Origin of the sequence: Mucilaginibacter endophyticus (assembly GCF_003351025.1) — a bacterium.
Classification (GTDB): domain Bacteria; phylum Bacteroidota; class Bacteroidia; order Sphingobacteriales; family Sphingobacteriaceae; genus Mucilaginibacter; species Mucilaginibacter endophyticus.
Genome location: NZ_QPCG01000010.1, coordinates 57,083 through 114,753, shown reverse-complemented (window position 1 = coordinate 114,753; position 57,671 = coordinate 57,083). Strand labels below are relative to the sequence as shown.

43 protein-coding genes (2 of these 43 running past the window's edge) are annotated in these 57,671 nt (G+C 40.6%); 17 read left to right on the top strand and 26 right to left on the bottom strand.

The annotated features are described in order from the left end of the window. Positions 1 to 214: the 3' portion of a hypothetical protein gene (locus DUL71_RS28685; RefSeq protein WP_114941252.1), read on the top strand. 281 nt of this gene lie to the left of the window's left edge; only the last 214 of its 495 coding nucleotides appear in the window; the start codon falls outside the window, past its left edge; its stop codon occupies positions 212 to 214. A gap of 60 nt (positions 215 to 274) precedes the next feature. Here the strand turns inward: DUL71_RS28685 and DUL71_RS28680 are convergent, their stop codons facing one another. Genes DUL71_RS28680 through DUL71_RS32805 form a run of 3 tightly spaced genes read right to left on the bottom strand, consistent with a single transcriptional unit; the run spans position 275 to position 4,495 of the window. Then, on the bottom strand, positions 275 to 919 hold the full coding sequence (locus DUL71_RS28680; RefSeq protein WP_114941251.1) for a response regulator transcription factor: 645 nt from the start codon (positions 917 to 919) through the stop codon (positions 275 to 277). Between the two features lie 18 nt (positions 920 to 937). Next, positions 938 to 4,093 (bottom strand): sensor histidine kinase, encoded by a 3,156-nt coding sequence (locus tag DUL71_RS28675; protein WP_154402504.1) that lies wholly within the window; start codon positions 4,091 to 4,093, stop codon positions 938 to 940. Positions 4,094 to 4,099: 6 nt separating this feature from the next. After that, positions 4,100 to 4,495 (bottom strand): isoprenylcysteine carboxylmethyltransferase family protein, encoded by a 396-nt coding sequence (locus DUL71_RS32805; protein WP_425270986.1) that lies wholly within the window; start codon positions 4,493 to 4,495, stop codon positions 4,100 to 4,102. A 628-nt stretch (positions 4,496 to 5,123) separates the two neighbouring features. Here DUL71_RS32805 and DUL71_RS28665 point away from each other — a divergent pair. The 3 genes from DUL71_RS28665 (at position 5,124) to DUL71_RS28655 (ending at position 8,590) form a co-directional block, all read left to right on the top strand. Next, on the top strand, positions 5,124 to 6,410 hold the full coding sequence (locus DUL71_RS28665; protein WP_114941248.1) for a metal-dependent hydrolase family protein: 1,287 nt from the start codon (positions 5,124 to 5,126) through the stop codon (positions 6,408 to 6,410). A gap of 62 nt (positions 6,411 to 6,472) precedes the next feature. After that, entirely contained in the window at positions 6,473 to 7,459 is a 987-nt protein-coding gene (locus tag DUL71_RS28660; RefSeq protein ID WP_208645678.1) for a D-2-hydroxyacid dehydrogenase family protein, read from the top strand. Positions 7,460 to 7,492: 33 nt separating this feature from the next. Next, positions 7,493 to 8,590 (top strand): peroxiredoxin family protein, encoded by a 1,098-nt coding sequence (locus DUL71_RS28655; RefSeq protein ID WP_114941247.1) that lies wholly within the window; start codon positions 7,493 to 7,495, stop codon positions 8,588 to 8,590. Between the two features lie 139 nt (positions 8,591 to 8,729). Here DUL71_RS28655 and DUL71_RS28650 read toward each other — a convergent pair whose 3' ends face one another. Together DUL71_RS28650 and DUL71_RS28645 are read right to left on the bottom strand one after the other, a co-directional pair. Next, positions 8,730 to 9,314, bottom strand: a complete 585-nt coding sequence (locus DUL71_RS28650) for a Crp/Fnr family transcriptional regulator (protein ID WP_114941246.1) — start codon at positions 9,312 to 9,314, stop codon at positions 8,730 to 8,732. After that, complete coding sequence (locus tag DUL71_RS28645) at positions 9,311 to 9,883, bottom strand: Crp/Fnr family transcriptional regulator (RefSeq protein ID WP_114941245.1); 573 nt, start codon at positions 9,881 to 9,883, stop codon at positions 9,311 to 9,313. Before DUL71_RS28645 ends, DUL71_RS28650 begins: the two co-directional genes overlap by 4 nt. 561 nt (positions 9,884 to 10,444) lie before the next feature. Here DUL71_RS28645 and DUL71_RS28640 point away from each other — a divergent pair. From DUL71_RS28640 to DUL71_RS28625, 4 genes are all read left to right on the top strand, one after another. After that, positions 10,445 to 11,479 carry a proline iminopeptidase-family hydrolase gene (locus tag DUL71_RS28640; protein ID WP_208645677.1) on the top strand — a complete coding sequence of 345 codons (1,035 nt, stop codon included), beginning with the start codon at positions 10,445 to 10,447 and terminating at the stop codon, positions 11,477 to 11,479. A gap of 86 nt (positions 11,480 to 11,565) precedes the next feature. Next, positions 11,566 to 13,131: a lectin gene (locus DUL71_RS28635; RefSeq protein WP_154402503.1), complete on the top strand. Its 1,566-nt coding sequence runs from the start codon at positions 11,566 to 11,568 to the stop codon at positions 13,129 to 13,131. A 105-nt stretch (positions 13,132 to 13,236) separates the two neighbouring features. After that, positions 13,237 to 14,055, top strand: coding sequence for an SDR family oxidoreductase (locus DUL71_RS28630; RefSeq protein WP_208645676.1), 819 nt, complete (start codon positions 13,237 to 13,239; stop codon positions 14,053 to 14,055). Between the two features lie 202 nt (positions 14,056 to 14,257). Further along, positions 14,258 to 15,091, top strand: coding sequence for an alpha/beta fold hydrolase (locus DUL71_RS28625; RefSeq protein ID WP_114941243.1), 834 nt, complete (start codon positions 14,258 to 14,260; stop codon positions 15,089 to 15,091). Between the two features lie 343 nt (positions 15,092 to 15,434). On the opposite strand, the gene DUL71_RS28620 is transcribed toward DUL71_RS28625, so the two are convergent. From DUL71_RS28620 to DUL71_RS28590, 7 genes are all read right to left on the bottom strand, one after another. Next, entirely contained in the window at positions 15,435 to 17,423 is a 1,989-nt protein-coding gene (locus DUL71_RS28620) for a cytochrome-c peroxidase (protein ID WP_114941242.1), read from the bottom strand. Between the two features lie 257 nt (positions 17,424 to 17,680). Continuing rightward, a complete protein-coding gene (locus DUL71_RS28615; protein WP_114941241.1) occupies positions 17,681 to 18,076 on the bottom strand; it encodes a hypothetical protein in 396 nt (131 codons plus the stop codon). A gap of 4 nt (positions 18,077 to 18,080) precedes the next feature. Then, positions 18,081 to 18,383 (bottom strand): hypothetical protein, encoded by a 303-nt coding sequence (locus DUL71_RS28610; RefSeq protein WP_114941240.1) that lies wholly within the window; start codon positions 18,381 to 18,383, stop codon positions 18,081 to 18,083. Positions 18,384 to 18,660: 277 nt separating this feature from the next. Further along, the gene (locus DUL71_RS28605) at positions 18,661 to 19,782 is read right to left on the bottom strand and encodes a TlpA family protein disulfide reductase (RefSeq protein WP_114941239.1); all 1,122 of its coding nucleotides are present in this window, start codon (positions 19,780 to 19,782) and stop codon (positions 18,661 to 18,663) included. A gap of 108 nt (positions 19,783 to 19,890) precedes the next feature. Beyond that, entirely contained in the window at positions 19,891 to 20,577 is a 687-nt protein-coding gene (locus DUL71_RS28600) for a peroxiredoxin family protein (protein WP_114941238.1), read from the bottom strand. 321 nt (positions 20,578 to 20,898) lie between these two features. Next, positions 20,899 to 21,423, bottom strand: a complete 525-nt coding sequence (locus DUL71_RS28595; RefSeq protein ID WP_114941237.1) for a 2,4'-dihydroxyacetophenone dioxygenase family protein — start codon at positions 21,421 to 21,423, stop codon at positions 20,899 to 20,901. 245 nt (positions 21,424 to 21,668) lie between these two features. Next, entirely contained in the window at positions 21,669 to 22,583 is a 915-nt protein-coding gene (locus DUL71_RS28590) for a helix-turn-helix domain-containing protein (protein ID WP_114941236.1), read from the bottom strand. A gap of 3,058 nt (positions 22,584 to 25,641) precedes the next feature. Between DUL71_RS28590 and DUL71_RS28580 the strand changes: the two genes are divergently transcribed. Continuing rightward, the gene (locus DUL71_RS28580) at positions 25,642 to 26,580 is read left to right on the top strand and encodes a bifunctional helix-turn-helix transcriptional regulator/GNAT family N-acetyltransferase (protein WP_114941234.1); all 939 of its coding nucleotides are present in this window, start codon (positions 25,642 to 25,644) and stop codon (positions 26,578 to 26,580) included. Positions 26,581 to 26,593: 13 nt separating this feature from the next. Next, positions 26,594 to 27,517 (top strand): ketopantoate reductase family protein, encoded by a 924-nt coding sequence (locus tag DUL71_RS28575; RefSeq protein ID WP_114941233.1) that lies wholly within the window; start codon positions 26,594 to 26,596, stop codon positions 27,515 to 27,517. 368 nt (positions 27,518 to 27,885) lie between these two features. On the opposite strand, the gene DUL71_RS28570 is transcribed toward DUL71_RS28575, so the two are convergent. The 10 genes from DUL71_RS28570 to DUL71_RS28515 form a co-directional block, all read right to left on the bottom strand. Next, positions 27,886 to 28,584, bottom strand: coding sequence for a response regulator transcription factor (locus tag DUL71_RS28570; protein ID WP_114941232.1), 699 nt, complete (start codon positions 28,582 to 28,584; stop codon positions 27,886 to 27,888). Further along, entirely contained in the window at positions 28,581 to 29,930 is a 1,350-nt protein-coding gene (locus tag DUL71_RS28565) for a sensor histidine kinase (protein WP_114941231.1), read from the bottom strand. Before DUL71_RS28565 ends, DUL71_RS28570 begins: the two co-directional genes overlap by 4 nt. An 898-nt stretch (positions 29,931 to 30,828) precedes the next feature. Next, the gene (locus tag DUL71_RS28555; RefSeq protein ID WP_114941229.1) at positions 30,829 to 31,806 is read right to left on the bottom strand and encodes a family 43 glycosylhydrolase; all 978 of its coding nucleotides are present in this window, start codon (positions 31,804 to 31,806) and stop codon (positions 30,829 to 30,831) included. 75 nt (positions 31,807 to 31,881) lie between these two features. After that, positions 31,882 to 33,096 (bottom strand): DUF4998 domain-containing protein, encoded by a 1,215-nt coding sequence (locus tag DUL71_RS28550; protein WP_114941228.1) that lies wholly within the window; start codon positions 33,094 to 33,096, stop codon positions 31,882 to 31,884. A gap of 42 nt (positions 33,097 to 33,138) precedes the next feature. Beyond that, positions 33,139 to 34,383: a DUF5000 domain-containing lipoprotein gene (locus DUL71_RS28545; RefSeq protein ID WP_114941227.1), complete on the bottom strand. Its 1,245-nt coding sequence runs from the start codon at positions 34,381 to 34,383 to the stop codon at positions 33,139 to 33,141. 24 nt (positions 34,384 to 34,407) lie between these two features. Further along, complete coding sequence (locus tag DUL71_RS28540) at positions 34,408 to 36,318, bottom strand: RagB/SusD family nutrient uptake outer membrane protein (RefSeq protein WP_114941226.1); 1,911 nt, start codon at positions 36,316 to 36,318, stop codon at positions 34,408 to 34,410. Positions 36,319 to 36,334: 16 nt separating this feature from the next. After that, positions 36,335 to 39,814: a TonB-dependent receptor gene (locus tag DUL71_RS28535; RefSeq protein ID WP_114941225.1), complete on the bottom strand. Its 3,480-nt coding sequence runs from the start codon at positions 39,812 to 39,814 to the stop codon at positions 36,335 to 36,337. A gap of 265 nt (positions 39,815 to 40,079) precedes the next feature. Beyond that, positions 40,080 to 41,225 (bottom strand): FecR family protein, encoded by a 1,146-nt coding sequence (locus DUL71_RS28530; protein WP_114941224.1) that lies wholly within the window; start codon positions 41,223 to 41,225, stop codon positions 40,080 to 40,082. A gap of 142 nt (positions 41,226 to 41,367) precedes the next feature. Continuing rightward, positions 41,368 to 41,955, bottom strand: a complete 588-nt coding sequence (locus DUL71_RS28525; RefSeq protein WP_114941223.1) for a sigma-70 family RNA polymerase sigma factor — start codon at positions 41,953 to 41,955, stop codon at positions 41,368 to 41,370. Between the two features lie 1,308 nt (positions 41,956 to 43,263). Further along, positions 43,264 to 43,713, bottom strand: a complete 450-nt coding sequence (locus tag DUL71_RS28515) for a winged helix-turn-helix transcriptional regulator (protein ID WP_114941221.1) — start codon at positions 43,711 to 43,713, stop codon at positions 43,264 to 43,266. A 274-nt stretch (positions 43,714 to 43,987) separates the two neighbouring features. On the opposite strand from DUL71_RS28515, the gene DUL71_RS28510 reads away from it, so the two are divergent. Both DUL71_RS28510 and DUL71_RS28500 read left to right on the top strand, forming a co-directional pair. After that, positions 43,988 to 44,686, top strand: a complete 699-nt coding sequence (locus DUL71_RS28510) for an SDR family NAD(P)-dependent oxidoreductase (RefSeq protein ID WP_114941220.1) — start codon at positions 43,988 to 43,990, stop codon at positions 44,684 to 44,686. A gap of 238 nt (positions 44,687 to 44,924) precedes the next feature. Then, complete coding sequence (locus DUL71_RS28500; RefSeq protein WP_208645675.1) at positions 44,925 to 45,818, top strand: SDR family oxidoreductase; 894 nt, start codon at positions 44,925 to 44,927, stop codon at positions 45,816 to 45,818. Between the two features lie 443 nt (positions 45,819 to 46,261). Here DUL71_RS28500 and DUL71_RS28495 read toward each other — a convergent pair whose 3' ends face one another. After that, positions 46,262 to 47,122, bottom strand: coding sequence for a hypothetical protein (locus tag DUL71_RS28495; protein ID WP_114941314.1), 861 nt, complete (start codon positions 47,120 to 47,122; stop codon positions 46,262 to 46,264). A gap of 837 nt (positions 47,123 to 47,959) precedes the next feature. Between DUL71_RS28495 and DUL71_RS28490 the strand changes: the two genes are divergently transcribed. The 5 genes from DUL71_RS28490 to DUL71_RS28470 all read left to right on the top strand — a co-directional run bounded on the left by DUL71_RS28490 (position 47,960) and on the right by DUL71_RS28470 (position 54,275). After that, on the top strand, positions 47,960 to 49,108 hold the full coding sequence (locus DUL71_RS28490; protein WP_114941218.1) for a GDSL-type esterase/lipase family protein: 1,149 nt from the start codon (positions 47,960 to 47,962) through the stop codon (positions 49,106 to 49,108). A gap of 610 nt (positions 49,109 to 49,718) precedes the next feature. Further along, a complete protein-coding gene (locus tag DUL71_RS28485; protein ID WP_114941217.1) occupies positions 49,719 to 50,627 on the top strand; it encodes an alpha/beta fold hydrolase in 909 nt (302 codons plus the stop codon). Between the two features lie 789 nt (positions 50,628 to 51,416). Then, positions 51,417 to 51,584 carry a hypothetical protein gene (locus tag DUL71_RS32215; protein ID WP_161964532.1) on the top strand — a complete coding sequence of 56 codons (168 nt, stop codon included), beginning with the start codon at positions 51,417 to 51,419 and terminating at the stop codon, positions 51,582 to 51,584. 2 nt (positions 51,585 to 51,586) lie between these two features. After that, positions 51,587 to 52,507 (top strand): IS3 family transposase, encoded by a 921-nt coding sequence (locus DUL71_RS28475; RefSeq protein WP_114941215.1) that lies wholly within the window; start codon positions 51,587 to 51,589, stop codon positions 52,505 to 52,507. A 1,024-nt stretch (positions 52,508 to 53,531) separates the two neighbouring features. Further along, the gene (locus DUL71_RS28470; RefSeq protein WP_114941214.1) at positions 53,532 to 54,275 is read left to right on the top strand and encodes an SDR family oxidoreductase; all 744 of its coding nucleotides are present in this window, start codon (positions 53,532 to 53,534) and stop codon (positions 54,273 to 54,275) included. A 49-nt stretch (positions 54,276 to 54,324) separates the two neighbouring features. On the opposite strand, the gene DUL71_RS28465 is transcribed toward DUL71_RS28470, so the two are convergent. The 3 genes from DUL71_RS28465 to DUL71_RS28455 all read right to left on the bottom strand — a co-directional run. Then, a complete protein-coding gene (locus tag DUL71_RS28465; protein WP_114941213.1) occupies positions 54,325 to 55,800 on the bottom strand; it encodes an aminotransferase-like domain-containing protein in 1,476 nt (491 codons plus the stop codon). 179 nt (positions 55,801 to 55,979) lie between these two features. Beyond that, entirely contained in the window at positions 55,980 to 57,041 is a 1,062-nt protein-coding gene (locus DUL71_RS28460) for an alpha/beta hydrolase (protein ID WP_114941212.1), read from the bottom strand. A gap of 564 nt (positions 57,042 to 57,605) precedes the next feature. Continuing rightward, positions 57,606 to 57,671, bottom strand: partial view of a helix-turn-helix domain-containing protein gene (locus tag DUL71_RS28455; RefSeq protein ID WP_114941211.1) — the final stretch only. Its footprint extends 738 nt past the window's final position; only the last 66 of its 804 coding nucleotides appear in the window; its start codon lies off the right edge, out of view — the gene reads right to left on this strand; it ends in the stop codon at positions 57,606 to 57,608.

Genomic DNA, 57,671 nt, shown 5'->3' with positions numbered 1-57,671 from the left:
ACACAACTATATTCATGCGCTATCTGATGCAACAAAGTTTCGAGAATGGAAGCTTGAACAAGCCGCCGCTACATTTGGCCAGGTTTTCGCACTCGCAGTTGTCCATAAGATACAGTTTTATCCTATTGAGACCACGATGGTAGAGGAATACCGACATCAGCTATATCGTAAGCACAATCAAACACTTTTCAAACTCATGGCGGTGAGTGATTAGTCATAGCCTTCGAAATAGATTTCCCTACGCACATTATTATGAAGTGTACTCCATATGTCTTTATATAATATTATGATTGATCGCTTTTGCAACTACTTCAGTCAAGGATGCCACATGCAGCTTCTCATAAATATTTTTCATATGACTTCTTACTGTTTCATAACTGATTTTCAATTCAGCAGCAATCATCTTATGACTTAAGCCATTTACAACACAGGCCAGTACCTCTTTTTCGCGCTGCGTTAATCCATAGTCGGTTGTCCTGCATTTGTTTACATTTAGGGGCTGCTGCATTAACGCTAAAACTTTGCGGGCAATAGAAGGGCTCATAGGTGAGCCGCCGGAATCGAGCTCCTTCACAGCGGTAATCAAATTATCTTTTAAGGTGTTCTTCAAAACATATCCGGAAGCACCGGCGATTATCGAGTCATATATCCTGTCATCGTCCTCGAAGACAGTCTGAACTAATATAAGGATCTCCGGATGATGTTTTTTTATTAAACGTATGGCATCGATTCCGCTGATCCCAGGCATTTCGAGATCCATTAGAACTACGGAAGGTTTGGTCAATTTTATATCCTCCAGGCAATTCATCGCCGAGCCAAAGGCACCCACAATCTCAAACGAAAAGTCCGTGCTTAACAACATTCTAATACTATTACGCATGTTAGGGTTGTCATCAAAAATGGTTATTCGTATACTCATGAATTACAAAAAATTAACTTATACAATTTTAAATGTCACGGTCAGCGACGTTCCGGATTTTCCGGATGTGACGATTCGTAATAAACCATTCATCTGTTCCGCACGATTCTTCATGTTGGACAGTCCGTTTCCTTTGACACCAGACAAACCGGAGTTATCGTGAACGTAATCAAATCCGACGCCGTCATCCTTGACTTCCAATGAAATGGTTTCATTATCGACCGAAAGTACGGCCTTCAATGTTTTGCAATCCGCATGTTTTATCGCGTTGTTGATCGCCTCTTTAAGAATGAGAAAAAGATTTTTTCTTAAGGACATGCTCATGCTTTGATGGAAAAGTTTAGCATCTGCATCGATGGAAAACTTTATTCCCTTAGCAGCACAAAGCGGCTTAGCATAGGATTCTATACGTTTGACTATGCTAATGATATGATCGTTTTTAGCATCAATACTCCATATAATATCTGTCATTTCTTGTACGATGGAGGTAGCAGTTTCACTGATAATTTTTAGAAGTTGCTCAACGTCGTTCCGTTTATTTTGCTGCTGAAATATTTTTGCAACCTCCGTGTAGACTGCGATACTGCTTAGCGTGGAACCAACTTGATCGTGAAGATCTCTCGCAATACCATTTCTCACATCTTGAATTTTTTTGAGTTCACGAATCTGATACATGTAAACGTGATAAATGATAGAGCAAATTATCATAATCACCAATAGACTGAACCAATATTGTTCATAAAAAGGGGGTTCAACGATGATTTGTAAACTACTGAAATTACTTGCATAATTCCCTTTCCAGTTACTTGCTTTTACTTGGAATTCATACTTTCCGGCCTTCAAATTTGAATAACTTACGGAGTTTTTTATCCCTGCCATCACCCAGTTGCTATCAATACCTACCATTCTGTACAGATATTGAATATTATCTCCGCCGTAGTCCGGCGCGGAAAAGTCGATCGTAAAATAGTTTTGACTTTTTTCGAGGGTTATGCCGGCTCCGTACAGTAATTTATTGAAGGATTTATTAAAAATCGAAAAATCCGTAAAGTAAACCTTCGGTGACAAATTAATTTTAGGAACTTGCTGCGGATCGAATTTAACATAATAATCGTTGCCTGCCGCAAAAATATTGCCACTCTCACCCGCAATGGGAAACCCGCGAACACCCTCATTTGTTCGAAGTTCAGGAATGTCATAGCAGGTATACCTGCGATTTTTAGAATCGTATTTATGGAAGTGTCCGTTACAAATCATCCAAAGGTTATTTTCTTTATCCGGCAGGAACCCTTCCGTCAAATTGCTCGATTCTTCAACGTGATCTAATGTGTTTGAAACCGTATCCATTTTATAAAGACCGCCTCCATAGCTTGAAATCCATATATCGCCTTTGAAATCTTTTTCAATATCATATACGTTCATTGCACGACCGCCTTTTCCTGTGTTCGAGGATGTATGATAATGAATCACAGGCTGGTTGCTATTGCATGTCAGGTCACCCAGACCGCTTTTCCAGGTCGCCAACCACAGGTGTCCATTATTGTCATTGTAAATTTTCGTTATCTTGTCATCCCAGATCTCCTTCTGAACGTTTTTTTCATTAACAGCAATCCATCTCTTATCTGTTAAATCATAGTACCGCAAAAACCTATTTGATAGTGAAATAAGTAGTGCAGGATGGCCTTTTATATTATCTCTTGCTATCGAGAGAATAGTAGAATTTTTCAATTTTCGCATCATCGGATCTTCTTCTGTATTTGGAAGAATAGCAACAGTCCCGGATTTATCATTGTATCTGAACAGCGAATAATTCGTTCCCCAATAGAAAGCCCCGTCTACGTCACGATAAAATCTATTTACAATAAAGTCCTGACCCTTATATTTGCTTACGATAACATCGATATGATGGTCTTTGCCAGACTCCCTTAGCACTCCCCTATCTGTAGCTATCCAAAGATTCCCTACAATATCTTCATAGAGGTCAAAAATTTGATTTACCCGAAAAACCTTTGGTATAACGACCCTCTTAAATGGAGAAAAAATTGCACTGATTTGGTTTAAGCCATTATTGGTGCCCAACCAAATGTTGCCTCTTTCATCCGGGTAAACAATATTGATATGATCGTCCGAAATAGAACCGTCGTCAGCAACGCCTTTTAAGTAACGACAAACACTCCTGCTTAGTGGATCGTAGCAAGCCAGGCCTGAATTCCTGAAGCCTACATATAATTGTCCGTTAGGCGTTCTTACAATCGACGAGATCATATCATTCAATGCTACGATCTGTTTTGACAAGGTGTGTTCCAGAAATAGTTTACGTCCTTTGGTCCTGTAAAAAAGTTTTCCCTTGTTATCACCGTACCAAATGGTACCTTCCTTATCGATATAAATTGTTGTAACGGCACTGCTTTGATTTTCGATTAGGTTCAAGCAACGTTTTTCCGCGTTAAAGTTGCCTAGCAATTTGGATTCTCCTCCGATCCAAATACTGTTGTCCTTTCCTATTGTCAATGACAGCAAAGGTGCTTTCCACAGATGGGCATACTTATAGAATCGATTCTGGCGCGCCTTATAATTGACCAGAAGTTCATTGTCGATAATCATCCACAAATTGCCGTCACTATCTATATTTAAATTTGTAATACGTCCAGGTGGAAGACTATATGGATCAGTTTCTTTATACGCATATCGTTTGAACCGGCGGGGTGCAGACTGTCTGTAATCATATCTGAAAAGTCCTCCGTTGGCAGTGGCAATCCATATGTCATCATCGTTACCCTGGCAAAGGCCGGTGATAATATTAGCTTTAGGGCTATCCTTATCATCATCTGCAAAATTTAAATCGGTAAAATATTTTCCGTCGAATCTCTGGAGACCGTCTTCCGTTCCAATCCACAAAAATCCTCTCCGATCCATTAAAATCACATTAATATGGCTATTTACCAATCCATTCTCCGGAGTAAACTTTCGAAAAAACAAGCTGTAAACCGGCTTTGCGGCAACTATAGACGGCAGAACGGCAAATACAGTAAAGATCACGGCAAAGCATCTGTCTTTCATCCCACGACGAAACAATAGCCTATAATTTTGGCGGCTACAATAAAAAAAATCATGAAACAAATTTTTCAATTGTTGTTTTATTGCCCCCTCGGATATTGGTGATTTAAACTGCAATTGATATTAAATATTAAAATGTTGCCTCATCAAGTTATTTTCTTCTTTAATGCGGTTGAATAGTAACAAAATGTACAATGGAAATCCAATCGCGAAAGAGTACCAGGCGTGGAAAAACAACGAAAGTGAAATGAGTTCCGGAATAATATTCAGGTAATAGTTTGGATGTCTGATGTGCCTGAATAAAAAACTGGAATTAATGCGATGGTAACTACTCGGGCCAATAATCAATTTCACCGTCCAGATGCGGCGTAGTTGGAAAATAACATAGTATAATACAATAATTGAAAAAATATAGAGGATCAAGCCAACGTAGGTCAAAGGGTCATTTGCTAAAGCTCGTTTTAAATATGCCTCAAAAAAGCAACCAAGGTAATATACGAAATGGAGAGTGATCAACATTTTCGAATTTTGTACTCCGTATTCGATCGCACCCATCATTTTCATCTTTTTCTCATTAGAAGCTGAAATAAGAACGGTCAAAAGCCGAAATAAAAAGGTAACATAAAAAGTCGTCGTAACTAAAATCATTGCAATTTTCTTTTTTGGCTGAAAGTGGTTCGATGGAATCACAGATCACATCGACGCTACTAGCCTATGACACATAGGATAAATGAATATTAAAATCCTGCAAAATTCAGAAAAGCCAGCACGAGGCACAATGAACATTTGGTAAGAAAATCATAATTATAGCCAATGTGACGCTGTTATGAGAATGAACAAGGCAACGCCGTTCAGAGGACCGAAAATTTAAAATTCCATGGTGTTAATTATTTTATTTAGTGCGAAGCGGTTATACTAACTGCTTTACATGCAACATTTGTTATCAGGAAATAATTTCGGCAGCACGCTGTTACATCGAAGAAGGACAAGATGAATTGGTGATTCAGATCACCTCGAAAAAGAATATATATATGTTCTTTTGCAAGTGAAGCAACCATCTATAAGCGGTCGGTTCACCTTTTAAGACCTACAGCTTAAAATAGATCTGAGCCCAATCCTGTTTAGAGCATACGTAAAATATACATAAATGAAATATACCGTAATCTTGTTATACTTTTTTTTCGCATCACAATATGCATTTTCTCAAAAGACATATATACAATGCGGCAAGCTAATTGACGGCGTCTCCAAGACCTCCTATAATGAAATGACCATTATAGTGGAAGATAAAAAAATATTTTCTATCCAGCCTGGCTATCTTTCAGGCGACAAAAATGATCACATTATCAGCCTGCGTAACAAGACGGTTCTCCCAGGCCTGATTGACTGTCATGTCCACGTCGAAGCGGAAATTACCAAAACTTCAGAATTGGATGCACTCAGGCTTGAGGATGCCGATGTTGCCTACATCGCCGCAGCAAACGCTAAGAAATTACTGTTAGCAGGTTTTACAACTGTTCGCGATTTAGGGGGTACGGGAGTGAATGTCAGTCTGCGGAATGCGATAGAATCAGGCCTCACGGATGGCCCCAGGATATACACCGCTGGAAGAGCGATTTCTTCAAGTGGCGGGCACATGGATTATACTGATGGTTTCAGACACGATGTGTTTGCTCATCAACCTGATCCGGCGATGGGGGTTGCTGACGGTGAAGCCGAAATTGTGAAAGCAGTGCGGTTACAGTATAAACAAGGTGTAGATGTTATAAAGTTGGCTTCTACAGGAGGCGTGCTCGATCTGAGCAATAACGGTGAAGGAGCACAATATACAACCGATGAAATCAAGGCTGCAGTCCAAACCGCTAAAGATTACGGTTTGAAGGTTGCGTGTCACGCCCATGGAAGCGAAGGTATCAAACGTGCTATCCTTGCAGGTGTTACTTCAATTGAACATGGGACTTTTATGGACGAAGAATGTTTAGCATTGGCAAAAAAACATGGCACATGGTTAGTTCCAACGCTTACAGCAGGTCACAGCGTAGCCGATTCGGCCAAGGTTCCGGGATTCTTTCTTCCAATAGTGGCACGCAAAGCCCTGGCAATCGGTCCGCAATTGCAAAAGTCTTTTCGAAATGCCTATAAAACAGGAATCAGGATAGCATTTGGTACAGATGTAGGTGTTTTTCCTTATGGTAAAAACTACCTTGAATTTTATTACATGACACTTGGCGGAATGAGTCCTATGGAAGCTTTGCAATCAGCAACAACCTCAGCTGCTGAATTACTCGGTATCAATGACAAAACTGGCAGTATCGCTCCCGGAAAGCTCGCCGACATCGTGGCTGTGGACGGAAATCCCCTAGTTGACATCCTCGATATGAGCAAAGTATCATTTGTAATGAAGGATGGTAAAATATACCGTAATGACAGATAGAAAGCGATGCTGCATTCATAAAGTTTCTAATGAGCTACTGAAAATTTAATAACCAACAAATTATGACTGAGAAATTGCCCCATATAGCTATCCTCGATGACTACCAGAACGCGGCATTTAGATTTGCCGATTGGAATCTACTCCAAAACTTGGCTGTCGTTAACGCCTATAGTGATCACTTAAATGATGAAGATGCGTTAGTAAGCAGATTAGGAGAATATGAAATCGTTTGTATAATGAGGGAACGCACGCCCTTTCAAAGAACACTGCTTTCCAGACTTCCGAATTTGAAACTGATAGTCTCTACTGGAACGGGGAACGCTTCATTAGATACCGCTGCATGCCAGGAGTTCGGTATACATGTGGCCCATACCGGTTTTCTTCATCACGCGGCGCCGGAACTAACATGGAGTTTACTAATGGCGCTATCGAAAAACCTCCTTGGTGAATGTAATGCCTTAAGGTCGGGGGTCTGGCAAACATCCGTTGGAACAGATCTCAAAGGCAAAACAATTGGAATTATTGGCCTTGGAAATATCGGCAAACGGATCGCAGGTTATGCTAAAGCATTTGATATGAACGTTATTGCCTGGAGTTCCAACCTTACAGAATCAGCTGCAAGTAGTTACGGTGTACAATGGGTAAGTAAGGAGGAGTTATTAATAGCATCTGACTTCGTTAGTTTACATTTAAGGCTTAGTGATCGAACGCAAGGAATTATATCAGCTAAAGACCTGCTGCTTATGAAACCAAGCGCATACTTGATTAACACCTCGCGCGGGAAATTGGTCGATCAATCCGCTCTCGTTGAAGTACTCAAACAAAATAAAATTGCTGGCGCAGCGCTTGATGTGTTCGATATCGAACCATTGCCTGAAGAAAGTCCGTTTCGGTATTTAACAAACGTCCTAGCCTCACCTCACATAGGTTACGTGACAGAAGACAATTACCGACTTTTTTTTGAAGATACAGTTAGTGCAATCCATCGCTTCCTGAAAGTCGACGAAAGTAAAAAAGTCTTGCTTCAGGATTCCAAAGAGTCAAAATAAGCCTTCAAGAGCAATCCCTATTAATCATTACATATGAAATACATACTCATTATGATATCATGCATGTTCATTATGACCAGTTACGGACAGCAGCATGAAAACTACAACATTATAGTTAAAGTCAGGAAGTTAAAAAAAGGCGCTACACTAATCATGGATGATGAATATTCGTCTAAGCAAACACCTTATTACTATCATGCAAAAGGTGGGCTATTTCAGATTAGAGGTCGAATTACCGACACAACATTTATCAGAATGAAATTGGTGAATGCGCTTTCAGAGCCCACAAAAGATCAGGGGACGATATCCTTATTCTTAGTTGCCGGAACAACTGTCATCACGGCCGATAGTTCGTTAAGGGACGCTGTTGTATCCGGGACGCAAGCAAACATTGATCTTGATTCTTTTAAAATGATGTTCAAAGAACTTATCAGTCAGCCACCTGGTTCTACGCAGAACCAGTCAGCTAAAAAGGATTCAACAGGTAGGAGCAGCGATTCTATCATTGCAAGCAAAGACTTCATAAATAAGCATAGATATTCACTTGCCAGTTTAGCCGCAGTGCAGCAAATAGCGGATACCGATCCTGAACAAGCCTTAAAGTCGTTTAGGACATTGTCACGTACAATTCAAATGAATAAGCTCGGCGTAATGATCGGCAATGCGTTGATACACATGAATCAAATCAAAGTCGGCTCCCCCGCTCCTAATTTCTCGCAATTGGATACCGCAGGCCACTTATTTACTTTATCCTCCCTTCGTGGTAATTATGTTTTGGTTAATTTTTGGGCTTCCTGGTGTCCTCCATGCCGCGTTGAAAATAAATTTTTAATAGCGTTATTCCATGAGTATCATGAACGAGGTTTTCAAATCGTGAGCGTATCGTTGGACCGCCCGGGTCAACGTGACCAGTGGCTCAACGCAATAAAAAAAGACCATCTTCAATGGTATAACGTGTCGGATTTGAAATATATGATGAACGATGTTGCAATCTCCTACGGTGTTGAATCAATTCCTGACAATTACCTTCTGGACCCAAACGGGAATATAATCGCACGAAATATTCAGGTGACGGATTTAACACATAAATTATCTGTCTTATACCATGCTAAACAATCCAGTGCTCAATGATCCAGCAGGAGACGTTAAACAGCACCAGACTGTGTTTCGGTCTATGCCGGAAATATTAGTAATTTAGGAAGGTATCAGGTTTTATATCAATCCCATCACGCCGGCACTCTGAAACCGATGGTTCGTTGAAAATCCTTTCTTAACGAGTAACAGGTCGGGCATTTCTTCTGATCCTGCTGATGGACTGCGGAGTTATTTCCAAATAGGAAGCAATATCTTTTAAAGGCGCATTCAAGACTACATATGGTTGCATTTTCATTAACTTTGAATACTTCTGATATGCGGTCAAACCCAAATAGGCGCTTTTGATGGAAATTGCTTCGGCAATTGATAGTCTGGTTGCTGCCAGCATCGCATGCCCAAGATACTTATATTTATTACTAAGTTCCTCGAATTGGCATAATTTGATAGACCATACGGTCGTTTCTGTGACCGTCATCAGACTTAGCGGGTTATAACCGGATGTTGAATATAGACTTGAAATTCCGACTACCTGACAACCCTCTACGAAAGAGAAAACAGATGTTTCAGATTGGGTTCGTTCAACGACCAATTTGAGCAGGCCCTTTTCCACTAAATATAAATGTTCTAATCCTTTACCTGCTGGATGAATCGTTGTCCGGGGCTTAAAAATCTTTACAGAGAAAGCACTTGAAATAATGCTTTTTTCATCATCGGGAATGGTCACAAATTTCTCGAGAAAACTGACTATGGGTATGTTCATAATTTACCCTTTATTTTTTTGAGGGCTGATATCCTAGCCCTGCTCAATGCTTCCCTACTGGTATTTAAGTACTTTGAGAGATCGATGAGCGCAACATTATTAGCTATCTCGGGCTTATGTTGTGACAAATAATCATAACGTTCTACAGGGGTACGAAGACCCAAAATGTACAAGTGATCGGCATACTGTTTGATTGAATAATTACAAATGTCTGCCAAAAAACGATGCGAAAGACAAGTGCAGTTTTGATGCAGGTTCATCTCAAAAATTAAAACTTCCGCATTACTTAGCGATTGGACGGTTATCCGCATTGGTGCAGACGCGTGTTGCAGTAAATAATCGCCGGGAAAGCCAAAGGAAATAATTTTTTCTGAGCCATCCTCCTGATAGTAGAATTGTTTAAAATGCCCTTTAATCACAAATATCTGTTTTTCGTGAAACTTTCCGGAATCAAGGTTAAACTGTGTATTCTTTTTGAAAGACAAAGTCTGTGTCTCGGATAATAGCAGTCTCCATGCCCTTAAAGGAAACTGATGGTGATGATTAAGTAATTGTATTAACTCGTCCATTATTTAAGAATTAGACAACACGGACATCAGTGCATCAATAACTGTAAGCGCCCATCATGGTCGGTATCGCTTCGAAAAGCATTATGATGAATAATACAGTTCCTTTTGTCTATGGATTTTTTTACCAATAATTAAATCATCTAATTCTAAACTCAAACATCCAGTTTAATAAATTAATAAATTAATTAATGATGCAAAGTTATGGGTGTGTGGAATGACGATAATTATACTATACAAATAGGTAATTGCACTTTTCAAACATCGACGCCTGATCGGGCCTCCAAACTGTGTTATATAGTTATAAGGTAGCGCACATGCAATGGCTGTCAATACCTACGCTTAGTAATCATCACCTCTATTTTACTTTGATAGTATCCCCGCATTGGTGAGTTTGAATTTGTTCACCAGCAGGGCTATCGAAAATTGGGGGTTCGAACAACCAAAATCACCGATATCGGGTATTTTTAAATGTAAAGTTTACCGGTAAAATTGAGCAATTACTTGATCAGGAATTACAATGCATAAACAACCTGGTTATACCGTTCAACTTATAATAACAAAATGATGTTCAGAAAATTTGACAGGAGAGCATTCCTTACCGGATCGTTAGCATCAATTGCCCTTGGAATGAGCAAGGCAAATGCGTTCGCTGATGAGCGGCTTGAATTATTTCCAATGCGTAGTGATATGCCACAAGACTCCCTTAATCCTTCTGGCATTAGGGTGGCAGGCATACAGATGATACCCGTCGTTGGCGGAAAATACAAGGTTTGGACCAAAAAAATGGGTAGCGGTCCGATAAAAGTATTATTATTACATGGAGGGCCAGGATTTGGACATGAATACTTAGAAGCGTTCGAGTCATTTTTACCTCCTGCGAACATTGAGATGTACTATTATGACCAATTGGGTTGTAATAATTCAGATGTCCCTGACGACCCGTCTTTATGGACAATTCCTAGATATGTCGAGGAAATTGAAGAAGTAAGGAAAGGACTCGGGTTAAAAGATTTCGTTTTATTCGGTCATTCTTTTGGCGGTGTACTGGCTATGGAGTACGCACTAAAATACCAGAAGCACTTAAAAGGGCTTATAATCTCTAATATGGCAGCCAGCGCCGACTCCTTCCTTAAACATGTTGTCAAATATAAAAAGTTGCTCAGTGAAGATAAGGCCAAGCGTTTGGATCGCATAGAAGCTAGTGGCAATTATGACGATCCTGACTACGGGCAAATCATGATGGAAGACCTCTATCCGGTAATGCTATGCCGTACAAAACCATGGCCTGAGCCTCTAACACGAGCCATGAGACATGCCAATTACAAAATTTATGAGTTGATGCAGGGAAAAAGTGAGTTCCTGGTTACAGGAAACTTCAAGGGATGGGATATCTGGAACAAGCTACCGGAAATTAAGGTAAAAACGCTTACAATAGGCGCGGAATTCGATGAGATGGATCCCAGAGATATGGAGAAAATGGCCAAATTAATTCCGAATGGGATCTGTCTGATCTGCAAAAACGGAAGTCATCTAAGTATGTATGACGATCAGGCTGTATACTTCAACGGCCTTTTGAAATTTTTAAAAGCGCTCTAACGTAGTTTACACAACTGCGCAGATCAGCTATCCTATTTAATGCAAATTTTGGAAACGGATTTTTGGACTTAAAATATACAGTACCTGTGAAAAAAACGAACCTCTTACCGGGCAGCTTGGTGCTCCTCACATTGTTAAGCTGCAATAAGCAGATTGAAAAAACTTCCTTTCAGGAAAAACTAAAGTCAAGCTCTTTTCATTCATCCCTTGTATCAACCGGTGACGTTGTTGGAAAAATTACAGTTGGATATCAAGGTTGGTTCTCCGCCAAAGGTGACGGGTCGCCAATTAACAGCTTCTCTCATACCAATCTAGAAATGTGGCCGGATATGCGAGAGTATAAGTCCGCTTATGAAGCCGTTCCATTTTCCCAGGATGGCAGTACTCAACCGCCCTTCTCCGGAACGCTGACTAATGGACAACCGGCTACAATGTTTTCTTCGTACGACGCAGGCACCGTTAACCTTCATTTTCAATGGATGCGTCAATATGGCATCGACTGTGCGGCATTACAAAGGTTTGCAAATGAAATAAGCCCGGGTAGCCTAATTAAAGATCAACGTGACGGCATGGCGCGAAAAGTTGAAACCGCAGCAGTAGCTAATGGAATAAAATTTTACATTATGTACGATGCCTCCGGCTGGGGAGACCTCAATGCGATCAAATCAGATTGGACTAACACAATAAAGGGCACACTTGATCTCCTGAATTCTTCCGCATATGCTAAGCAAAATGGTAAACCTGTGGTCAGTATTTACGGTTTAGGATATGCTAGCCATCCTTCAAGTGCAATAGAGGCACTTGATCTCATAAATTGGTTTAAAAACCAGGGTTGCTATGTTATAGGTTCAATTCCGGGCGGCTGGCTCAAAGGAGAAAACACAAAGCCAAACTTCAATGAAACTTTCGCGGCCTTCAATATGCTCTCCGCGTGGGGCGTAGGTGGTTTGATCGATAATGGTTATGCGGCATGGATTGCAGGAGACCAGTCCTTTTGCAGAGAACATGGGATAGATTATCAACCGTGCATCTATCCAGGAACCGCTTTCCATAATACCAATGGAACAATCTCAAGAAAAAATGAAATACCGAGACAACACGGTGACCTGCTTTGGAAGCAATTTGCTACACTCAAACAAGCATCCATTAGCACAACATATATCGCGATGTTCGATGAATTAAATGAAGCAACATCCATATTCAAGGTTGCGGAAGATAGCACCATGATCCCAAAAGGCAAATATTTCCTGACTTTGGATGCAGACGGAGTACACGTTTCATCTGATTTTTACCTGAGGCTGGTTCATGATGGTGGAGATATGTTGAAGGGTATCACCCCATACCGCCTCAAGCTCACCACTCCGTTCACGACATCAGCCAATTCGGGTGTAACCTTTTATCAAAGCTCCGCATACCAGGGAGACGTCAGCGCAATTATCCCCCCGGGAAAGTATAATTTGCAGCAAATGGCAGCTTTAGGAGTTAAAAACGATTGGGCTTCCTCAATACGCATACCTAAAGGAAGAGTGATAACGATGTACTCTGACGATAATTTTAGTGGATGGTCCTGGACATTGAATGCTGACACGCCCGACTTTTCCAAATTGAATCCCAATGCAAACGATCTGGTTTCATCTTGTATAATCAAATAATCGAAAGCTCTTTGAGCAATTGGAATGTTTATTATACCAGTGGGTAATGCAATTTGACTAAACCCGGCCATCTATTAACGCGAGTCATTCAAAATTACACAACATATGATGAAAACAATTTTTATTACCGGTGCCGCCAGCGGCATCGGTAAAGCAACTGCAACTTACTTTCATTCAATGGGCTGGCATGTTATCGCTAGCATGCGAAATACAAACCAAGCCGGAGAACTTGAAAACTTACCGAACGTAACCCTTAAGACGCTTGATGTAGTTGATAATTCTAACCTAGAGAGTTTGGTGGCTGAAATAACTGCATTATACAGCGTCGACGTAGTTGTCAATAATGCAGGGTATGGACTGATCGGCCCCATAGAGGGAACTTCAGACGATCAGATTACCAAACAGTTAAACACCAACCTCTTGGGCACTATAAATGTTACCAAAGCGTTTATCCCCTATTTTCGATCCAAAGGCAGTGGAATCTTTATCAATATCAGCTCCATGGGAGGAGTTTTTTCATTCCCTTTAAATGCCATTTATCATGCCACAAAATGGGGTATTGAAGGATTTAGCGAGAGCCTTGCATTCGAACTAAAGCTTTGTGGTGTGAAAGTAAAAACAGTAGCACCGGGTAGCACCAGAACAGGTTTCTTTCAAAATTTGGAATTCGCGACACACCCGGACTACAAAGAGGCACTCGACAAGGTTTTCCAATCTTTTGATGAAAAACATTTTTCTGATCCATCAATCGTAGCCGAAGTTATATATGAAGCCGCAACTGATAATAAAGATCAGCTACGCTATTTAGCTGGAGAAGATGTTAATTTTCTATATAATAAATGGAAAGAAATTGGGCGGGAGGCTTTTCACATGGAATTACAAGAACGAATTTTTGGCAAAACGCAAACTGATACTCCATTATAACGCGTAACTGGCTTACTTATTAAAAGCCCATTTATCGCGCTGTCTACATAGTGATAAATGGCCGATCCATTATATAAGAAAAATCAATTCATAGACATGAACATTTGCCCGCGCGTTACTCTCAGTTGGACCGGATGATACCGTCGGCTTTTTTCTATAGCATTAACCAATTAATTAAAATCGATAATCAACATAATCTGCAATGGGAAAAATTGATCAAAAATCTTGTTTCATCGAAGTCGAAACAGGTGTACATCTGCATGTCATAGAAGCAGGTAACGGCAGGCCAGTTATGCTGCTTCACGGATGGCCCTTAAGTAACGAGGTGTTCAAACATCAATATAAGGCTTTAAGCGAACAAAACTACCCAGCTATAGGTGTTAGTTTGAGAGGCTTTGGCAAGTCCAGTAAGGCGGACTCAGAATATTCTTATGAGATGCATGTAAACGACATACACAATCTGATTAACATCTTGGATATCGACAATGTAGTTTTGCTTGGGTTCTCATTCGGAAGTTCGGTAGCGGCATCCTATATAGCCAAATACCAACCCTCAAGGGTTACAGGGCTTGCGTTGCTTGCCGTGAATGTTCCGCTAGCAGTCAAGCTACCTGATCATGCATTCGGCTTTGAATTAAATGATTTGAATACAATTATCGCAGCACTTCCAGACAATAGGAAATCACTTACAGACATTTATGGACCACTCAGTAAACTTACGGAAAATGATCTGTCCTTAAATGAAGCAAATTGGATCAATGGTGTTATGGCTGAGGCATCGAGCGACGCGTTAATCAAATCAATCATTGCATTGAAAAATCTGGATTTAAGACATGAACTCAGTAAAATTCAGATACCTACAGGCATTTTTCATGCTAAAGATGACCTTACGATACCGATGGAAATTGCGCTTGAAGCACATGAGCAGATCAGCAACTCTAAATTATATATGTACGAAACCGGAGGTCATTATCTTCTTTTGACTAGGAAAGACCAATTTAACCGCGATCTCATTCATTTCATACAGCATGCCTGATTGTTACCGCTAAGCTATCCGGAAGAGCCATAGTTTGATGCCACAAAGTCCAGCCAGAAGGATCAGTTCAAGTTAACTACGCTACAGGATAAGTAAAAAAACCTTTTCTAACCTAAATGTGAATCGGCAAGAAGATCGTGCCGGAAGGGGTTGCAGCAATTTGCAACCCCCTGTTAATTTTCTTATTGCGCTATATTTTTAAACAGGAATGGATCTACCCATCATCATAAACCTTTGATTTATGACTAAGCGTTTCGGGAAATCCCTTAAACGGTAATCAAGATCTTTGCCAATATCATCGATTGGCTTCTATAAAGACAAACACTTAATTGCGCACTTAGCATCAGTAGTAACCGCCAATTTTGCGACCATTAAAATCGGAAAAATGCCGATCCATTGCCGGCAACTTTTTGATACGGTGAAAACCTGTTTTTGCATCTGTCAAGCTTCCCAGGAAGGCGATGATATCAGATTTCTCTTTCTCATTTAGGTGCAGGGGAACTGGCAGGATCGTTAGCCCTACAGGTGGTAAACCAGCGTCGCGAAGTTGCTGACTGATTCCGGGCCGGAAATTCGCACCTGCTCCCTTGTCGTAAAAATCTAACACCTGTTTCAGGCTCGAATATACACCGTTGTGCATATAAGGGCCAGTTAATACGATATTTCTCAGTGTAGGAGTTTTGAAGGAAAATTGATCAAAGCGGTTATTCGTATGCCTGGCCACACCGAGGTCAGGATCTATTGAATGGTTACCTAATGAGGAACTCTCGGGAACACCGTCAGAATGATGATCAGCCATGGTGTAGAAAGGCGGAAGGCTTCCGTTAAATAATGGCGCGAAGTGACAAACACCACACTTGGCCTTACCCATAAATAGGTTAAATCCGCTGATCTCATTTACTGAAAGCGCCCCTTCTTTACCAGACATGTAGGCATCGAACCGCGTATTCATACCAGAAAGACTGCGTTGGTAAACACTTAGGGCATGTTTGATGGCATCCCGAGTTATCGCTACTCCTTTCCTGCCTGGAAATGCTTCCCTGAAAAGACGAACATATTCTGGACTATGATTAAGTTTTAAAATAGCGGACGAAAAAGAGCTATGCATTTCAGTAGGACTGTTTAAAACCGTATCCATCTGATCTTCCAATGTTACCGCCCGCTCATCCCAGAATTGCATGTTCTGAAAACCAGCAGTAATGATGGTAGAAGTATTTCTCGGTAATTGCTTTTTGTCAAAACTTAGCCCTTTGGCCAGACCATCTGTAAATGCTTTTTCAGGTCTGTGACAACTTGCGCAAGAACGCTTGTTGTTACCTGAAAGGAGAGGATCAAAAAACAGCAATTCTCCGAGCTGCTCTCGTTTCAATGTCGATCGACCTTCTGTCCCGTCCTCGAAAAAATTTGGCATGATGGCATTAGCCTCATATAGAGAAACGGCATCGGAACGAATAGCTCCTGATTCTTCGTAAAAAGGAATTTTCAACCCCAGTTGAACGTCATGAAAACAAGCAGTCAGCGGAAACACGCATTTTTTCAAAAAAACCATTCGATCAAAAGCGTAAAAATCCTGATTTTTAGACAAATACAATTCACAGCTATACGCCAGGCGACGCCACCGTTGCTTCAAGGGTTTAGCCGAACGCGGGAGCATATCCACAATTGGTTGGACATATCGAATCCATCCATGGACGGCCCCTCGTAATGCTGGCATACTTGCAGTGTCGATTATAAAATCAGCGTTACCCAGATCACTTACGGAGATCCGAAAAATTTCTTTGTGTAAGGCGTCCATTAGTCGGCTGTCGCTAATTTGACTGATTTCGTTGTTAATGGAAAACCCATCAAATACCTTTCTGTAATTTTGGGAGGCTCTTCGAATAAATGCTTGTTCGCTTTGAATATCATCCTTATTCATTTGCGCTATATCGGAATCCGAATCGATGCCCAATGGACCTGTAAGTATAAAACTATCCGGAATTTCTTTGAATATCCCTTTTTGATCTGAGTTTGCCTTGGTAAAATGGAACGGGCCCGCAATGCTGTCGTAATACACCTTCGGCTTAAAGTAAAGCAATATTCCGCTGACTTCTTTCAGCCTGAAAGCTAGCTCCTGGTATTTCTTCTTTCGAATCGAATAAGTACTGTCAGGAAAATAGTGGGGATAGACAGCTAAAAATGAATCAAGTTCGTTCACCTTTCGATTGTACTCTGAGCAAATCTTCATTTCAGCAGGCAAGAGTCGGTTGGATGCCGGCGTTTTCTGCAAAGAGTCCAACGTTGTGAAACCAACGATAGCCAATAACGGAAAAATAAAAATGGCTTTTTTCATATAAATTCTGGTGGATTCAGATTTGAGAAGACGGAAGGATGATTAGGTATGATATTATATTTAAATTTTGTCGAACATCGGCAACAATTGTGATGCTTCGATCCATCTCAGTTATGTAAGGTCGATCACACCAACCGGCTCATTGATTTATATTTATATGGATTATTGGTCTATACAAACAGCGAAAGCTTTTAATGTCAGACCTTCGCAAACTGATTTGAATACGACGTTAAAAAGAGCTGAAACTCAAAGGAACCTTACTTACTGGTCGGAACCTCTTTTTTTAATTCAATTAGTTCTTTTCTTAGATCTGCTAACTCTGATTGCTCCTTTTGCAATGCGGCGACCAATACAGGTACTAATTGCGCGTAATCAATACTTAAAGAATTAGCTGCGCTCATGTTATTTTTTCCATGAGTAATCCATTTTGTAGTCGGATGTACCGTCGCCGGAAGCATCTTTTGAGTGCTAGAAACATCCAGTCCATAAAGGCCTTGTGTCGAACTATGCTTGCAGGTGTCAATATTTAGTTTTAATTGTTCAATTACATTCAATGCATGTTGTTGTAAAGCATTCGGGTTTGGGCCAATTTCCTGGCCCGAGGCCTTGGCAAACATGCCCGTTACAAGTAGGGCACAAAAGAAAAATTTCATGTTTTTAATTATTTGTTTCTATCCAGTAATTTCGTGCGAAGTCGCCATTCAAGCTATTTTTTTCTGAACGTACCTCATATGCAGTTTCTTCAATAACGAACGCTGTATCCCACTTCTTGAAGATCAGGTTCACGCGCATCTGCTGTTGAGGCTGTAAGGCAGATGCTATAAACTCAGCGATTTTATCGCCCAGCTCACTGGTGGACATCAATTGACAGTTTTGAACTGCCTCGTTTTCATGAAGCTTTGTCTGAGCCGTTTCAATGCTGATGTGGAAGCCATCAGCGTAACTTGGGTCGTTTATCATAGATTATTTTTAGTCCCAAAACTAATAGTTCAACTACAAAGGCGGTATCCCCGATGTTGGGGACTGGATGTTATGTATCCTTCGATTCACTACCAATTCATTAGCTACTGCTACCGCCGAGAAAACAAGTGTGTGATGATGTTAACGATAGCATACTAATCAGAGCTTATTCCTCATCATCAAGACAGCATCTCGAGCCGGCATAACTTCGTCGGTACTCTGCACTCGTAACGGCTTTTATGGAACAAATAAGCATAAGATGTGCGCGGAAAGTGAGTTAGTTGAATAGCTTCTTACAAACTAGTTCCAATTCGTTGCCGAAAACGTTTTTTGCCAAAACAGTTCCATCCGGTCCAATCAGAAAGTTAGACGGGATACTTTCAATGTGATATAAGACTTCCGTTTTCCCACTGAATTTTGAAAGATCAGAAACTTGCTTCCAGATCAATTTATCTGACAATACCGACTGATGCCATGCCGAGGTATCGGTATCGAGTGAAACCCCCAGAATATTAAGGCCTTGTGCATGATAGCGATTGTAAATTTTAACTATGTTTGGATTCTCAGCGCGGCAGGGTGGGCACCAGGAAGCCCAGAAGTCCACCAAAACGTATTTTCCTCTGTAGTTTGCAAGTGATATCTTTTTTCCAAAGCGGTCATTTATTACAAAGTTCGGTGCTTTACTTCCTACAATTGTCGATGCCAAGGCCAGAAATCTTTTTTTGAAAGCTATCACAAACGGGCTTGTATCTGGGATTTTAAGCGATTGGGCAAACTCCACTAAAAACTTTTCATCACTAACTTCGTCAAGGGTTGAGGCTATGTACACAGCTGCAAGACTTTGCTGAGCGTTATGCACGAGCTTGATACTTTGAACATTAACAGAATCTGAAATTGCCTTTATAGTAGGTTCATATTTTTTTAGCAATTTCTCACGGTTTGTCCCATTGGCCAGATCGTTTTGGAATGATGCTATCAACATTCTTTTACTTTTTTCGAAGTGGTTGTTCATTTCATCAAATCCAAGTAGGATTTCAGAACCGGCTGATCCCTTGATCATATAATGATGATCGGCATCAAGTTGGTCGGTCGAAAAGTCAAGCTGATCTCCGTTATTAATAACCAGATTAAAATCTTGCTGGCCGATTTCCAATTTGTAAACATCTGGAAATAAAGAACGACCTCTTATTACGAAATTACCATCCTGGAGGACAGGAGCCGAACCGATTACTCTATAACCTACTGAATCAATTTCGTATAGATAAACTATCTTACAATTATTGTGGCTAACATGCCCCCTGATTACAAAAGTGTCATGATTATTTCGGCAACTGATCAGGCTGATCATCACCAGTATTATCAACGGGAGTTTACCTAAAGGGAGCGAAAATAATTTCATAAATTCTCGAGTATGTAAAAAATAACCACCAAACAGATCTGTCAGCGAAGTATTTAGTAATATTAAAACAGATACCTTATGAATAGGGCATCAAACCAATGATTCATCCTATTTATTCAATACGCTGGTAATTTGCTTTGAAAGTACCGCATATATATCATCTTTGAAATTCACTGCAAAAGCCACGTTGCCATCACGCGCAATAACAAAACTTGTTGGCCAGGAAGTGATCTGGTAGAATTTGTCAACTGTCCGCGATGAAGGTAGAATGGTGTAGAAAAAGGAGTGGTTTTTTAAAAATTCCTTTATCATATTGGGATTATTGAAAGTAAGGGCTAAGAACACCACATCTTTACCGTCAAAATTTTTAACGAGCTTATTCAGTTCCGGCATTTCAGTATTGCAGGGCGGACAACTTGTGAACCAAAAATTCAATACAATTACCTTGCCTTTTAATTTACTTAAAGTAACTTCCTTGCCCTCCAAATCCATTAACGAAAAGTCGGCTGCTGGCCGGCCGATCATGGACTCCATAGCCATCTGTTGCTTACGACTTGCTTCTTCCATTGCTTTGGCCATTTCGGGAGTTCGACGAATCAAATGCATAATGTGTTTCTTATCATCCTCATCATCATGTTGAAACATAATTTCCCCACCCCATGCTTTTTCAACGCTATCAAGCTTGCCGGGGGGAACTTCCTTGCCATCTGGCAAAATAAACTTACTGACTTGCATCTGTGCATGCGCACTTATAGTTAAGAACAATCCTATCAGGAAACTTAGATTTTTTTTCATGCCCAAAATTAGACCTACATATATGTTTTTATGTTAACATCAAGATAGTTAGTGTTAAATAGTGTTAACTTTCGGTATTAAGTTGAACATACTCAATGCCATATTTAAGGTATCAGATCGGCATTCTTCCTCTTTAATGATAAGTCATCTTGCTATGATTATCTGCTAAAAGGTTTCAAAGACATGATGAGAACGTAAAATTGAGAAAGGGCAGGAATATCAATATTCCTGCCCTTTTTATTTAACTTGTCCCGATGAATTAAATACACTAATTTAATCAAATGGACAGCCACAGCGAAATAATTCATCGTAGCGGGCTTTCTACCTGATCATTGCATCAAGTAGTTTTGGGTCTAAGCCCACCTCTAAATAATGCCGGCGAGCGATTTCAAGTATTGTAAAACCATCGTCGTAGGCCAACATATTACCTTGATCAACCTTGTCAATGTAGATAAAACCTCCTGTTACTACGAAAAGAATCATAGCTGGTTCTGCCGAAGAAGGGTCGACGATCAAAGTATGCGCTTCGCCTGCTGGTTCATAAATGAATGTGCCAGGCACTGCGGACCAGTCGTGCTCCAAATATCTCCAGTTTCCTTTCAGTGTATAACCTATAACTGATGTTGAATGAAAGTGGGGTGGCATTTGTGCGCCGGGATCAGCCCTCAAAATCACGATAAAGCCGCCGTTGCTTACATTGAATTGGCATGGCTGGAACGCTACTCCGGGACCAAAAGGGATCCATAGACGCTCATCTTCCAAATTTGTGTTAACGATGTAATCACTTGTTTGGCGCTGCCCCGGCTGCAGACCGTCAGTAAAAAAATTAAATTGTTGAATTGGCATAATTATTTTTCATTTAATTGGATCGAACTGGAAATCAGACTTTCGCTCTTTCACTTTTCTTGCAGATCGATTTCGGTACAAAAATAGGGTGCTGAAAAAACGGAAAATTATACTATTCACATTATTAATTATATTTTTCAAATAGTCCGATTATGTGTCATCAATTAATTATGAGATAATGACGGTTTCATCAAAAATGTTGTTAACTGGGCCTCGACTACTGATCAACCGTATTTTTCAGCACATCAAGATACTGATCGACGTATATTTCCCGGTGTAACTCCATGTCTTTTTTTAAAAAAACGATGAAAATAGGGGACTTCCCTAAAACCCAAACTGAAAGAAATCTGAGTTATAGTGAGCTTTGTATACTGCAGCTTATAAAGTGCCTCTGCCAGTATTCTCTGTGCAATAATTTCTGTGGTTGTTTTACCTGTTGTTTCGGAAACGGCATGATTTAAATGATTGATGTGCACCGCAAGCCGATTTGCAAAATCCGCAGCGGATTTCAATTCGATGGCTTTCTCAGGATTATGATCCGCAAATTGCTGGTTTAGCAAATCGAGAAAATTTGACAATATCCTCGATGATGCCGTTAGCGATAGTTGATCCGGCTTTTTCGCCAAAATCTTGTTTCCAAAATGAATTAAAACAGATACATAATTTCGCAGTAAATCCTTTTTCATTTGGTAATCCGATTCCAATTCTGATTTCATCTTCATATAGATATCTGTTACTTCCTGCAGTTGCCGGTCATTTAAAAGAAAAACCGGATTTTCGTTTATATGAATCAATGAAAAACTATTGAGAGACTCCCCGCAGAGATTAGGTCGTATCAAATTGTCGTTAAACAAGCAAACCCAGGCCTTTCTGTCACCCAGGTCGCACCGCCATTCAAAATACGTCGCAGGAGTAGAATAAATCAGCGCCGGTTGGCGAAGTTGGTGCCACACCCCATTAATTTGGACGCTGCTTTCATTCAGTATGAGCGCAACCATATAAAAGTTTCTGCGTTTATAAGGCCCCTTAACATAAGCCCCGTCTAGAAAGAAAACATTAATATGTGAACCATCGGTGAAAGTCAAAGGTGAACTATCTGTTTTCGCCTCCGGTCTTCGTTGGTAATAATCATCAATACTTTCTTGTTTATCTTTCGCCATATTTTTTGTTTAAAAAATTGATGACAGTACAACCGATATCAATTTAATCACTTAATACGGGTGAAAATGCCAAAACGTAGTCTTTAGTTAGAATAAAATTTGTCTTATATTACCATTTAGCGGATCTGTCAATGTGCTGATAATCTACATACTAATAACCCAAGGCCGCAGTTATGTTGAAGAACATCATGCGATTTCTACAAAAGTACAATGGCATTTTATGGAAATCGTTAACTCAGCGATTATCAGTGTTAAATAGTGTTAACTGCGTCAGCCATTAAGCTGATCCTTATTGAATAAATCAATTTAAAAAAAGTCCGATTAAACGATGCTCTGTGTTCGAAATTATAGCAAGTACATTTAAGGTCGGTAGCACTCAACAATCATTAAAAGAATAGGATTCAAGTCTATGACTGAACCACCCATACAATCCAGCAAAGCTAACTCGCAAAGGCTTTAGGAATATCTGAATCCCGCTTACTTGCATCGACCGTTTCGCCTAAACACGCTTCCATTCTATTTGTACTTTTCTCTAATGCGTATGGTATAAAGACTTTCGCAAAATTCATACATGTTACCCCGGTCATTAAGAGTCGCCCACACCAAATGCCCGGTTTAGAAAGTTAAATGATGCATTCACAAAGTATCCTGGCTTATTTATCGCTTAGAAAACGGTCGTATATCGAACCGCCTCTCCGCAACCTTCCTGATCATGCATCTACACTGCATGGGTCAACGTATTCTCATCATTCCAAAACCCCTAAATGTTCATCCTAAATTTATGCCAACGCCCAAACCTCTTATCCACGCGCTACAATTTATCCATGGCGAAGTATTACCTATCGTTGCTGATCTGCATTTTCCTAATACAGTAAGTTTCTAATTCTCAGTTTTCCATTACAAGGCCTAGTAGCTAAACCTGAAAAAAATATTCACTTGCAAACTACAAGCAAATATACAGCATTTTGTTTTCCTATGAAAACCGTCGTATTTTATGGAAGCAAATGTTGTGCAGTCTGCTTTTCTTCATATTATTGTGGAATCAATTTCAAGGTAGAAAAAGCTAATTTCTGCCAACCATACAAATATGGCGTTCCAATTTTCGCGAGAGATTTTCACCAAGAAGCAGCAACGCAACCAGCTTTGCCATTTTTTGCGCCTTCAATTACATCAGTAGGTAATAACCAAATTTATTGAAAGCAGATCTTCAGCACTTTGACATTAAAGTTGCTTAGAGTAAGTAGGTGGGGAAGGCTTTACCCGCCCCTTGCAATTATTAATATGAGCGGGGTGATGATCTGCACTTTTTAAAAAAACGAAACGATATTGATATGCTGATGCGCGTCATTCGGATGTTCATTCCAATTGCTTTAATATAATTTCCCCAAATTTGAAATAACGGACAAACTGATAAGACTATTGGAGTACACTGATCTATACGATTTACTATAGTGTTTTTTGGTTGCTCTTTTCAGTTTAGATGCACGGGACGCCGTTGCATCAGAAATTTCGATGAATAGCTTTGCAGTACTTTTTATTATAAACACGGTTTTCATTGGTTTTTATATCGGAATTACAGCATTTTATTAAATTCGAAATCATCAGCGGGATTTGGATATCCAGGAGTTCCCCATCATATACCTGTTCTTTTCGTTCACGTCGCCATCCTTTTCATCTTTATCCTTTGTCTGAAGGTTGCTTGTTTTTCAAAAAACCTGGGTTCATACTAAATCGGTCACTATACTCTGATTTCGGTTCAGATTCGTTGTTTGACTTACCAGCTTATTGACTGGAAATTAGTTTTCAGCATTTAGAATATATTTTCCGTAAATTAAATCCATGGCTCTTATATCATACATCCCCATATTTGGTTACTTTCACTGCGGCCTATCAGAGAAAACCCCGATTGTTAATTTAAAGCATGGATGAGTTACTGAACTCTTTGTCAGCCATTTATCAATTATGAAAAACAATGCAACGGGATCAATATCCTTAATGGGTGATATTATTATTGGGTTGGTATTATTGCACTGATGTTTACTTTTAGCAGGAAAACCGCTTCAAACGGGTGCCAGCGGTTCATCAGAATCTCCAGCCAGCCCGCCATGGTTGAATGGATCAGATTTATTGCTTTCCGAATCGGCCATGGCGTGGCTTTTATAATTGATGGCGAAAGCGGACTTAACTTCTCCGGTATTACGGACTCAGGTAAGAATTAGATAGTGAAATATGGGCCGAAGAAATATCTCTAATTTTTTACAACCATCTGTATCAAGGCAATCTAGATAAAGAATTTTGGAGCTACTTTGTTGTCCGGCCCTCGGTTCACCGATTCTTACAGGCATAGTTAAACACATAAAACCCCGATTGCACATCACCTATTTTTTATCAATTCGGGCGTGCTAAAGATTACCATTCCACATCCTGCAGAAAGAGATATTGTTTACTATTTTTGGGAAGAACACCAGTTTATTTCTGTACAGTTTAGACGGCAACGTGCCGACGCAACAAGGATTACAGGCAGCCACGGATGCTTAGATTTTAGAAATTAACATACATGATTTAAATCCTCTATATCAGCGATTACCTTATTTAAAGGCAACAATCAATGAAATAGGTCAACTAACAATGGCGGACATAGTTACGATGAAAAATAATTAATTGGTGGGGTAAGCATTGGAGAAATACGCGTTTTTTTTTGGATGAACAATCTAAGATTGCACAACAGGTAGCTTTAGCAGACGTAGCCTCCTATCTTGGCATCACATCCCAGTCATTGAGCCGCGTGCGAAAGAAATTCGTTTCGAAAAAATGAGCAATGCTTGCAAGAATCAGATTTTAAGGGAATGGATGTTGACTGATTTTGAATCGAAGTATAATTACAAAGTTAAAAATTGGAGACAACCGGATTAAAATAGGAGGTCAACATTAAGCAAGTCTAAGAGCAATCGTTAACGACGACCGAAAGCCTGATATACCGGTCCAACCAAGAGCAAACAAGTTGATAAATATCAACAATAATACTTGACAATTGTCAACTTGTTTCTATATTTGCATTATGAAGAAAGAAATAGAGCAGATCAGGAGTTTTAACCGCTTTTACACAGGCCATCTTGGATTGCTTAATGAGCATATTTTAGACGGACCATACTCTTTGGCAGAGGCACGCATCTTATTCGAGATCGGCCTGCGTCAACCCATAACATCCCAGCAACTGGCAGTATTGCTGGGTTTGGATAAAGGCTATTTAAGTAAGATTATTAAAATGTTCAGCAATGACGGGGTTATCCAGCGTATGCCATCAAAGCAGGATTCACGGGTGCAGCACATCAGCCTTACAAATAAAGGTTCCAAATTATTAAATGAGCTGCAAGGGAAATCCGACAGACAGATTGAGGTTTTTTTAAAAAAGCTGTCAACGGATGAAGCGGGGATGCTGGTTAATTCCATGATAACCCTAGAAAATTTATTATCAGTAGATTACAGCAATCAGGTATTGTCCCGTCAGGTAACCTACAGGGAAGGCTTGAAGCCGGGCGACGTTGGTTATCTTATTTATCTTCACGGCGTGCTTTATGCACGAGAATCAGGCTACTCTCAGGAATTTGAAGGGTACGTAGTCAAAACATTCTACGAGCTTTTAGAACATTATGATACCCGGAAAGACAAGATCTGGCTGGCGACTTATAATGAGCAGATTATTGGCTGTATAGCGATTTTATCTAAGTCCGACAACGAGGCGCAATTAAGATGGTTTCTGGTTCATCCTGTTTTTAGGGGCACGGGTGTGGGTAAACATTTGCTTACTACAGCGCTCTCACATTGCAAGGAGCAGCAGTTTACCAACGTTTATTTGCTAACGACAGATATTCAGCAAAAAGCCATTGCCATGTATAGGAAAGCAGGCTTTCAGCCTACAGCCTCTATCGAAATGGAGCAATGGGGAAAAACGCTTCACGAAGAACGGTATGATCTTAATCTGACTACCGAAAACTAACTAATCCATCTTTATGAAATACCTGATAATTGGCGCTGGTGGAACCGGCGGCCTTATTGGCGGCTATTTGGCGAAAAAACACCATGACGTTACACTTGTAGCACGCAGTGAACACCTGAAGGCAATCCAAAACAAAGGGCTCACCATTAAAACTTATGGGGAAGCACCTGTTTGCATCAAGAACATAAAAGCTATTTCAGAGCAACAAATGGGAGACCAGAAATTTGATGTAATCTTTGTTTGCGTAAAGGCTTACGACTTAAAAAATATAATACCGATGCTGAAAAGAACATCCCACCTGCAAAGCATTATCATTCCAATACTCAATTCACTTGGCGCAGGACATTATCTCCGCACTGAATTGCCGGGCCTTAACATTTATGATGGTTGTATTTATATTACCGGATATATTTCAGCGCCAGGTGAAGTAAGTCAGAACAATCGAATCTTCAAGATATTTTACGGGCTGAATGAAGTTGCCCTAAAACCAAATCTTTTGATAGAAAAAATGCAAAAAGATTTCCTGGAAAGTGAAATCGATATCCGCTACAGTTCACTTGTCACCAATGAGATATTTCGGAAACTAACGTTTACATCGGCATTTGCCGCTTGTGCAGCCTACCACAATAAGAAAGCTATCGACCTCCAGAAAGACGGCCCTTACCGGCAACTTTTCGTCGATCTGCTCCACGAATTAAAGCAGATTTCAGATAGGGCTGGTTTCGGTTTGACGGAAAATTTTTTTGAGGATAACTTGCGAATACTGGATAGCTTATCGGCCGATTTCACCGCTTCTTTACAAAAAGACCTGAAGCAGAAAAAGCCCGACGAAAGAAATGAACTTATCTTTGATATAGTCAGGCTGGCGGGTAAGCATCACCTTCAACTGCCTTATTATTCGAAAATCGCAGAGCATTTTGACAACATATTAAGATAACATAGAATCGACTCCCAAATATCGGAAGTTAATATCAGGCGTTGTAATACCGGATACACTTCCTAACCAGCAGCCAAATGAACTTGGACACTAGTTTCGGCTAATATGATGGCTGATATTGGAGCCTAGCGGTAAGTAATGGAAGCTAATATGCAAAGCCTGTCAGTTTCATTCTGATAATAAATAATTGGCTTCTCAGACCACGTTACCGGCTATCGACGATTAAACCATTGAAAAATTAATGTGCGTTGCACTCAAACAACAGTATACACACATTAGCTTGGCTAGGTTAATATACCCGGAGAATTTGACTTATCAGAAATTCATGATCAATAATCTATCTCTAATAGTTTAATTAACAGTACGCGCTAGTCTTTATCCGTAAGCTTATAGCCTTGTCCTCGCACGCTGAGAATTTCAATTGATGATCCACCACTTTTGAGAAATTTGCGCAATCGGGTGATATAAACGTCCATACTGCGTGCATTGAATCGATTGTCTTCTCCCCAAATTTGGAGAAGGGCAATCCGGCGGTCCAGTAAACGGTTCCTGTACTGAATGAGTAACCTGAGCAAATCTCCTTCTCTTTGAGAAAGATAAGCGGTATGACCTTCTCCTGAAATGGCAAGACGCTGATGGTTGAAAAGCAGGTTTCCCAATAGGATATCACCCTCATGCTCTCCGTCAATTTCCGGCATTTGACTTCGCCGCAAAAGTGCTTTAATACGCAATATCAATTCTTCCATACTGAAAGGCTTTTTCATATAATCATCCGCACCTAATTCCAACCCTTTCAATACATCTTCCATCTGCGTCCGTGCTGTCAGAAAGATAATTGGAACTCGACTGTTCGTCATTCTAATATCTCGTACCAGGGAATAACCATCCTTTTTAGGTAGCATGACATCTACAATGCACAAGTCAGGCTTGTTTAGGTTGAACAAACTCCAGCCCTCTGTACCATTTCCCGCGATGCTGACGCCAAATCCACGGCTATCTAACGATTCTTTCACAATTGAAGCGAGGACAGGTTCGTCTTCTACTAATAAAATATTAACTTTATTCATGCCAGTGGAAATTTAATGGTAAAACGCGTACCTTCATTTAATCCGCTCTCAACTCCTATCTTCCCATTCAATAACTCAGTTAATTGTTTAGCGTGGCTCAAGCCTAGTCCATACCCTTTTACATCATGCACCTCCCCAGTATCCACCCTGTAAAAATTGTCAAAAATCAAGGGAACATCTTCCGGACTGATTCCCTTGCCATTATCATTGACCAGAATTTGCCAATTTTTAGCGCCAACAGTAAATTCAACGCTTACTTCAGCATTTTCGCCTGCATATTTGAGGGCATTATCAATGAGATTGCTGATAATCGTATCTAACTTATCAGAATCGGTTTTCACATCTTTAATTGCCGTTTGGAATTTAAGCTGTAGACGATCACTTCCAATTGAGCTGAAACGCTTCGATATAGTTTTCATTAACTCGGGGACGTCAACTATTTGCCAGTTTACCGAAACAGAATTACGTTCCAGACTACTTATCTCTAAAATCCTTTCGACTTCATTTTCCAATTTATCAAGGACAGCATTATTGATTCCCGTATAACGCAAAAGTTTTTCAGGATCGGAGGCTATACCGAATTGTGCAATTGCCTCATTGGAGGATCTCAGTATGGTCATCGGAGTTCTGAATTCGTGCGTGATGTTACGTATAAATTGATTTTTCAGACGATCAAGTTTAAGTTGTCGCCGAATGATTAATCCCATATACCATAAGCTGCCTGCAGATAAAAAGATCAGCAAAAAGGAAACCAAAGCGGGTAACAAATTATGGCGTAATAACCATCGGTTACTTTCGATTGTGGCGCTAATAACCACGGCCGATTTATAATAAGATATTCTGGCAGCAATTTCGTTGGAATGGATTTTACTAGGTGAACGACGTGATTTTAAGGTGAAAGGAACATCAATTGATTCTTTTTGAAGTTCTTCCCTGTAAATTCTTGTAAGGGCATTCAGGTCAAGTGGTTTATGTGATTGCTGAAGTAAAAGTCTGGCCATCAGAGCCTTTACAATAGGCACATTTTCTTTATCTATAGCGACAGTACTCATCTGAGCTTTGAACAACCTTTTGCTCTTGGGAGTATCTAAAGCGACGGCGTCCTGATCGGGAAGAGTTTTCATGAATACAGTGAGCGATGGTTCCTTATAATTAAGAGAGGTCGGAAGGTCAATCTCTTGAAGCTGGTACTTTTCAATACTTTTTTCAAGCGCGTTAGTTGCAGTAACCAAAAATAGATGTTGTGCATTGCTGTAATTGTAATAAATCCAGTACGACTGAAAAAGCAGTATGCTAAAGGCGGTCAAAGCCGCTATGCCAAACGTTATGGTATGTTTTTTTTTCAAGATGTGACAAATATAAATGTCTTTTTACCAACGACCTACAGGGTTAACACTAGTTAACACTAATCTATTAGCAGTTAACGCATCAGAATCGTGATGCAACTATTTTTGTACTGTCAATCGGAATGAAATGGCGCGTAGTCCGATGATTTGTTTTGATCTAAACTAAACGCGCCTATCAATAATGCCACTTACAATGAACAGACTTTTTATATTTATTTTTTTTGCAGTTTGCTTACCACGATTGATTGCGGCTGATCTATATCAATCAAGAGATTTCAATCACGGAATAATCATAAGCAACAACATTGAAAATTTAAAACCAACAGAGAGGATCATTGAATACGGGTGGAATACTTGTACTAGGCGCAATGAACCAAGTCGTTCAATAAAGTTGGCGCTAAAATTCCAGCAATCAGCTTTACTTCGAATCAATAGAACGTCCAGAAAGGCCGAAATGCCTAAAGTGTTAAGAAATATATTTGGGATAAATATTGTGTATCTTCAAAGCCAGGGCGTTTTACAAATAAAATTTAAAATAAAAATTGCTAGTAGATTGATATTAGAAATATTTTTCCGGTATACAGGCTTTGACCATGACATTGCCCGAGAAAGCATCAATTAAGTGGACATATCTGTTTAGCTTGACAAATATTTTACTTATATTTTGTAAATATGTGTTCACGTTCCTAAATATCACAATGCGCTTATCGGCTATCTTGCCCAAATGGGACCTAACCAACTGTGATCTCGACCAGATAAGAAAGCGTTCCCGTATTTCGTAATCAGGTCAGAAACAAAATAAAGCCTGAAAAGCAAAAAGCTGCCGACGAATAATGACGATAGCTTTTAACTACTATAAAATAATTGGTGCGGTATTACTCATTTTTTTGCTAAATTTTCAGTTCTTAACCAACGTTGTTTCACCGGTCCTTACATTAATTTTCCATGGTTGCGGATTGGGCAACCAAAGTTTGCCATTGCCAATTGTTAAAGGCATCCAAAGATAACGCGAATCCCATTGAGCCGCCGGATTCCATTGGTCACCCATAAATATGACTGTGGTTGACCTGGACCCCACAACTTTGAGCATCATTGTGGACTGCGATTTATAGGTATTGGTTTCCAGAGGTGCAATGTCCCCGAATTTCGTCCACGGACCACTCAATGATTTCGACGATGCAAATTTATTAGGGTTTGGAGCCCATCCTGTCAAAGCTGATCCAATAGCGTAATAGAGGTTTTTGTAATGCACGATCGCTCCTCCTTCTAAAGGCGCGTTGACAAGACTCATTTCTTTTTCAACACTTAGAAGGTCGGTAGACAACTTCACAATATGAAAGCCTAATTCCCGGTCTTCGAAAATAAGATAATTAGATCCGTCATCGTCAATGAACTGACCAATGTCCCTGCTTGGCCTATTTAAAGGCCTAAAACTCTTTATAAATTTAAAATCACCATTAGCTTTATCGCTGATCGCGACACCCACTCTTGCGTAAGAATAATTTTTATTATCCAGGTGAAAATACATGACGAATTTACCGTCTGATTTCCTATGATAGACTTTTGGCCGTTCGAGTACCCACCCGGTGCCTAATTGTTCAGGATCGGACATTTTAACAACATCTCCTTCAAATTTCCACGTTGCCAAATTTTCCGACCGGTAACAACTTACAAACCGGAGGTTAGTATCCAGCCCTTTTCTGCGTTCCTCGCCATACCAATAGTAATATTTCCCTAATTTGATGATCCCGCCTCCATGAGCCTGAATATGATCGCCATGTTGGTCGGGCCAGATTTCTCCAGGCTTAATTATGTTTTTTTGCGCTACACATGGAAATGTCAAAAAAAGTGTAATGATGAGAAATATATATTTCATGGTTATTTATATTTTTGATGATGGTGATCTGATGAGCGGAAAAAAGCCGGCGTAAACAACAGCCGGCTTTTATACTTACGAAACCTTGCGAAGCTTAATTCCTCTAAATTCAAGGTAAGTGCTGCTGTCAACGAAAACAACCCAGCCAACGGCGATTGTGGTTTTTTGCGTTAATTTGAACTTGATGGTGTGGTAGCCACCTATAGTATTTTGATTTCCCTGAAATATAGCTAACGGCGTACCGAGATTATCAATGTCGGGCAGGCTTGTACCTGTTACAACAAGTTCATTCACCCTCGTATTACCCCCGACAGGCCCGGTTTCGTATTCCACTTCATACTCGCCTGAAGGTAATGAAAAACTTTGCCAGATTTTACCATTGCGAACAGGCCTGTTGCCGTCATCGCTTGATTCGATGTGTATATTTCCACCATCATCAGTAGAATAACCACCTGCCGTGTTTCCGAGTTTATCAATAACATCCGAGTTATATGACCAGTCTTTAAGCAGCCCCCATTTTCCGGTTCCGCTATCCTTTCGTTGAAAAGGATGGCCCGCATTTTTTATGAAAAGATTAGTTATATCCCCAATCAGCTTGACTTCCGGATAGGTATTTCTTTCGACCCTGAAAGTATCGATTGCTCCCTTCACCGGAATATATCCGGATTCATAACTGATAGAGCTGCCATATTTAAAATCCGGCAGGTTAAGGGTTGTTTCCTGGGGCTTCAATACATAGGTATGTGGAATGTCGGCATTATTTACATAATTGACATTTGTATAAACGTTCCCTGAATCTGCCGGAAGGAAGTTGAGATCGACAGAGCCGTCGGTATTTAATACATACGGATTGGCGGCATCGTAAAGGCGATTAGTCAATGTCGACATATATACCGGACCAAATACTTTAACATTATTTAAATCTTGCCCGATAGATCTGTTGCCTTTATTATCCTGGGTAATAATTTTAAAACTGTATACGTATTCGTTTAATCCGGGAATAGTCACAACAATAGAATCAGCAGGATTATGAGAATTAGCGTCGGCAACTAAAGAGTCCTTGCCATTATTCCATTTGATGACATATTTTATGATGCTTGGGTCGGGACTTGGATGCCATACCAGGGCTGCACGAAGATTGCCTGCACGGTACTTAACACCGCTTACTAAACCCGGATATGTTTTTTCCTGGTTATTCAGAAAGTTTTTATAATCAGTCGCATACTTTTTACACCCGGCTAAACCTTGAAATAAAAAGAGCAACAAACAATAGCTTAAAATTTTTTTCATTTTTCTTCAATTAAATCGTTCTGTCTTTAATCGTTTTTAAGTTTAAAGAGGCTGTCCGTAGAATGAAAATTCCATAATATGAGCGAAATTTCCGCCTGACCACGTTGATGCAACTGCCACCCGCACAAAATGGACTGGAGGAGTATCCAGTTGTACATTGAAATTTACCCCGGCAAGAACAAATTGGTTGTCTGCTTCGTTGTGCGCCAAAGGCGGAAGCCCTGATGGAGGGTCGGGATATTTAAAGTTACCTATGTTGAACCAGTCGCCAATCACCGTTCCAACCGGGGCAGATACCGGCAAATTTGCACCCTGGGGTGATGCAACATTTGATCCCCATAGCGAAAATTCTTTAGGATTACCATGGCCGAAAGCGAATTTGTTATCGGAATCTGGTCTTTCCCACATCACAAAACGGCTTAATTTATAAGTGCGCCCAACATTAAATGTGCAAACGAAAGGAGGTGTATGGCCGGGCTGCGTGTGCCAGCCTGGGCTATTACCATTAGTTTGGTTGTCCCAAAGGTTCTGGACAGTCCAGCTGTTACCTGAAAGAAGTTCAGTATCTGAATTTAAACGGTAAAGCGAAAACTGGCTTTTGTCGAGCAGTGTTTCAAACAACGGTTGTATCGGCTTTTCAAGTGTATCCGATAAATTGCCGAACCGGTCAGTTACATAGACTCCAAATTTTCTTTCGTCGGTACTATAACCACGTACCGAATAATCGATAACTTTATCAGTTGTAAAATGCTGATCCTGGATTTCCATCTTGTTTGTCGATTTATCAAAGGCAACGACAATTAAACCAATTTCATTTTTTTCAGGGTTATCAGCGGTTACATGTACGCCTCCAAAATCGCTCGACAAGTTAGTGCTTCCTTTAATCATCAAGTACGGGGGATTTTTAGGATGTACGGTTACGGTTAACGGGTCAGACTGCACATTTGCGCGGCTAACGGTTGTTAAGGTAACATCGTAACCGGCTTCTTTACTGAAACCCTCAACGTTAAGCGTATCAGAATAATAAGAGGATTTTGTTTCTCTGAACACGCCAGGTCGGATTTGGTATCTTGCTTTTACATACAGAATATTGTTCGAATTTGGCAGCGAGTAAATAATATTTGACCCGCCATTGTAATCCTCTACTTTAATATCGCTTACAACCCCCGGTTTCGATTTGTCATTAGATACCGGCTCGCGGTTGCCATCATTTTTTTTACACGAAAGCCCTCCGATGCATAAGATCATGATCAGCGGCACATATATGTAGTTTTTTAAATTTCTCATAATTTTAATATTCTTTCACTTAAGTTACCAATTGGGGTTTTGAGTCAAGTTGGGGTTTACAATTAAATCGTTATCCTGTATTGGCCATAAATAATCCTTAACATTAAAAACCGGTACCGCAAGCGTTTTTACTTTGTAATAGTTTTCGGGCTCCTGTTCATAAATATTCCATCCTTTTACAGGTTCACTCAAAACAGACTGCAGTTCTTTCCAACGTCTTAAATCCCAGCCAGGCTGGCATTCAAAAGCAAGTTCTATCCGAGTTTCCTGGTGAATAATAGCACGTAATCCAGTCTGGCTCATAAATTTGGTTGGCTGTCTGGAATAATTTTTCCAGGCATCAACAATGCCTGGCAGCCCCGCTCTTTTACGAACCTTATCTAACCAGGGAACCACATCTGTGTAAGGCTTGCCTTGTTCATTTAATGTTTCAGCATATAGCAGGTATAGGCCGGCTAACCTGATAACCGGAAGCCTGAACGGTTCAAGTGTATATCCATCATCATATACGGTCAGATAGTTTACCAGTTTTTTAGGCCAGTAACCTGTAACGTTAATCCTGATATTGTCAGTCGGTCCTGCAAATGATGAACTACCTCTTCCCTGAACGGAATACAACGCTTCCTGGTTAACCAGCCCGTTGCCAAACCAGATACTTCCATCGAAAGCAAGGTCTGCATAAAACCGGGGTTCTCTGTCAAAATGTGCTTTCACCGTTTGGTAACCGTTCAAAAGATAAAACCGATTGGCATAGTCTCCTGTACGAATACTATATCTGTTATTGTAGTCCCATGTTTTATCCTCGTTGATAGGTACTCCGTTATGGGTGTAAAAGAGTTCCTGTTCGGCCAGCGGCACAGCGAATGTTCCCTGAAAGGCAGGGTTAGCGGCAGCTTTGGCAGTAAGGCGTGGCCCGCAATTGGTCTGGGCCCCGAAATACGGATTGAGCGCCCAGATCATTTCTGTGTTTAACTCCCATTTTTCAGTAATCGCTGTTTGGATGTCCAATTCTGTTCTTAACGAATCACTCAATTTACTGATGTTGGCCGGAGGAATAAATTTGTGAAGGCTGTTACCGTTTGATTCACAAACATCTATGGCTTCTCTAACAGCCGCTGCTGCTCTATCCCATTTTGCGGGATCAGATGCTGCAGGAAAAAGCAAGGCACCCGATTTACTTTTTAATCCGGCATAATCCGGATTTCCATTGAATAACGGGCTGGCCGCGGTAGCCAAAATTTGTGCTTTAACTGATAATGCAATAGGTTTGGTTATTCTTCCCAGCTCTTTAACCTGGTTTTGAATGGTAACCGGAAGATCGGTGGCTGCCTGGTCAATTAAATTAACCATATAATTTACAACTGAATCAACCGGAGCTCTTTGAACCCTTACTTCTTCGATCGAGCTGTTGATCGGAAGATTTTTATCAGTAATTGGAATGGGGCCGTAAAGCCGGAACAAAACAAAGTGATAATATGCCTTTAAAAACTTTACCTCTGCCACCCATCGCTTTTTTTCCGCAGGCGTCAAGTCCACAGGCTTATCGATGTTCTCCAACATCGTGTTACAACGTCTGATGGCTACGAACATCGGCTGGCCTTGATTTGTGCCATCCCAAAAATTCAAACCAGGGTTAGCACTTGTCTGATTTCCACGGATCAGATTGAAGCCTACAGGATCTATATACTGATTATCAGTTAAATTATTTGGAAAGTAAATTTCTGCTGAGGTACAAAACGCCGGATCATATTGAACCTGAAATAACTTTTGCAAAGTTGAATAACAAGTAAAAAGATAATTTTCGGCTTCGTTACGATTTCTGAAAGCATAATCTATTGTCCCAACGTTTTCGGGCGTTACATCCAGATACTTTTTACAGGATGTACAAACAATACCCAATGCTAATATTAAAATGCATTTATTTAAAAATTTCATATTCAAGATCTTATAATTAAAGATTTATGTTCAAACCAACGTTAAATACTTTTTGAATGGGGTAGGCAAAGCCATTACCGCCAAGCTCGGGATCCCACAGCTTGAAAGGACTCCAGGTTAACAGGTTCAAACCATTGAAATAAACTCGTGCATTCCGAACCAAAACAGCTTTAGCCCATTTTTTGGGTAGGGTGTAACCAAATTCCACAGATTTAAGCCGCAGGAAGCTACCATCGCGAAGCCACCAGGTACTGTTTTGTCTGTTGTTTTCAATAACAGCACCGTTTGGTCCCAGCCTTGGGTATAAGGCGTATAAATTTTGGTTATCCTCAGACCAATGATCGTCTGCATACGCCTGTAGCAGTTGCGTGTTGCCGGTATACTGAGATTCCGGACTTTTGATAAACGGGGCAGTTGTAGCAGGATTTATAAAAAAGGATACGCGGGCCTGTCCCTGCAGGAACCCCGACAAATCAAAATTTTTGTAAGACATGGATAAGCCGAATCCGTAAACAATTTGAGGAACTGTCGGGTTGCCAATAAACGTTTGATCTGCTCCGTCAATCTTACCATCGTTATTTAAATCCCTGTATTTAATGTCACCTCCCTTAGGTGCAAAGCCGTTACTACTGAAAATTTGTGTAGGTGAGTTAGCGGCTTCCTTATCGTCTACAAATAAACGTTCAGCGATAAATCCATACTGCCTGTTCAGCGGCTGCCCTACTTGCTGCCGATAGGCTTCTTTATATTGAGGCTCTTCAAACTGCGTATATTTATTAGTTGAAAAGGTAAAATTACCACGCGCGGCAACAACGAAATCCGTGCCGATATTTTCCTTTCCATCAAGTGAAATATCTATGCCTTTTGAATTTACTTTACCAAGATTCGCCGAAATCCCGGATTCTAAGCCGGATGATGAAGGAATTGATGCCCGGTACTGCAAAATGTTGTACTTGTTATTCTGATAGACCTCGGCAATTACATTAATTTTTTTCATGAATGTAAACTCCAGGCCTATGTTGGTTTGCTTTGACGTTTCCCAGGTTACGTCATCATTTTCGTAGTTATTGATATAAACGCCATTTCGGCCATAACCGTTAGCCGTTCCAAAATTTGCCGGATTCCCCCCGTTTAGGTTTACATCTGATAAGTAAAAGAAGCGGCGGTCGCTGATGGCATCGTTGCCTACCAACCCGTAGCTGGCTCTTAATTTAAACCGGTCAAATACCTGATACAGATTCCCCCAGAATTTTTCGTCGGAAATTATCCAGGATCCGCCGATGGTTGGGAAAAAACCGAGGCGATGTTGATCTGAAAAGCGTTCCGAGCCGTTATAGCCAAAGTTGAACTCGAGATAATAGCGGCTTTTATAGGAATATGTAGCCCTTCCGGCCAATGTTTGATTTCTGTATGGTAACGAAGTGAACAATGTTGTATTGTTACCGCCATTTACGCTCGAATTCAGCGTTTGCTGCCTTGTTCCGATAAGCGCAGCGCTAACCCCATGTTTACCGCCGAACGTGTGATTGTAGTCCAGCACGGCCTGTAAATAGTAAAATGTGCTGTTGTTACTGTCCTGAGGATAATACTGCAGGTACTCGCGGGCTACGTTATTTCCGGTCGGGAGATTATTGATCCATTGCAATTTGTAAGTATTGGTAGTTTGATCATAATCAGTAGCCGTGTAATAAAATGGAGAATAGCTTTGATATGATTTAAAAAAAGAATACCTGTTTGTACTGAAAATGCCATGAAAATTTAGCCCCTGCGCTAAAAATTGTAAATTTTGATTTAGCTCCAGCTGGGCAAGCATCCTTGATTCTGAGTACCGCTGATTCCCTTTTAACAATTCGGCGTAAGGATTAACGTATTGGCTTGCTCCATCGTTACTGCCCGATATAGCTGGCGAATTACCGAAAAGGATATGCTGTGTATGAAGGTTGGCAGAGTCTGGAGGGAAATAAGCCGGAAAATCAACAGGACTTGTATGTGTAGCTAAATTATATAATTGAGTTTGTAAACTCCCATCGCTTGTAAGCGGACCGCTGTAATCGTTAAAGGTTCCCGACAGCCTCACAATCAGTTCGGTTTTATCAGTAAGGTTAATGTTGATGTTTGACCTTAACTGGTAATTTTTAAAGTTGACATTATTATTGTTATTGTTGCGTATATCTGTGCGGAGTATGCCATTATCATTACTGAATGAGCCTGCAACGTAATAACGGGCAACGCCACCGCCGCCCTGAATACTTAAATTTCCACGTTGCGTGCTTGTCCTTTTCTTAAATAACATGTCCATCCAGTTAACAGCCGGATACACATAGGGGTTACTACCAGGCGCATGTGCCAGTGTCTGCTCAGTATTGATGATTTTGTTTTCGCTATACGGTAGAGGGTTGAGTGGATAACGGGTACGCGTCGCCTCATTGAAAAGGCGCATATAAGTTATAGGAGGAGCTATCTCAAGTGTCTTTACAGATTGTGACGACGAATTTTCGATCCTTACATTGATCTGCGCGGCGCCTGATTTACCTTCTTTGGTTTTAACGAGAATAACGCCATTGCCGCCTCTTGCTCCATATAAGGCCGTTGCACTGGCATCTTTTAAAACCGAAAAACTTTCAATATCGTCAACATTCAGCCTCGCTAAATCCGTGGAAGTAAGTTCAACGTTATCAATCAAAATGAGCGGGTCCTGTTTGTATCCGAACGTAGTAACGCCCCGGATAAAGAATTTAGCGTTATCTTGCCCTGGTTGCCCGCTTGGCGTATAGGCAACAACGCCGGCTACCTGGCCTGCAATTGCATTCGTCAGATTGCTTGCCGGAATTTTCAAATTACCGGGTTTAACCGATGTAACTGATCCTACAACTGCTTCTTTACGCTCTTTTTTCCCGTAAGCTGTGATGATGATTTCGTCTGATTGCTTGACATCATCCAAAAGGGTGACCTTTAAAACTTTGGTTTCTTTGGTTATCGTAAATTTCTGACTAATAAAGCCTACAGATGATATCGTAATAACCGAGCCCTCCTTGAGGGTCAATACAAAGTTGCCATTATTATCGGTAACGGTGCCCAGTTTCAAATTGCCGGAAACGGATATGGTGGCCCCCGGAATGGTTATGCCCTTCGAATCTTTTACAGTGCCGGTTACCGTAATGTCAGCTATTAGTGGCTCGGACTGTCGCTCGCTCGTTTTTAATGGCTTCTCGCTGATAACGATAGTTTTGTCGCCGATCTCAAACTGCAAGGTTGTTTTGGCAAGCAGTTTTTTAAGCACATCGGGCAATGGGGTATGGTTAAACTTGGCATCCACTTTAGCCAATCCCGAAACCTGCGCCGGCGACCAGATAATATTGTAACCAGTTTGCTTTGTAATCTCGGCAAAGACCTCATTAATTCGGACGTCAGCTTTTTTATAGGTTATTTGCTGGGAGAAAACTGATGCGCTTGTTTGTAAAAGCGATAGGAAGAACAGTATTGCTGTTAACTTCATGATTAGGAGGAATTTCTTGGTGTACCCCAAAGGCGTACAATTCTTTGATGTAAAAAATTTATACATTTGTTAAGGTTATGTAAAACGAAATGTGTCTAGAACCGCATTAAGATTTATCAAGCCGATTAATCAGGGGCATCGCAAGTGCTCCTGATTTGCTCTGATATCCTGGAGTTTTTCTTTTAGGTTGGTACTTTTTTCTCTCTCATGCTTTAGGGTTTTGGTTGGTCATAATTAGGTTAATTGTGTTTCTTCTTCTGTTGCTTTAATGTTTCCTGTAAACAGTAACTTTGTTTTCTTTATATTCGAATCTTGCGTCGCCAATTTTTTCAAGCAATTCTAAAAGCGAGCTTAAACTGGAAGAATTGGCAATTACTGCTCCGTAAGGGGTATCTTTAAGGCTTTCGTCGGTAAATGAATATTCGAAATCATACCATCTCCCCAGGACTTTCATGATTTGTTCTAACTTCATGTTATCAAATTGAAAGAACCCGTTTTTCCACGCTATCTCGTTCTCAACATTCACGTTCGAGACTTTTAAGACATCTTTAAAGATGGCTTGCTGGCCTGCGCTTAGTAAAGTTTTGGATCCACCTGCAGATATGCTTGCGGCGCCTTTGACTAAGGTGGTTTTAACAAAACCATCATTATGGTATGCAGATACATTGAATTCGGTACCTATATCTTCGGTGAGTGAGGATTCCGTCGCTACTTTGAAGGGCTTTTTCTGATCATGCACCACTTCAAAATAACCCTCGCCTGTCAGTTCCACGCGTCTTTCACTTAAATTATCGAAATTATTAGGGTATTTTAAACTTGAAGATGAATTGAGCCATACCTTAGAGTGATCTGGAAGGATAATCAAAAATTGAGCTCCGGCAGGCGTTTCCAGTATATTAAAACCGTTTTTATTTGTGCTGATTCTTCCGGTTTTCTGTGTCACTTTTAAATTGATAGCTTTATAGGTAAGCTGACCATCCTTTGGTTTGACTATTTGCGTATTTCCGTCTAAAGCTATTAAACCATCATGCGCACCTGTCAATGAAATCGTAATGCCCGTTGATAAGGTCAATGTTATGCGTTTTTGGCCTGGCTTATCCCTGCCATGTATTGCTAACGAATTTTCATCCTGTTTTTTTTGCTTATTCCAGTAATTTGTTATTCCGAAACCAGCTACCAGGAAAAGGCATGCCGCTAAAGACCATTTCTTCCAATTGATGACCCGGGTATTACTTGCTGCTTCTTCTATTTTTTTCCGCATCGCTTCATAAACGTCCCGTTCAGCTATCGGGAACTCGCTATCTCGGTATGCAATGCCCCGGTACCATTCCATCAGCGAATCTTCTTCGCTTTGTGACGCTGTACCCTCAATGAACTTTTTGATCAGTTCATTAATTTTTTTTAAATCCATTATTTCATTGTTAATATGAGGTGCTGATCAATTGATTCTACCACCTACCTTTTGCGGTATAGGAAGTAGCATAAAGAGATTCATATTGGTTTTATATGTAGTTCCCATGAAATGGCAACCACACCCTATCGAAGAGAAAAAATTATTTAAAAAAGTAAAAGAAAGATTTAATAATCAGGACAAAAGGAATTCCAAGGTTTTTCAGCTGCGCACGTATAATCTTAAGTGATCGGTTCAATGTATTTTCAACAGTTTTTTTTGTGATATTGGCTTGATTTGCAATTTCCTCATTTTTCAATCCCATATTCCTGCTATAATGAAAAACGAGGCGGCACCGTTCCGGCATCTCTTCTACAATGCCATCTATTATCTGTTGGAGAAAGCGGGCATCAATATTTTGTTCTTCGAGGTAAACATCCTTGAAATTGTAATTCTCCTTTGCAAGCAAGTTTCGCCGATTTTCCTTCTGGTAGTTTTTGAAAATCTTAAACTTTACGGCAGTCATTAGAAATGCGCAAAGATTTTCGATCTCGTAGGCATGGTGCTTTTCCCATAAGTCGATCAATACTTCCTGTACAATATCTTGAGCTATCTGTTCATCCCGACTGTGATTCCAGGCGGCTAATAATAATCTTTTCCAATAACGGTTGTAAATTTCGGTATATGCACTTTTTTTCCCAAGTCTTAATTGGATAAGAAGATCAGAATCACTCAGGGTTGAATAAGACATTTCCAGTTTGTCTGTTTTTACTTTACCGTATAATTAAAATGTATTTTCTGCTAAAAATCTCTTAGACAGATGCTGATAGTTTAATCATCACGACAATCAATGTTAGAAATGGAAATTGACATGGCATAAATTGGTTATACAGGTAAAATCGATATTGAAATCGTTAGTAATCTACACTTTAAATATAAGGCAAGACGAAATTATCAATATTTTATCATATGGCATAGGGAATTGGTCAATATAAAATTTCAAATGCATTATCATTGCATTCCTAATTAACGGGAATGTCTTCATTTCTTTTTTGTTACAAATTGATAGGACAAGTCAATATAAGTCCAAGCGAAACCGGTTAAATATAATTCGTGTGTTCGTTATTCTCGGTGTACAATTGATTTCTGACCGGTCGCAATGATGCAACTACAACTCCGATTTGCCGACATTATTTTTGAAAGAAAAAAATTCAATCGGTTCAACCTAGAACATTTTACCGTCCATATCGATATACATTTATCGATAAAGCCTTATAAAATGGTTGAGTTGACTAAATTGGATATCCCGAGAGATTTGGTGATTTCAACTACCGTTACAAGCTTTAAACAAGCTTTAAATTTGCTTTTTAATTTCTATTCGCATCAATTCATGAGCAAACCTGGTTTTAGGTATCGCTTAACGACAAAATAAGTATCATGGACATCAAGTATTCTAAAATAGACCTCGACCGCGCTAGTAAATCTACTTGATCAACATCCTCTCGCCATAAGAAACAATCCGATGGGAAGAAACCTTGAATTAACCATCAAAAGAATGTCACGTAATACTATAGGGGCACAAGGGCCTGATTTACACTGCCGGACACTAATGGAAAAGCGATAACGCCATCGTCCTTTCATGGAAAGCACGTCCTCCTCGTTTTTTGGGTGTCCTGGTTTCCCCTATGTCGAATACAAAACCAGGGTTTGTCCGGCTAAACGAAAAATTCAAAAAGGAAATTTCTTGAGATAATAAGTTTAGCGATGAATAGAACAAGGGGGAAAAAGCAAGTGGTTAGCAGCAATTGAAAAAGACGGGTGGTGTGGACGAATGTATCAGATTTAAAATATAGAACAAGTCCTGTCACCTAAAATGATTCCTCAGGAATGTCGCCTGGAAATCTTCTGCTCCTTTGTTGACTTGACAAAAATAGTTGCCTAAATGAAAATTCTTTTTATTTGCGTAACCGTGCTCTGAATCTTGAAATGACAGTATATTGTTAATTAAACTAACTGCAATAAAAAACAACGGTGTGACACGTCCATTCAAACGATATTGTTATTGAGACATCGCTTGACCGTTTTCTTGCAAAGCCTGCTCCTTAAGCCGGCGCAGAAGTTTTTCCCTGTAATCTCGAATTACGCCCGCCTTATCCTTTTGTAATTTCCTGATCAATTCGCCCCCTCCCTGAGGATTATACTTTGATCCCCATAGCATAAGTTCAACTATTACCGGGATCAAATCAATTCCTTTTTCTGTAATCCTATAAAGAAATTTATTCTTTTTTTCAGGTGAAACTGTTGACTCGACAAAACCATTTTTTTCCAATAACTTAAGGCGGTCTCCAAGTATGTTGGTTGCAATCTTCTCTTCAGAAGCTAAAAAATCTCCATAACTCGACTTCCTCGTAAAAATCAAATCTCTTAATATTAATAAAACCCATTTATCGCCTAAATAATCCAACGAATAGGATATCGGACAATTTGATCGATGCTGAATCTCTTTCATAACTTAAAAATATTAAATTTTACTTGCAATTTGCAAGCTAAATAATTTATCTTTGCTCACTTGCAAAGTGCAAGCAAATTTAATAATATTATTAGGACTTTACTAAATGTTATGTCATAATACCATCTGAATTGTAGGCAAGCCGTAATCTTCAATTTTGTTCAGCTGATACTCATTTAAACACATTGAATTAAATCAATAACAAACACCAAATTAAGAACGCATTATGAACATCAAAGATAAAACAGTTTTGGTTACTTGAGGCAGCTCAGGAATTGGTTATGAGATCGCTAAGTTATTCAGTGAAAAAGGCAACAGGGTTGTTATATGCGGCCGTGACGCCGAAAACCTTAACAAAGCTGCGAATGATTTGGGCATTAATTATATAGTCTGTGATTTGACCGATTCAGCTTCAGTAAAAAATCTGGTTGCGAAATTGGAATATTTTTACAAAGACCTGAGCATATTAGTGAATAATGCTGGTTTAAGCTTCACCTACAAACTTGGTGAACGAGCCAATGCGGTTGACAAAGCGAGGGCCGAATTTGAAACGAACTACTTTGCCCCTGTCAGGCTAGCCGAATCCCTGATGCCATTGCTCAAAAAGCAAGAGCAAGCAGCAATAGTCAATATTACTGCTAATGTGGCATTTCATCCCATGATAGTTTTGCCGACTTATTCAGACTCTAAAGCAGCATTGCATTCACATTCGGTGGCTTTGCGTTTAACATTGTCATCTGGTACGCGGATAAAAGTTTTCGAGGTATTACCTTCGCAGATCCCTACAAACGCTATTAAGGAAGTTAGCAGTAACCAAAATTGTCTTTCGCCAATGGTCGTAGCCAGGAATATTTATAATGGACTGCAAGAAGATCGTTATGAATTATACATCGGGGATGCCGGCAAGCAACACGCCGACTACCTTTCGGACCCCAAAGCAGCCATTGCAAAGTTGAATCAGGCACCTTTTTGATCTTAAGATGAGTACAGACAAGAGCTTAAAAAATACGTCTGACCTGAGGATCTTATTGAAAAAGGGGGGAAGATTTAAACGCTTAATTCATCGTAACCTACTCGCAATAAATGGTTTATATAACTTAATTACGAACGATGTCTATACAGATATAATGCAAAGGCAAGATCTTGATATTTACTATTAACAATTGACATTTAAATATTTTGATGCAGAATAAAACAAATTAAAAGATAAAATGATGAAAAAGATATTAGTTACAGGTGTAACAGGCGTAATCGGAAAACGCACAGTTGAACATTTGTTGGAAAAGGGCGTACCCGCAAGCCAAATCGTCGGGCTATCTCGAAACAAGGAAAAATCCGCAGAATTGCTGGCCAAAGGTATCGAGGTGCGCTTGGGTGATTATTCTGATTACAATTCACTTCTTGAAGCGTTTGAAGGAGTTGACAAAGTTATGCTTACAAGCGCGACAGCATTCTCAGACCGTAACACCCAGCATTTTAATGCAATTACAGCTGCACGCCAGGCTGGTGTCAGACACGTGGTATACATGTCCATTATTCGTAAGGAAGGGTCAGAAAGGATTATGCCGGAAATTACCGAATCGGATCTTTTTACAGAGCAGGTACTTAAATCTTCAGGACTTGATTATACCATTTTATACCATCCCCCATTTACGGACATCTTATCGATTTATTACGATTCCGATCCTTATCGAAATGGCATAAAGGTTCCTGCCAACAACGGAAAAATGGCACCCGCGACAAGAAATGATTTGGCAGAAGCGCATGCGGTTATACTGTCGACGCCTGGACATGAGAAAAAAACCTACATTCTGAGTGGTAGCGAGTCTCTTTCCTTTTCTGACATTGCAAAGATCATTACTGAAGTTACCGAAAAAAACATCTCTTTTACTTCTATTTCCGCAGAGGAATATGTCGATAAGCTTATTAATAAAGGAGTTCCTCGTCATGTGGCCGAGTTCCTCAAAAGCTGGGTAGTGGCAATCGATGAAGGTGAATTTGAAGGTCAATCAAATGACTTAGAGCGATTAATAAACAGAAAACCAATCACTTTCAGGGAGTATACCAATAGCATCCTTGCTCAGCATGCCGTCAGTTCCAAATGAACACGGTGCAGGTGCAGCATCTTCCTTTTCGCCGAATCAGGTCGTAATGTTCAACGCTGCCATGAAAATATTTGCCGACCAACCCAGTCATTGCATTTATGCTGCATAGAAATTGTGAAATAAATCAACTTGTAAAATCGGCTTAAGCATTGTATACAAAAGGTATTATTAATTCAAGAAGCCCTCTTGGAGAGCCGACATAATGCTACTAAAATGATGAAAAATGAAAGTTGATGTGACTTATCTGCTAAAGCAACATCTCATTTATCCAGATCCCAACAGGAATTCAGATACGATTGATGAATTTGCTTAGCACAGGCAGGTATACTTTATCGACAGGCTTTGATAATGTACTCCTGCGGATTTGAATTGTGATAAATTTAGATTCGATTTAATAATACAGGTAAGCATTGCTTACCTGTATTATACTTAGTTGATTCAAATCAATTAGCCGGGGCCGCGATAGTTGTCGCATTTTCAACCGGCCAGGCACCCGGTCCATCACTTACCCCCTTGTTGTTTCCCTTGATGCCATTATCGTCTTCATAAAAATACATAGGCCAGCCGTTAAACGTCAATTGTGGCTTGCCAAATACGTTTATCGATCCGAATTTTGATTTATCTAAAATTGATGGAACGTTTAATATCTTTGATACCTGATCTATAGGCCAAACATGATCGTTGCTGAAATCTGCTTTTGTAAAATTGTTCGTATTTGCCTTATCTAATATAAAGCTATATAGTGTTCTGCCATAATCATCTGTAATGTATTGGACGACTTCTTTACCTGGCTTGTAGTGGCTGTCGTATGATACGCCATCGGCACCAACTAACTGCTGATTAGCCAGCATCACCGTATAATCCGGTTTTGAAACAAACCAAGTCTTACCAACTCCGTCGCCGTTAATATCGCCTGCTTTGCCATCGCCAGAATAGTAATAGAGAGGCCATCCCTTGTATGTAATTTGTTTGCTGTTATCGTCGCGAGTGATGACACCGAAATCAGATTGTTTAAGACCAGTTCCCAGTGTTAGATTTGCGTCAAAAAAGACAGGCCATGTAATTGAACAGTTTCCGTTGCAATTTGAATTATCGGCAGCATCAACAGCAAAGCTGTACAAGGTACGTCCATTTTTATCAGTCAAAATGCTGCCAAACTTATCATTGTTTGCTAACTGAATAGACGCATTTGACGCCGACGGCTGAGGGACGTAAGGCGTGTTGTTATCTTTTGAACAAGATGTAAGGCCAATCACCAAAGCAAGAACAAGAATAGAACTGGATTTGATTAATTTGTTTTTCATGTTATTTTTTTCTGTATTGTGCAAATTAAGGCTGTAAAATTCCACGATCATATCCCCGAAAAAGGTTAGAGAACTCGTTTTGAATTATAAAAGACCTGTTTGTCGGAAACCCCACTGTCGTGCCGTCAGGATACATACGCCGCATCCTGATCGTAACTGAAAGTTGGAGTTATGCCGTGCGTCTCGATCCACTTAGGGCACACCATGCCGCATATCACCTTCATGCTCCGCGTCCTGCTACTGTAAACAACAGACATTGTCACGTGCCAATCTGACCAGTTTTTCGCTACGGCATCTACCGCTTTAAAACCGGTATTTACATATATCCCGCCGCCATAAGTCATGTTCAAGCCTCCCCCACTAGCGACAAGCTTATTGGGAAATTGAACATTAATGCCTGCATTTGAAGGGGCAACCACTATCGGATGTGACCATAAGGCACCAGTTTTGGTGCCACTAGCGACTAAGTCGGTCCACCGGTCGTTTGTAGGAATGGGAACGCTCTTGTTGTCATCAGCTACATGAATGGCCTCCTATCCATAAAATAGGCGACAACAACAGTGTCGACTCGAGCCGGTGGAAAGGATGCATAGCTTCCTGAACCGACCATAACGGGGCTTTGTGCAAAACTTCCCGCTGGTGCCCCAAGCAAGCTCAGGCAAAAAAGGTAGATTTTTTTCATAAATAATAAGATAGGTGTGCTGACCAATCATTACAAAGCCCCGTGAATAAACGGTCAATTCGTTTTTTTACCAAATGTTCATTGCGGGTTATTTGAAGTGTTAGGAATTTTAGGACCGGCATGTCGGTGATATGTTTACAGTATAAAATTTAACTATGAAAAACAAATCTCTCATTCTGGCCACACTGTTTGCAGTGGCCACCTTCGGCTGTAAAAAGGCAGCACAAGAGCAACCTATCGAAGGCAACATAAAAAGCCTTTCTGTATCAAACAAACAATTCGCGTCCTCACCTCGCCCGGTTACTATCGTGATCATAGGTGCGTCGACGGCCGCTGGAATGGGTGCCACACCAATTGACTCATCTTGGGTAAACCGTTTACGATTGCGTACTGCGAACAATCCTCGTCCAATTAATTATATAAACCTGGCAAAGGGAGGATTAACCAGTTACCAAGGGGTGCCTACAGGTTTCAAAAAAACAGGCAGACCCGGCCCGGACACTGCCAGGAACATTACAAAAGCACTATCTTATCGTCCGGACCTGGTTATGATCACGTATCCAAGTAATGATATTGCCGAGGGTTTCGCTGGCAGCGAGGTGCTTAGTAATTTTGCCGTGATGGTACATTTATTGGATTCCGCCAAAATTAATTATATGGTATTTGGTACTCAACCGCGTGATTTTACAGACTCCGCACGCAGGCAAAAGTTGAGAGATGTCAGCACGCAAATCAAGGCTATCTACGGTGTCAAATCTGACGACTATTTCAGCTTCCTAAGTACCTCGTCACTGACTATCCAGAAGTCTCTGGCATATGGAGATGGGATTCATGTAAACAATAATGGTCATTTAATTATTCTTAATACAGTGCTTAATCACCCTGTTTTTAAAGCGGTGATTGCCCAGGTAGCCGTTGTCAGTAATGCACCGATTGGCTCAATAGTCAGCTTTAAAGGTAATAACAAAGCCTACGCATCCAGTGAAAACGGACAGGCTCCGATGACCTGCAACCGCCCTGGTGTATCAGGATGGGAAAAATATACAGTTGTTGACGCGGGCAATGGAAAAATAGCGCTGATGAATAAAGGCAAATATGTCTCATCTGAAAATGGCACTGCATCGATACGATGCAATAAAAATGCTATTACAGATTCGGAAAGATTTGACTGGGTCCAAAACCCTGACGGTACAGTTTCATTGAAAAGCACGACCGGCGCGTATATATCCTCGGAAAACGGTAGAGGATCAATGACTTGTTACAGACGAACTATCTCTTACGCTGAAAAATTCTCGGTCAATTAATGTAAATTTAGTATACCAAGCGGCTGTGTTCGACGGCCTGATTGGTTTTGTTATTAAAAGTGAACCCTTCGCTATCCCGTGAATCTCACTAACCTTACGAATCGCCGTTTGCTTCATCTTGGAGTGATTTTATGTAGATTATTAGGGGCCACCTGGTCATTTTACGCGAAGTTTATCCTGATTAAGTGTAAATGAATTGCATCATTTATTCCAAGATGCGATGCTCACGATGCATTTTATAATTAATTACAGTAAACCGTAATGGTGCTCCTTTGGAGCCGTGACCCTAGTCAGAGACTTTCTAAGTATGTCAAAATGTGCATCAACCTATGATCGCGGATGCAAATTGGGTTAATAAAATTCAAAATAATAAAATGCAAGAGCTGAAAGGCTTCAAAACATCGCACCTGGCACAACTGGTATGAATTAGGTGGTAACGTAAAACGGATCTTAAGAACACTATAAATAATATAGTTGAAAAGCGACCGTAACGGGATTCACGGTTCGTTTGCTTTTAACAGCCTATATCCCCTATTTAGGGGATATAGGGCATTACCCCCAATATTTAACATTGTACTTAATCATTCCTAGTTAGAATAACACATTTTATATGAAGCTTACAATTGACAGTTCGTCACCCGCATTAGAACAAGGTGAACATTTTTTTTACATTAATGGCTTTACCATGCACTGTTATATTCGGGGTAATGGTCCGGTAGCGCTTATTCCTTCACCAGGTTGGGGGCCGTCAGTAGATTATATGATGCCTCTAACCGCTCTTGAAGATTTTTGCACAGTGGTCTATTTCGACACGCGGCATAGCGGAAAATCTACGGGTCCGAAAGATCCCTCCCTATACAGTTTGGAAAACTTTATAGCAGATATAGAAGCACTGCGCAAATTCTTAAAGCAACCGAAAATATTTGTGGCAGGGCACTCCGGCGCTGGACACCAAGCTTTAGCTTATGGTATCGCCTGCGATGAACGCTTGTATGGCATCATTGCTATTGATGCTATAGCGGCACAAGATGAGTTAAGGTTTGCTGAAATGTCCCGGAGAATTGCTAAGAAAAAAAATGAGCCGTATTATACAAGTCATCCTGAATACTATAACCGTGCCAGTGAACTCATGAGAAGTCCGGCTAAAGCTCAAATGACTATTAAGCAAATCATTGACGTTACGGGAGGTTTTTATTTTTACAGGCCGGAACTTGCAAAAGAAGCCTTTAATAAAATGGAATGTAATGACGATGTACTAAAGTACACACAGGAGGCAGCTTTTCAAACCAAAAATCTACTGCCCGAACTTCATCATATCACCGTTCCGACACTTATCATCTCAGGCGAAGATGATTTTATGTGTGACCCGATCTCACAGGCGCAGCGTATACATGAAAACATTTCCTCCTCAAAGTTGGTGATTATTAAGGAAAGCGGGCATATGCCGTGGATTGAGCAACCGAAGGCCTTTAATCTTGCATGTCAAAATTGGCTGGAAGAAACCTTTGTTCTTGGTTGAATGCAATAAATGAATAGAAAGCCCTTCGCGAATTTGTTACAGTATTAAAATTCCCGAGCAATAAGATGGAACTCTGCCCAGGCTGGTCGCTTGCTTTTAGTACTGTACTGGGCTTGAACCCCAGTACAAATAGGAGCAGAAAACTTGTAACATTTGCATCAAGCTGTTCGTGTTTAGCCCAGTTGGAACTCCCGAAATCTACATATTGAACCGTATCAGGTTCATTTAACAAGTGCGACACTTGTTAATTTGGGTCTTTTCTGGAACACGTTGATCAACAGCCCCGGAATATCCACAATGCCTAATAATCATTAAAATTAATTTAGCAAAAGTTTCCAAATGTGGAAACCTTTGCTGGTCTTTGTAAATTATAAATTTATAATATTAATGAAAAAGTATGAAGTAGAAATTACGGAGGAGGCTGAAGCCTTTCTTGCATAACTCAAGGAGTCTTCAAGAAGAAAATTTTTAAAAGTCTTTAGTAAAGTAGAACTGGGGTTTATCACCAAGGATGTGTCTTGTCCTGATATAGCTTGTCACTAAAGACAAGAAAATGAAAGCAATTCCAGGGAAGAAAAAGAAAGTAGCGGCTGTCGTGAGACGTAAGCCATTTGACAAGGTCGAAGAAAAAACTAAAATTAAGATCGTTGAAGAGATAAAACCGGGATGATCAGTTGCCTGGGGGCAAGTCGAAAATATCGGGTTCCAAGAAACACGATAAAAGCATGGGCTGGTAAGCTTAATTTGACTACTTTGCTAAATGCAGACAACTCTTCAGCGCTTCCAGGGATGACCCAAAGTCAGGAATCAAGGTTACTCATCAAGAAAATACATGAGCTTACCAAAGCATTAGAACTATCCCAATTGAAGAATCTTGCTTTGGAAACAATGATCGAAGTAGCGGAAAGTGACCTTCATATCAAGATCCGAAAAAAGCGTGGTACCAAACGGTCTTAAGAATGCGGCAAAAGCGACCAGAATATACCCTGGTAGCTATTTGTGCACTGTTTGGTGTCAGCCGTCAGGCTTATTACTTAGCTCATCATAATGCGGCAAGGACGAGTATAGCACATATGGTTGTGTTGACACTGGTGGGCGAGTTCCGTGCTGCTGTTCCTATGCTGGGAACCAGAAAACTATTGCATCTGCTCATTCCGGAGATGGAAAAACATGAGATAAAGATGGGGCGGGACTTGCTGTATGACCTATTACGCTTTCATGGACTATTGATCCGCAGGAGAAGGCGCATAGTTAAAACAACAGACTCCCATCACTGGCTAAGAAAGTATCCTAACCTGATTGCGCATCTATCCTTGTCAGCACCTGAGCAGCTCTGGGTGAGCGACATCACCTATATACGTACACTGGAAGGCTTCAGTTACCTGAGTCTGATCACAGACGCTTATTCCAGAAAGATCGTTGGATATGCCCTGCATCCCAGTCTGGAAGCAATTGGCTGCATTGCAGCCCTGGAGATGGCATTAGACAGTAGAAAACGGATATCTCCATTTATCCTGATCCATCATTCTGACCGTGGAATACAATATTGCTCTCAGAATTATACAGCCCTGTTAAACGAGGATAGGATCGCGATCAGTATGACCCAAAGTGGAAGCCCCTATGAAAATGCGCTTGCCGAGCGCGTTAATGGGATTATCAAGAATGAATTCTTTCCTAAAAAGGTTTATCAGAACCACAAGGAGGCAAAGAAAAGTATCGCAGTGATCATTGGCCATTACAACGAGCGGCGCCCTCATGCAAGCTTGAATTACCATACGCCGGACCAAGCACATGGCATGTCTGGTGAAATTCAAAAGCGTTGGAAGGGATATTCGCGCCCTAAAAAAGGAAAGGAGGAAAATCAGGTTATCAACACTTGAGAGCGTGTGGGCAAAAAGAAAAAAAGAAGCAAAAAAAGAAAAACGCATTAGGATATGGAAAACTGAAGGAGTTTCCCACATCCTAACACGTCAATAATAACAATAAGGGGAAAGCTTTCAGCTATTAAGAAAATAAAAAGCGTACCCTTGTAAAGTAAAATCAGGACTAGGGAATATCGGTGTAAACTGATTCCAGTATTACTATTCAAAAACGACAAGTAAAACCAGGACGAGACACCTGATTGGACATTCCGGAGTCATTGACCACCCTGTCACGGATTAGCAAACAGCTAATTCCGTAACATTTTGACCATCGTAGATTTTTTGATTACCAATTGCGATTTTCTTAAATGCTTACACAACCTGGAGCTCCAATGCGCACGGAATGGCCTAGTCATGTCTTCCGGAATATCCACCATTAAGCCGGTTTGTGCCCAGAAGAAGCTATGAAGAAGCCATGCTTTGTAAAAGCATGGCCACAATTGGCTATTTAATACCCCTATTAAAATAACCTGATATACAAACGTTATTAAATTATAAGGATTTCGGCGTTGCACTAAAAAAAGCCCGTCTTGCAGGCGGCCCTAAGGTAGATGTAAGGCCGTATAGGGGTATTAAAATATTGGCGGCGGCCTTATAAAGCTAAAATACTAAAAACTCCTTTTAATGACAATTTGAATGAAATATAGCAAGAATATGGCGTTTTTTTTGAATTTCTGAAAACGGGATTCGTTTAAACTGTCGATAAGATTATTTCATGATTGTGATTGAATTTAGGTTACTTGCCAAATAACAGGAATAAGTTTTCATCAAAAGTAATTCCCGGCCGTCCACAGATTACCAGTTATGGTTTCCTTCTGGATGGCCATGTTTTTGAAGCTTGGATGATTACCTTTATCCACAGGATCCTTTATTTTGCTTAAATAAAGCGATCGCTATTGTAATGTTCTCATTCAGACCGAAAATCTTGATCAAAGGAGTACATCGTGATCGCTAATTGAGATAATAAAAAGTTATAGCACTTATGAAAATTTTAGTAGTTGGAGGGACCGGACTGATTGGCAAGGACGTCAGCAGAAAATTGACTGAAGCAGGTCATGAAGTGATCATTGGATCACCCTCAAAAGGTATCGACGTTGTTTCTGGCGAGGGCCTGGAACAGGCGCTGGATGGTACGGATGTGGTTATAGACCTGTCCAATTCTTCGTCGCCGGATGATGAAACGGCATTGAATTTCTTTAGGGCCGCAGGAAAGAATCTTGCCGCGTTGGAAAAGAAAGCAGACGTTAAACACCACCTAGTACTGTCGATCGTAGGGACAGACCGCGCTACCTATATTGGATACCTCAAAGCTAAGAAAGAACAAGAAGATAACATCAAAAGTTCCGGGATCCCTTACACGATTATTCGTTCTACCCAGTTTCATGAGCATATCACGACTTTAATTGCGGTTCAGGGTAACGACACGGAAGTGAATATTTCTACCGTTGAGTACCAGCCGATCGCTGCTGCCGATGTCGTAGATCTCGTCGTAAAGCTGGCCTTGGAAAAACCTAAAAACGGAACTGTGGAGATCGCTGGTGCTGAACGTGCGTCAATGACGGATTTTGTCCAAAGATATCTTACTCATAAAGGTGACAGCAAGGTTCTTATTCCGAACGATGAGGACAAATATATGTTTTTTGACATCCCAAAAAATCTGTTGGTTCCGCTTGGTGAGTTTCGGGCCGGTTCGATCCTTTTTGATGACTGGCTTAAAGCAAATTAATATTGGTCAAAATGAGCCGAAGTCAGGTCCGGTAAAGACCTGCCTTCGGTTATTTAACTTGAACAAGCGCCTGCGCGAACATGTCCATCTCCGAATCATTCAATGATGCAAATCCTACTCTGGTACCGTTAATGGTAGTTGAGTAAGGATAAATACTGCCGTCATTCATATGAATCCCTTTAGCGTACAATCTCATCGCCAGTTCACTTACGGAATAATTATCCGGAAAGACAATCCAGACGGCCATGCCGCCCTCGGGATTGGTAAATTGTACGAGATCTCCGAGAACCGCCTTTAAAAGTTCGCAAAACCGGTTGCGCCGCTGCATGTATAACTTGACCGACTTCCGCAGATGGCGCTGCATTTCGCCGGTATTAAACAATTGCGCTACGGACTCTTCGAATAATACATCGCTACGTATCGATACCAATTGCTTAAGCCGTGTAGCTTTAATGATAAAGTCCGTGCTGCCTATGAGATAACCTAGGCGGACAGAAGGTGCTAATGTTTTAGAAATGGAGCCAACATAAAGTACATAGCCGTTGTGGTCTGCACTTGCAAGGGGCAAGGTCGGACCATTATTATAGTGAAAATCATAGTCGTAATCATCTTCGATCACCGGCAGTTGATACCTTCGGATGATAGCCAATAATTTCATCCTCCTTTCCGCACTTAGCGTCACGGTCGTCGGGTGATGGTGATGCGGAATAATATATAATAGATCCGGCCTGGACTTTCGACAAACCTCTTCGATCTCGTCTACATCAATGCCATGTTCGTCCACCTTCACTTTGATTAATGTGGCCCCTAATTGTTCAAACAGCATATCCGCTAGGATATAATTCATATCCGCTACAATAACTGAGCTGCCAGGTTTCAATAATAGGTTGGCCGCGATATAGATCGCTAACTGAGCGCCTTGTGTGACCAGTACATGCTCACTTTTGATATTCAAAGCTCTCGTTCTTGATAAGAATTCAGCCAGTTCCATTCTTAACGACAGACTACCCGCAGCGTGGCCGGTCATTAACGGGCCGTGTAAAGCCGCTTTGTCCAATAATGTTTTATAACGATTGGCTATCGAATTAAGTGGAGCTATCCGTGGATCTGGATAACCATCATTGATCAATAATTGAAATGGTTTGACCTCCCGGAAAGGAGGCCGGTTAAAATGATTTTTTTTTTGAAAATTCGTTTCATCGGGAGCAGTAGAAGCTGACCGGGCTTCAGTTTTGAAAGACTTTGGGGTGACGACCGGCAAATGCCCGGCAACGAACACCCCTTTTTTTCCGTTTACTTCCAGCCATCCCTGGGCTTTTAACTCATCATATGCAGCAATGATTGTAGTACGATTAAGTCCTATCATAGCAGACATCTCACGGCTGGGAGGTAGTTGATGTCCGGGTTGAATTTTGCCGTTTCTGATCAGTGTCATTAAACCATTCGCTAGCTGTCTGAACACCGGCGTATCTGAGGTTCTGTCAATTGTTAGCAGATTGCTGTAAGGTAGGGTCTGAATGGACATTAAGGTCGGTGCTGATTACAAACTCATCAATTTAATTCTAATTTAGGCATAAAATTAAAATGAAATAGAACGATTTTCTTGAAATTCTAACCGGAAGTATTGTCTAAGTGTTTAGCGGCGGAAAAAAAAGAAAGCCCGAACGCACAAGATGATTCGGGCTTTCTGGTTAAACCTGCTTTTTATTTAAAGAGATACTTCTTTAGCTCAGCAGAAGCCTGGACAAACAAAGCCTCCGTTTGTGGAATCGTAGCCAGTCCATTGAGCAGGCCGAAATCGTGTATCACGCCATTGTATCTTACTGTCGTAGCCTTAACACCAGCTTCCAGAAGTTTTCGGCCGTAAGCTTCACCCTCGTCACGAAGAATATCATTTTCTGCAGTTTGTATTAACGTAGGCGGCAACCCTCTTAACTGTTCGATACTGGCTTGCAGCGGAGATGCGTAGATTTCCTTGCGCTTTTCGGGTTGTGGGATGTACATGTCATACATCCATTTCATTAGAGGAGTTGTCAAAAAACGATCTTGGCCAAATAGCCGGTAAGATTCGGTGTCGAATCCGGCATCCACTATCGGCCACATCATAACGGCGACTTTGATCTCAGGTCCCTTCCGCTCTTTTGCCATCAGTGACATTACCGCTGTCATATTTCCCCCTACACTATTTCCAATTACTCCAATCCGTTTCCCGTCTACATGAATTTCTGCTCCATGTTCAGATACCCATTTAAGGGCTGCATAGATCTCGTTAATAGCCACCGGATACTGTGCTTCGGGGGTACGGGTATAATTAACAAAAATGCCGGCGGCACCTGATCCTACGGCGAGATCACGGACCATCCGTTTATGAGTAGGATAATCGCCCAGAACCCAACCGCCGCCATGAATAAAAATGAAGGCCGGCAAGGTTCCCTTGGCACCTGAAGGGCGAACAATATTCAATTTTATAGTAAACCCATCCGTTTTGATCGTTTTTTCAGATTCGGTTATCCCCGAATAATCAACTTTTACCCCGGCTTGAGCATCTACCAGGACTTTTTGTGCTTCTGCCGGCTTTAAGCTTTCTACCGCAGGTCCCCCATTATTAAGGGCCTTGAGAAATGTTCGTACCTCGGGGCTAAGGTGCTCATCCGTTGAATAATCCGCTACCTGAGCCTGTGTCGCGAAAGACCCCGCAATGGTCAATGCAATTAGTAAAATAGGACGTCTGGCATTTTTTAGAAGCGCGTTCGTTTTGTTTTTCATTGAATTGTAAATTAAAGGTTAAAATATACGCGATTTGATCAATGATGATGCCTGTTTGTTAATTTTCTGATAGTCAGCGTTTTAGACTTAAATTGAATTTCTGTATCCTATCATATATCGCCAGATATGTTGGTTTTGACGAAATAGACTGTTTTGGTCCATGCTGCCTACAAGCAGTGAAAATTGAAATGTTCGGAATTATACCAGCCGGCATGAATCTCATGATGCATAAACTCCGTCATTAGGCCTCAGAGTGTTTGATAATAAAACCGGATGGGGATGTAATTATTGGTTTTCCGACTTAAGGAACTGTTTGACCTGTATATGATAAGAAATTACTAATGATAAAAGTCAATGATATTTTGTGCTTTTTGTCAATATTGAATTTCAACCTTCCAGACCCCGGCCCGGAAATTATTCGGAAACCGCTACGCGATGGAATACAAAGCTTCATTACAAATCTTCTTCGGTGTTCGCTATGGCTTCATTTTTAAGTATTTAGTTTATTTTATCATCTTTGACAGAACCTGCGGCGCGGGAATTTTTCAATAGGATAATTATAATTTATGTTGACTTGTGCCGCACGTGTGATGGGGATATTCCGAACTGTTTTTTGAAGGCGTATGAAAA

What these genes read in the sequence shown, in the direction of transcription:
- DUL71_RS28590 (WP_114941236.1), bottom strand. Translation starts at nt 22,583, where the DNA reads ATGGCGAAAGATAAACAAGAAAGTATTGATGATTATTACCAACGAAGA.
- DUL71_RS28600 (WP_114941238.1), bottom strand. Translation starts at nt 20,577, where the DNA reads ATGAAAAAAAATCTAAGTTTCCTGATAGGATTGTTCTTAACTATAAGT.
- DUL71_RS28575 (WP_114941233.1), top strand. Translation starts at nt 26,594, where the DNA reads ATGAAATACCTGATAATTGGCGCTGGTGGAACCGGCGGCCTTATTGGC.
- DUL71_RS28470 (WP_114941214.1), top strand. Translation starts at nt 53,532, where the DNA reads ATGAAAATTTTAGTAGTTGGAGGGACCGGACTGATTGGCAAGGACGTC.
- DUL71_RS28540 (WP_114941226.1), bottom strand. Translation starts at nt 36,318, where the DNA reads ATGAAATTTTTAAATAAATGCATTTTAATATTAGCATTGGGTATTGTT.
- DUL71_RS28665 (WP_114941248.1), top strand. Translation starts at nt 5,124, where the DNA reads ATGAAATATACCGTAATCTTGTTATACTTTTTTTTCGCATCACAATAT.
- DUL71_RS28655 (WP_114941247.1), top strand. Translation starts at nt 7,493, where the DNA reads ATGAAATACATACTCATTATGATATCATGCATGTTCATTATGACCAGT.
- DUL71_RS28465 (WP_114941213.1), bottom strand. Translation starts at nt 55,800, where the DNA reads ATGTCCATTCAGACCCTACCTTACAGCAATCTGCTAACAATTGACAGA.
- DUL71_RS28545 (WP_114941227.1), bottom strand. Translation starts at nt 34,383, where the DNA reads ATGAGAAATTTAAAAAACTACATATATGTGCCGCTGATCATGATCTTA.
- DUL71_RS28570 (WP_114941232.1), bottom strand. Translation starts at nt 28,584, where the DNA reads ATGAATAAAGTTAATATTTTATTAGTAGAAGACGAACCTGTCCTCGCT.
- DUL71_RS28615 (WP_114941241.1), bottom strand. Translation starts at nt 18,076, where the DNA reads ATGAAATTTTTCTTTTGTGCCCTACTTGTAACGGGCATGTTTGCCAAG.
- DUL71_RS28620 (WP_114941242.1), bottom strand. Translation starts at nt 17,423, where the DNA reads ATGAAAAAAGCCATTTTTATTTTTCCGTTATTGGCTATCGTTGGTTTC.
- DUL71_RS28485 (WP_114941217.1), top strand. Translation starts at nt 49,719, where the DNA reads ATGAAGCTTACAATTGACAGTTCGTCACCCGCATTAGAACAAGGTGAA.
- DUL71_RS28555 (WP_114941229.1), bottom strand. Translation starts at nt 31,806, where the DNA reads ATGAAATATATATTTCTCATCATTACACTTTTTTTGACATTTCCATGT.
- DUL71_RS28610 (WP_114941240.1), bottom strand. Translation starts at nt 18,383, where the DNA reads ATGATAAACGACCCAAGTTACGCTGATGGCTTCCACATCAGCATTGAA.
- DUL71_RS28490 (WP_114941218.1), top strand. Translation starts at nt 47,960, where the DNA reads ATGAAAAACAAATCTCTCATTCTGGCCACACTGTTTGCAGTGGCCACC.
- DUL71_RS28595 (WP_114941237.1), bottom strand. Translation starts at nt 21,423, where the DNA reads ATGCCAATTCAACAATTTAATTTTTTTACTGACGGTCTGCAGCCGGGG.
- DUL71_RS28640 (WP_208645677.1), top strand. Translation starts at nt 10,445, where the DNA reads ATGATGTTCAGAAAATTTGACAGGAGAGCATTCCTTACCGGATCGTTA.
- DUL71_RS28495 (WP_114941314.1), bottom strand. Translation starts at nt 47,122, where the DNA reads ATGAAAAACAAATTAATCAAATCCAGTTCTATTCTTGTTCTTGCTTTG.
- DUL71_RS28525 (WP_114941223.1), bottom strand. Translation starts at nt 41,955, where the DNA reads ATGTCTTATTCAACCCTGAGTGATTCTGATCTTCTTATCCAATTAAGA.
- DUL71_RS28625 (WP_114941243.1), top strand. Translation starts at nt 14,258, where the DNA reads ATGGGAAAAATTGATCAAAAATCTTGTTTCATCGAAGTCGAAACAGGT.
- DUL71_RS32215 (WP_161964532.1), top strand. Translation starts at nt 51,417, where the DNA reads ATGACCCAAAGTCAGGAATCAAGGTTACTCATCAAGAAAATACATGAG.
- DUL71_RS28680 (WP_114941251.1), bottom strand. Translation starts at nt 919, where the DNA reads ATGAGTATACGAATAACCATTTTTGATGACAACCCTAACATGCGTAAT.
- DUL71_RS28500 (WP_208645675.1), top strand. Translation starts at nt 44,925, where the DNA reads ATGATGAAAAAGATATTAGTTACAGGTGTAACAGGCGTAATCGGAAAA.
- DUL71_RS28535 (WP_114941225.1), bottom strand. Translation starts at nt 39,814, where the DNA reads ATGAAGTTAACAGCAATACTGTTCTTCCTATCGCTTTTACAAACAAGC.
- DUL71_RS28630 (WP_208645676.1), top strand. Translation starts at nt 13,237, where the DNA reads ATGATGAAAACAATTTTTATTACCGGTGCCGCCAGCGGCATCGGTAAA.
- DUL71_RS28530 (WP_114941224.1), bottom strand. Translation starts at nt 41,225, where the DNA reads ATGGATTTAAAAAAAATTAATGAACTGATCAAAAAGTTCATTGAGGGT.
- DUL71_RS28645 (WP_114941245.1), bottom strand. Translation starts at nt 9,883, where the DNA reads ATGGACGAGTTAATACAATTACTTAATCATCACCATCAGTTTCCTTTA.
- DUL71_RS28605 (WP_114941239.1), bottom strand. Translation starts at nt 19,782, where the DNA reads ATGAAATTATTTTCGCTCCCTTTAGGTAAACTCCCGTTGATAATACTG.
- DUL71_RS28580 (WP_114941234.1), top strand. Translation starts at nt 25,642, where the DNA reads ATGAAGAAAGAAATAGAGCAGATCAGGAGTTTTAACCGCTTTTACACA.
- DUL71_RS28660 (WP_208645678.1), top strand. Translation starts at nt 6,473, where the DNA reads ATGACTGAGAAATTGCCCCATATAGCTATCCTCGATGACTACCAGAAC.
- DUL71_RS28650 (WP_114941246.1), bottom strand. Translation starts at nt 9,314, where the DNA reads ATGAACATACCCATAGTCAGTTTTCTCGAGAAATTTGTGACCATTCCC.
- DUL71_RS28460 (WP_114941212.1), bottom strand. Translation starts at nt 57,041, where the DNA reads ATGAAAAACAAAACGAACGCGCTTCTAAAAAATGCCAGACGTCCTATT.
- DUL71_RS28515 (WP_114941221.1), bottom strand. Translation starts at nt 43,713, where the DNA reads ATGAAAGAGATTCAGCATCGATCAAATTGTCCGATATCCTATTCGTTG.
- DUL71_RS28550 (WP_114941228.1), bottom strand. Translation starts at nt 33,096, where the DNA reads ATGAAAAAAATTTTAAGCTATTGTTTGTTGCTCTTTTTATTTCAAGGT.
- DUL71_RS28475 (WP_114941215.1), top strand. Translation starts at nt 51,587, where the DNA reads ATGCGGCAAAAGCGACCAGAATATACCCTGGTAGCTATTTGTGCACTG.
- DUL71_RS32805 (WP_425270986.1), bottom strand. Translation starts at nt 4,495, where the DNA reads ATGTTGATCACTCTCCATTTCGTATATTACCTTGGTTGCTTTTTTGAG.